The sequence below is a fragment of the Phaeodactylibacter xiamenensis genome (assembly GCF_000759025.1).
In the GTDB taxonomy this organism is placed as follows: Bacteria; Bacteroidota; Bacteroidia; order Chitinophagales; family Saprospiraceae; genus Phaeodactylibacter; species Phaeodactylibacter xiamenensis.
Genome location: NZ_JPOS01000078.1, coordinates 1 through 57,671 on the forward strand (window position 1 = coordinate 1; position 57,671 = coordinate 57,671).

Annotated in this window: 46 protein-coding genes (1 of these 46 running past the window's edge); 21 read left to right on the top strand and 25 right to left on the bottom strand. The window is 53.0% G+C overall.

All coding sequences use genetic code 11. The features are described 5' to 3' along the window. The 8 genes from IX84_RS19885 to IX84_RS19925 all read right to left on the bottom strand — a co-directional run. On the bottom strand, positions 1–5,932 hold a 5,932-nt coding region (locus tag IX84_RS19885), incomplete at its 3' end, for a beta strand repeat-containing protein (protein ID WP_044224852.1). Then, positions 5,899–6,306 carry a LamG-like jellyroll fold domain-containing protein gene (locus tag IX84_RS19890; RefSeq protein WP_044224855.1) on the bottom strand — a complete coding sequence of 136 codons (408 nt, stop codon included), beginning with the start codon at positions 6,304–6,306 and terminating at the stop codon, positions 5,899–5,901. The genes IX84_RS19885 and IX84_RS19890, both read right to left, overlap by 34 nt. 21 nt (positions 6,307–6,327) lie before the next feature. Beyond that, complete coding sequence (locus tag IX84_RS19895) at positions 6,328–8,601, bottom strand: choice-of-anchor Q domain-containing protein (RefSeq protein WP_044224858.1); 2,274 nt, start codon at positions 8,599–8,601, stop codon at positions 6,328–6,330. A gap of 273 nt (positions 8,602–8,874) precedes the next feature. Continuing rightward, positions 8,875–9,600, bottom strand: coding sequence for a response regulator transcription factor (locus IX84_RS19900; RefSeq protein WP_044224861.1), 726 nt, complete (start codon positions 9,598–9,600; stop codon positions 8,875–8,877). A gap of 18 nt (positions 9,601–9,618) precedes the next feature. Continuing rightward, positions 9,619–12,447 (bottom strand): sensor histidine kinase, encoded by a 2,829-nt coding sequence (locus IX84_RS19905; protein ID WP_044224864.1) that lies wholly within the window; start codon positions 12,445–12,447, stop codon positions 9,619–9,621. Beyond that, positions 12,405–12,917, bottom strand: a complete 513-nt coding sequence (locus tag IX84_RS19910) for a ligand-binding sensor domain-containing protein (protein ID WP_044224867.1) — start codon at positions 12,915–12,917, stop codon at positions 12,405–12,407. The genes IX84_RS19905 and IX84_RS19910 overlap by 43 nt, the downstream gene beginning before the upstream one ends. Positions 12,918–13,339: 422 nt before the next feature. Then, positions 13,340–16,273 (bottom strand): M43 family zinc metalloprotease, encoded by a 2,934-nt coding sequence (locus tag IX84_RS31905; protein ID WP_063978292.1) that lies wholly within the window; start codon positions 16,271–16,273, stop codon positions 13,340–13,342. A gap of 379 nt (positions 16,274–16,652) precedes the next feature. Next, positions 16,653–17,759 (bottom strand): hypothetical protein, encoded by a 1,107-nt coding sequence (locus IX84_RS19925; RefSeq protein ID WP_044224870.1) that lies wholly within the window; start codon positions 17,757–17,759, stop codon positions 16,653–16,655. 196 nt (positions 17,760–17,955) lie between these two features. Between IX84_RS19925 and IX84_RS19930 the strand changes: the two genes are divergently transcribed. Then, complete coding sequence (locus IX84_RS19930) at positions 17,956–19,383, top strand: hypothetical protein (protein WP_044224873.1); 1,428 nt, start codon at positions 17,956–17,958, stop codon at positions 19,381–19,383. A 36-nt stretch (positions 19,384–19,419) separates the two neighbouring features. Here IX84_RS19930 and IX84_RS19935 read toward each other — a convergent pair whose 3' ends face one another. Further along, on the bottom strand, positions 19,420–20,952 hold the full coding sequence (locus tag IX84_RS19935; protein ID WP_044224876.1) for a S8 family peptidase: 1,533 nt from the start codon (positions 20,950–20,952) through the stop codon (positions 19,420–19,422). 396 nt (positions 20,953–21,348) lie between these two features. Here IX84_RS19935 and IX84_RS19940 point away from each other — a divergent pair, with 396 nt between their 5' ends. Beyond that, positions 21,349–22,887 carry an OmpA family protein gene (locus IX84_RS19940; RefSeq protein ID WP_044224878.1) on the top strand — a complete coding sequence of 513 codons (1,539 nt, stop codon included), beginning with the start codon at positions 21,349–21,351 and terminating at the stop codon, positions 22,885–22,887. A gap of 92 nt (positions 22,888–22,979) precedes the next feature. On the opposite strand, the gene IX84_RS19945 is transcribed toward IX84_RS19940, so the two are convergent. Together IX84_RS19945 and IX84_RS33525 are read right to left on the bottom strand one after the other, a co-directional pair. Continuing rightward, on the bottom strand, positions 22,980–24,704 hold the full coding sequence (locus IX84_RS19945) for a T9SS type A sorting domain-containing protein (protein WP_044224881.1): 1,725 nt from the start codon (positions 24,702–24,704) through the stop codon (positions 22,980–22,982). A 101-nt stretch (positions 24,705–24,805) separates the two neighbouring features. After that, positions 24,806–24,973, bottom strand: coding sequence for a hypothetical protein (locus IX84_RS33525; RefSeq protein ID WP_160213838.1), 168 nt, complete (start codon positions 24,971–24,973; stop codon positions 24,806–24,808). Between IX84_RS33525 and IX84_RS19950 the strand changes: the two genes are divergently transcribed. The 3 genes from IX84_RS19950 to IX84_RS19960 all read left to right on the top strand — a co-directional run bounded on the left by IX84_RS19950 (position 24,972) and on the right by IX84_RS19960 (position 30,709). Further along, complete coding sequence (locus IX84_RS19950) at positions 24,972–26,864, top strand: alkaline phosphatase PhoX (RefSeq protein WP_044224883.1); 1,893 nt, start codon at positions 24,972–24,974, stop codon at positions 26,862–26,864. The two genes, IX84_RS33525 and IX84_RS19950, sit on opposite strands and share 2 nt — an antisense overlap. 111 nt (positions 26,865–26,975) lie before the next feature. Beyond that, positions 26,976–28,940 (top strand): cytochrome-c peroxidase, encoded by a 1,965-nt coding sequence (locus tag IX84_RS19955; protein ID WP_052516233.1) that lies wholly within the window; start codon positions 26,976–26,978, stop codon positions 28,938–28,940. A 137-nt stretch (positions 28,941–29,077) separates the two neighbouring features. Beyond that, positions 29,078–30,709, top strand: coding sequence for an ArnT family glycosyltransferase (locus IX84_RS19960; RefSeq protein ID WP_044224886.1), 1,632 nt, complete (start codon positions 29,078–29,080; stop codon positions 30,707–30,709). Here IX84_RS19960 and IX84_RS19965 read toward each other — a convergent pair. Continuing rightward, positions 30,688–31,620 carry a DUF6807 family protein gene (locus tag IX84_RS19965; RefSeq protein ID WP_052516234.1) on the bottom strand — a complete coding sequence of 311 codons (933 nt, stop codon included), beginning with the start codon at positions 31,618–31,620 and terminating at the stop codon, positions 30,688–30,690. The two genes, IX84_RS19960 and IX84_RS19965, sit on opposite strands and share 22 nt — an antisense overlap. A gap of 217 nt (positions 31,621–31,837) precedes the next feature. Next, a complete protein-coding gene (locus tag IX84_RS34675) occupies positions 31,838–31,960 on the bottom strand; it encodes a DUF418 domain-containing protein (protein WP_072013675.1) in 123 nt (40 codons plus the stop codon). 125 nt (positions 31,961–32,085) lie between these two features. Between IX84_RS34675 and IX84_RS19970 the strand changes: the two genes are divergently transcribed. The 5 genes from IX84_RS19970 (at position 32,086) to IX84_RS19990 (ending at position 35,748) form a co-directional block, all read left to right on the top strand. Continuing rightward, a complete protein-coding gene (locus IX84_RS19970; protein ID WP_044224889.1) occupies positions 32,086–32,463 on the top strand; it encodes a hypothetical protein in 378 nt (125 codons plus the stop codon). A gap of 147 nt (positions 32,464–32,610) precedes the next feature. Beyond that, a complete protein-coding gene (locus tag IX84_RS19975) occupies positions 32,611–33,519 on the top strand; it encodes a transporter family protein (protein ID WP_044224892.1) in 909 nt (302 codons plus the stop codon). A 4-nt stretch (positions 33,520–33,523) separates the two neighbouring features. After that, positions 33,524–33,901 (top strand): hypothetical protein, encoded by a 378-nt coding sequence (locus IX84_RS19980; protein ID WP_152605158.1) that lies wholly within the window; start codon positions 33,524–33,526, stop codon positions 33,899–33,901. Between the two features lie 42 nt (positions 33,902–33,943). Then, entirely contained in the window at positions 33,944–34,693 is a 750-nt protein-coding gene (locus IX84_RS19985) for an MbnP family protein (RefSeq protein WP_044224899.1), read from the top strand. A gap of 47 nt (positions 34,694–34,740) precedes the next feature. After that, positions 34,741–35,748, top strand: coding sequence for a cytochrome-c peroxidase (locus IX84_RS19990; RefSeq protein WP_044224902.1), 1,008 nt, complete (start codon positions 34,741–34,743; stop codon positions 35,746–35,748). 250 nt (positions 35,749–35,998) lie between these two features. Here IX84_RS19990 and IX84_RS19995 read toward each other — a convergent pair whose 3' ends face one another. From IX84_RS19995 to IX84_RS20005, 3 genes are read right to left on the bottom strand one after another with little or no spacing between them, the layout of a single operon-like run. Then, positions 35,999–36,943, bottom strand: coding sequence for an FAD-dependent oxidoreductase (locus tag IX84_RS19995; RefSeq protein ID WP_044224904.1), 945 nt, complete (start codon positions 36,941–36,943; stop codon positions 35,999–36,001). Further along, on the bottom strand, positions 36,940–37,551 hold the full coding sequence (locus IX84_RS20000) for a DinB family protein (protein ID WP_052516235.1): 612 nt from the start codon (positions 37,549–37,551) through the stop codon (positions 36,940–36,942). The genes IX84_RS19995 and IX84_RS20000 overlap by 4 nt, the downstream gene beginning before the upstream one ends. A 35-nt stretch (positions 37,552–37,586) precedes the next feature. Further along, a complete protein-coding gene (locus tag IX84_RS20005) occupies positions 37,587–39,113 on the bottom strand; it encodes a M14 family zinc carboxypeptidase (protein WP_052516236.1) in 1,527 nt (508 codons plus the stop codon). A gap of 107 nt (positions 39,114–39,220) precedes the next feature. Here IX84_RS20005 and IX84_RS33530 point away from each other — a divergent pair, with 107 nt between their 5' ends. From IX84_RS33530 to IX84_RS20020, 4 genes are read left to right on the top strand one after another with little or no spacing between them, the layout of a single operon-like run. Further along, positions 39,221–39,379: a hypothetical protein gene (locus IX84_RS33530; protein WP_160213840.1), complete on the top strand. Its 159-nt coding sequence runs from the start codon at positions 39,221–39,223 to the stop codon at positions 39,377–39,379. A gap of 42 nt (positions 39,380–39,421) precedes the next feature. Next, positions 39,422–40,798, top strand: coding sequence for a T9SS type A sorting domain-containing protein (locus IX84_RS20010; protein WP_044224909.1), 1,377 nt, complete (start codon positions 39,422–39,424; stop codon positions 40,796–40,798). Positions 40,799–40,825: 27 nt separating this feature from the next. Then, positions 40,826–41,269: an acyl-CoA thioesterase gene (locus IX84_RS20015; RefSeq protein WP_044224912.1), complete on the top strand. Its 444-nt coding sequence runs from the start codon at positions 40,826–40,828 to the stop codon at positions 41,267–41,269. Then, a complete protein-coding gene (locus IX84_RS20020; protein WP_044224914.1) occupies positions 41,266–42,408 on the top strand; it encodes a flavin-containing monooxygenase in 1,143 nt (380 codons plus the stop codon). The genes IX84_RS20015 and IX84_RS20020 overlap by 4 nt, the downstream gene beginning before the upstream one ends. Here the strand turns inward: IX84_RS20020 and IX84_RS20025 are convergent. Then, positions 42,388–43,842, bottom strand: a complete 1,455-nt coding sequence (locus IX84_RS20025; protein WP_044224917.1) for a T9SS type A sorting domain-containing protein — start codon at positions 43,840–43,842, stop codon at positions 42,388–42,390. The genes IX84_RS20020 and IX84_RS20025 overlap by 21 nt on opposite strands. Positions 43,843–43,981: 139 nt before the next feature. Here IX84_RS20025 and IX84_RS20030 point away from each other — a divergent pair, with 139 nt between their 5' ends. Then, positions 43,982–45,019, top strand: coding sequence for an Rpn family recombination-promoting nuclease/putative transposase (locus IX84_RS20030; protein WP_044224920.1), 1,038 nt, complete (start codon positions 43,982–43,984; stop codon positions 45,017–45,019). A 115-nt stretch (positions 45,020–45,134) separates the two neighbouring features. Here IX84_RS20030 and IX84_RS20035 read toward each other — a convergent pair whose 3' ends face one another. Beyond that, complete coding sequence (locus IX84_RS20035; RefSeq protein WP_044224923.1) at positions 45,135–46,247, bottom strand: fatty acid desaturase family protein; 1,113 nt, start codon at positions 46,245–46,247, stop codon at positions 45,135–45,137. A 200-nt stretch (positions 46,248–46,447) separates the two neighbouring features. Here IX84_RS20035 and IX84_RS20040 point away from each other — a divergent pair, with 200 nt between their 5' ends. Beyond that, positions 46,448–46,798: a phage holin family protein gene (locus tag IX84_RS20040; RefSeq protein ID WP_044146311.1), complete on the top strand. Its 351-nt coding sequence runs from the start codon at positions 46,448–46,450 to the stop codon at positions 46,796–46,798. 51 nt (positions 46,799–46,849) lie between these two features. Then, positions 46,850–47,425 (top strand): hypothetical protein, encoded by a 576-nt coding sequence (locus IX84_RS20045; protein WP_044224929.1) that lies wholly within the window; start codon positions 46,850–46,852, stop codon positions 47,423–47,425. Positions 47,426–47,467: 42 nt separating this feature from the next. Here the strand turns inward: IX84_RS20045 and IX84_RS33535 are convergent, their stop codons facing one another. Then, entirely contained in the window at positions 47,468–47,674 is a 207-nt protein-coding gene (locus IX84_RS33535) for a hypothetical protein (RefSeq protein WP_160213842.1), read from the bottom strand. Between the two features lie 44 nt (positions 47,675–47,718). On the opposite strand from IX84_RS33535, the gene IX84_RS20050 reads away from it, so the two are divergent. Beyond that, a complete protein-coding gene (locus IX84_RS20050; protein ID WP_160213844.1) occupies positions 47,719–48,432 on the top strand; it encodes an L-type lectin-domain containing protein in 714 nt (237 codons plus the stop codon). Between the two features lie 20 nt (positions 48,433–48,452). Here IX84_RS20050 and IX84_RS34165 read toward each other — a convergent pair whose 3' ends face one another. The 4 genes from IX84_RS34165 to IX84_RS20070 all read right to left on the bottom strand — a co-directional run bounded on the left by IX84_RS34165 (position 48,453) and on the right by IX84_RS20070 (position 52,190). Further along, positions 48,453–48,986, bottom strand: coding sequence for a hypothetical protein (locus IX84_RS34165; RefSeq protein ID WP_044224935.1), 534 nt, complete (start codon positions 48,984–48,986; stop codon positions 48,453–48,455). Continuing rightward, a complete protein-coding gene (locus IX84_RS20060) occupies positions 48,987–50,171 on the bottom strand; it encodes a glycosyltransferase family 39 protein (protein ID WP_238578310.1) in 1,185 nt (394 codons plus the stop codon). A gap of 100 nt (positions 50,172–50,271) precedes the next feature. Beyond that, entirely contained in the window at positions 50,272–50,982 is a 711-nt protein-coding gene (locus IX84_RS20065) for a glycosyltransferase family 2 protein (RefSeq protein ID WP_044224942.1), read from the bottom strand. A gap of 146 nt (positions 50,983–51,128) precedes the next feature. Then, entirely contained in the window at positions 51,129–52,190 is a 1,062-nt protein-coding gene (locus IX84_RS20070) for an NAD(P)/FAD-dependent oxidoreductase (RefSeq protein WP_044224944.1), read from the bottom strand. Between the two features lie 125 nt (positions 52,191–52,315). Here IX84_RS20070 and IX84_RS20075 point away from each other — a divergent pair, with 125 nt between their 5' ends. Both IX84_RS20075 and coaD read left to right on the top strand, forming a co-directional pair. Further along, positions 52,316–54,664 (top strand): TonB-dependent receptor, encoded by a 2,349-nt coding sequence (locus IX84_RS20075; RefSeq protein WP_044224947.1) that lies wholly within the window; start codon positions 52,316–52,318, stop codon positions 54,662–54,664. 909 nt (positions 54,665–55,573) lie between these two features. Beyond that, positions 55,574–56,047: a pantetheine-phosphate adenylyltransferase gene (coaD, locus tag IX84_RS20080; protein ID WP_044224950.1), complete on the top strand. Its 474-nt coding sequence runs from the start codon at positions 55,574–55,576 to the stop codon at positions 56,045–56,047. Here the strand turns inward: coaD and IX84_RS20085 are convergent. Beyond that, positions 56,040–56,459: an aspartyl protease family protein gene (locus IX84_RS20085; protein ID WP_044224953.1), complete on the bottom strand. Its 420-nt coding sequence runs from the start codon at positions 56,457–56,459 to the stop codon at positions 56,040–56,042. The two genes, coaD and IX84_RS20085, sit on opposite strands and share 8 nt — an antisense overlap. Positions 56,460–56,489: 30 nt before the next feature. Beyond that, the gene (locus IX84_RS20090; protein WP_044224956.1) at positions 56,490–57,242 is read right to left on the bottom strand and encodes a 3'-5' exonuclease; all 753 of its coding nucleotides are present in this window, start codon (positions 57,240–57,242) and stop codon (positions 56,490–56,492) included. A 211-nt stretch (positions 57,243–57,453) separates the two neighbouring features. Here IX84_RS20090 and IX84_RS20095 point away from each other — a divergent pair, with 211 nt between their 5' ends. After that, positions 57,454–57,671 carry the 5' portion of a 3-oxoacyl-ACP synthase III family protein gene (locus IX84_RS20095; protein ID WP_044224958.1) on the top strand. 850 nt of this gene lie beyond the right edge of the window, so 218 of the gene's 1,068 nt are visible here — the first part of the coding sequence; it begins with the start codon at positions 57,454–57,456; its stop codon lies off the right edge, out of view.

Sequence of the window (57,671 nt, forward strand, 5' to 3'; positions counted from 1 at the left end):
CTGCCGCTGCGGTAGTACTTCCGTTGCCGTTGGCATCGAGCTGCACGGTGAGGTTCCGGCAAAGCGCAACAGGGGCGACGTTATCCTCGACGGTGACAGTAGTGTTGCAAGTGCTGACGTTTCCGTTGACATCGGTGACGGTGAGCGTCTCGGCATTGGCGCCGGCCTCTGCACATCCGAAGCTGGTCTGGCTGAGGGAAAGCGAAGAGACCCCGCAAGCATCGCCGGAGCCGTTGTCGGCTGCCGCTGCGGTAGTGCTTCCGTTGCCGTTGGCATCGAGCTGCACGGTGACGTTCTGGCAAAGCGCGGTAGGTGCTACGTTGTCCTCAACGGTGACAGTAGTGTTGCAAGTGCTGACGTTTCCGTTGACATCGGTGACGGTGAGCGTCTCGGCATTGGCGCCGGCCTCTGCACATCCGAAGCTGGTCTGGCTGAGGGAAAGCGAAGAGACCCCGCAAGCATCGCCGGAGCCGTTGTCGGCTGCCGCTGCGGTAGTGCTTCCGTTGCCGTTGGCATCGAGCTGCACGGTGACGTTCTGGCAAAGCGCGGTAGGTGCTACGTTGTCCTCAACGGTGACAGTAGTGCTGCAGGTGCTGACGTTCCCGTTGACATCAGTGACGGTGAGGGTCTCGGCATTAGCGCCAACCTCTGCACATCCGAAGCTGGTCTGGCTGAGGGAAAGCGAAGCGACCCCGCAAGCATCGCTGGAGCCGTTGTCGGCTGCCGCTGCGGTAGTGCTTCCGTTGCCGTTGGCATCGAGCTGCACGGTGAGGTTCTGGCAAAGCGCGGTAGGTGCTACGTTGTCCTCAACGGTGACAGTAGTGTTGCAAGTGCTGACGTTTCCGTTGACATCGGTGACGGTGAGGGTCTCGGCATTGGCGCCGGCCTCTGCACATCCGAAGCTGGTCTGGCTAAGGGAAAGCGAAGCGACCCCGCAGGCATCGCTGGAGCCGTTGTCCACTGCTTCTGCGGTAGTACTTCCGTTACCGTTGGCATCGAGCTGCACGGTGACGTTCTGGCAAAGCGCAGTGGGAGGCTGTTCGTCCCTGACCTCTAAGGAATAGCTGCAAGTTGCCGTTCCGGAGCCGGAGATCACTCGCCATTCGATTTCATGATGGCCGGGGTTGAAGGCCTGTTCGGAGCTGTTGGAAGGCATCCACCCGCTCCAGTCGCTGGCAGGGGCCTGGTTGGCATCAGTGGTGCGGGTACGGAATTCGAGTGTAGTGCCGCCGCAGGCATCGCTAATGGCCGGTACTGGCAAGGCGATGGTACTGGAGCAAGCATCCAGGTCGGTTACTTCGGAGAAGTCTGCCGGGCAGCTCAGCGAAGGCAGCAGGTCATCATTGAGGATGGTCCCGGTGGCGGTGGTATTGCCAAATACGACATCAAGGCTGCCGGCCTGCAGGTTGCTAAGGCTGATGGTGAACATCTCATCCGTCTCGATGAGGCAGTCGCCATTGACTGCCACGGTGATGAATTGTGTTTCCATCTCCATACCAGCGAATGAAAGGGTGCCGCTGTTAGCCACGTAGTCGCCATCGGAAACGGCTGCCGTACCGTCTGCGGTAGCGAAGTCAACGGTGAAAGGCATGTCTACTGCCTGGTCGAGGGCGACCTGGAAAGTGAAGTTGGTGGTGCCGTCATCGGTTTCGGCTTGTTCGAGGTTGGAGATGGTTAATGTGGCGGTATCGTCATTGAGGATGGTGCCGGTAGCAGTGTCCATGCCGGCGGAGAGTTGGTATCCATTGCCACTGAGCAGGGTGAGCGTGATGCTCTCATCAGGCTCTACGGTGTTATCGGCTACCGGGTCGAAAGTGATAGCCACGGAGCTGACCCCGGCGTCCATGAATACCGTGCCTGTGGTGCCATCGAAAGTGCCTGCCCCGGTTTGGCTGTAGTCGGTGCTGAAGATGGCCGTGCCGCTCGCGCTGAAGTTGACCGTTATGGGCGCGAAGGCACAGTCGCGGCTGATGGTATAGGCCAGGTTGCCGGCTTCGTCCTCGTCTACGCTGATGGGGTCGACGGAGATGGAAACGAGTGGTTTTCGGAATTCAATGTCCACATTATCGGAGGAGGACGGGCAGGAGGAACCATTGGAGATGGCCCATCTCAGGGTATAGGTTTGGCCGGGCGTGCCGGTGAAGCTGGAGTTGGGCGAAGCGGGGTCGGTGATGGCCCCTTGCCCATCGGCTTCGACAAGAATGCTCCACTGGCCCGTGCCCACGGAAGGCGTATTGGCGGCCAGGGAGGCGGTGCCGCACACCCCAAACTGGTCCGGGCCGGCATTGGCAGGGGTAGGCGCCCCTTCTAGGTTTACGGTGATGGGAACAGTCCGGGGGCAGCCCGGCGTGCCGTCCACGGAGAAGTAGAGCGTATGAGTGCCCGCGCCGATAGAGGAGGTGAAGGTATTGGACGATTGGTTGTAGCTGCCGGCGGGTGTGCTCAGGGCTTCGTCCGTGTACCAGGTGGCGGCGGCCGTGAAGCTGTTGGCACCGCCAATCCCGAGTGCGGGGCTTAGCCCGCTTTCGCAACCAGCGACCGTGCCCACGATGAGGTCGTTGTTGGTCACGTTCGGGATGGGGTTGCCTTGCGGGTACACGATGAAGCCGTCGTTGGTCAAGCCACTGTTGCTATGCGTATCGGTGGTATTGACGGTGAACAGGCCGGCGTTGGTGAAAGAAGCTGTATTGGATAGCGGCGCATTCATAAAGAGCTGGGCACAGGCGTCGTTCTGGAAAGTGGCCTGGTTTCTAATCCCCTCCGCTCCCGTGTTGCCCAGGGCTCCGAGATTGATTACCCCGGCATTGGTGAAGTTGCCACCTGAGAAGTTTCCGATTTCGCTACTCGTCGAGCGGTCGATGCGGATATGCCCTCCGGCGTTGTTGAAAAAGTTGCCGTTGTTTCTAAGGCCGTTTAGCCCGGTGCTTTCATGGGCTCCGATGGTGATCTCTGCCGCATTGGTGAAAGTACCGAAGTTCGTTATTCCTTCGAGTGTGGATCGGTCGATGTGGATATGCCCAGCGCTGTTGTTCTGGAAAGTAAAGCTGTTGGAAATGCCGACACTTCCTACGCTCTCATTCGCCCCGATGGTGATGTCCGCCGCATTGGTGAAAGTGCCAAAGTTGGAAATTCCATTGCCTGTGGAGCGGTCAATACGGATGTGGCCGCCGGTGTTGTTTTGGAAAGTAGAGCTATTGGTGTTGGAAATGCGGTACTGACCCAGGCTTGCCACGGCCCCGATGGTGATGTCGGCGGCGTTGGTGAAGGTGCCGACGTTGGTGATTCCATTGCCTGTGGAGCGGTCAATGCGGATATGGCCGCTGGCGTTGTTTTGGAAAACGGCTTGGTTGTAAATGCCATTATCCCCCACACTGGATACCGATCCGAGCACCAGTTCGCCGCTGTTGTCCACCGTACCTTCGTTGTTCAGCCCCGCTGTGAAATTTGTGGGCGAGGTATAGCTTGCTGAGCCATTGATGGTCAGGCTGGCCATCGGCTGTATGCTCAGCACCGCCCCGCTTTGCACGTGCACTGATTGGGCGAGGGCCGCCGTGCCGGCTGAGATGACGGGGTCGTTGGCCACATCCGGGATGATGACGGGATTATCGGCCGTGGGTACGCAGGCGGGGCTCCAGTTGCCGTCGGTGTGCCAGTCGGTGGAGACACTGCCCGTCCAGGTACGTTCGGCAATGCAGAGGCAGGGGTCGGGCGTAGCCTGGTACTCGTAGGCGCCCAGGTCCACCGTGCCGTTGTTGAAGAAGCGGGGGGTGCCTCCGAGATCGGTTGCTATGCCTGCGGGGACGGCCGTATTATCACCCGCGTCAATAGCCGGCGAACATGGCTGTAGCGCAAAGTTACCATTGGCGGCATCCACGAACAAGGGGTCTACATTCCCATCGCCGCCGGGGCAGTTGGCGCAGGGAGTGTAGCCGCTTTGTACGATGGAATTGCTTAAGGTTGGTATTGCTGCTCCATTGCTAAATTCTATTTGGGCGGAGGAGGATGGGGCTTGGTTCCCCGAAAAGTTACCCCATAGTATAGAATTTGTTAGGAGCACTTCAGTGTTTATTACATTACTAGCTAATCCTCCAGGAGTGCTTGATTGCGAGGAATTCCCATAAAATACACAATTAGTGCATGTGAAAGTACCAACTTCAACTTGTGCGCCACCACCATGGTTTCCTGCTATATTCTTAGCGAATATGCAGTTCACAAAAGTGGGCGAAGCATTGCTAGTGTAAAGACCGCCGCCATTTGAGTTGGCAAAGTTATTTCGTATGATACAGTTAATGAATAAAGGCGAGGCATCGGTGTTTCGAATCCCGCCGCCTTGACTGCCATTACCTAAATTAGGATTGTAAGCATTCTGTATGATAAAACCATTCAGGATGGCAGTGTTGTCTAAACCTCCGCTATGGTTATTAATTACCCGGTAGCTATTATCTGTATTGACTCCTACCGTACCGATATCCCCACTGAGCACAGTCTCATTCGCCGCCCAATCCCGTACACTAAAATCACCTTCCTGCCCCGGCAGGCCGGGAAAACCGCCGTAAATCCCCACGCCATTGATCATGGAAAAAGAAACACCCCTGTCGGTACCGGTAGTGGGCTTGTACGTCCCTTCCGCTACCCAGATTTGAGCGATGCCCGGATTGTTCCTGGCCTGGTTTAGCGCATCCTGCAGGTCGTTGAAGGCATCGGCCCAGGAAGAGCCATCGTTATTGCCGCTGGCATCGTCATTAACGTAAAGGATGGTGCAGCTTGATGTGAAATCGTAGCTGGACTGGTATTCATAAGCACCTATGTCAATCGTGGTCGCGCCGGTAGCATTGAATACCCGGGGATTACCATCGAGGTCGAGCGAACTGGAATTAGCCGCATTGTCCCCCGCATCAATAGCCGGGGAACATTCCCGCAGGCGCAAATCGCCGTTGGCAGCATCCACGAAAAGCGGGTCTGCATTCCCGTCGCCGCCGGGACAGTTGGAACAAGCACCGAAGCCCCCCTGCACGATAGAGTGGCTGATGGTGAAGTCGCCAAAAAAGTTATTGTTGCTATTGTCCCACAGGATACAGTTTTGCACCTGCGTGTTGGTGTTAAAGAAGTTACCCAACACGGCATTACGGGTGCTGTTGCCGCTGATGGTACAGTTGATGAGCAGGCTACCCCCACCGTCAAAGTCAAAAATCACCCCATCGCCTGCCCCGCCATTGGTATTTTGGGTGAACAGGCAGTTGGTGAATACGGGCGAGCAGTTGGTCGCATTGATGACGCAAGAGCCATTGCGGGCACCGAAATTGTCCCTGAACACGCAATTGTTGATGGTTGGACTGGCCTGGAAGTTGGACATAGCCGCACCTTCCTGGGTGGCAGCAGAAAAGCCATTGGCGTTGCCGCCGCTCAGGGTGAAGCCGTCGAGGACTGCCGAAGCATCAAGGTTACTGTTGTTGAAAATGTGAATGCTGTTGTCACTGTTGTCATCCGGCGTGCCGATGTCACCACTTAGGATGGTCTCGTATGCTACCCAGTCCCGGTCGGTAAAGACAGGGTCGCCGGTATTGGGGAAGCCGCCGTAGATAGCCACGCCGTTTTTCATCACAAAAGAAGCGTTACGGTCGGTGCCGGAGGTGGGCTTGTAGGTGCCTGCGGCTACCCAGACCTGTTCGACACCACAGGCTTCAATCATCGCCTGCAAATCACCGGAGGCATCAGCCCAGGAAGTGCCGTTGCCCGTGCCGCCTGCCTTGACGTAGCGGATGGGCACAGTCGGGATCACTTTAGCCTCTGTCCAATTGGAGCTAGTGCCGCTGAGGGCGAAGTTGTTAAGGATACCGGGGAATGTACTGGTGTTGGCACTATTGGCTAAGATATTGATGTTTGGGTTGTCTGCATTTGCTATGCCCTGATTGAACTGGTAGTAGGCAAGCAATCCCGTTTGGGGCAAACCGAGTTCATCGCATAGGCCAGCCCGTATTTCTGCCTGGGTGCGTGCGATAGTCCAGATGCGTACTTCATCGAGCGTACCGTTTGTAAATTCGATAGTACCATCGAACCCAGGTAGATGCCGCTACTGAAGGCAGGCAGCGGGGTGTCCGAGGATTGTCGCTGCTCAACCAACTCTCCGTCTAGATAGGACTTGAATCCGTTGGGCGTATTGCGTTGCCAGGTGAAGGCGATGTGATGCCAGTTGCCATCATCAAAACCTGTACCGACAGAGATACCGCTGGATGTACCACCGTCGTTGGATAGGATTTGGACATTGTTTTGCCAGGCGGTCACAATAAAGCCATCCGCACTCTGCATTCGTACGGCGGATTGGCTATTCTAACCCTTGAACCAGTACTCCACCGTAATAGCATCCCCGCCGGGGAAAAAATCGTCGGCGGGGCAGCTCGTATAAATATATACATGGTCATCTACCCCGTCTAAATTCAGCCCATTATCGTTAGTGGAGGGGGTGGAGATAGTCAGCTCTTGATAAACGCCTTGAAACTCATACGCTCCTATATCTACTGCTCCGCCGTTATAAAATCTGTCATTGCCATCCAGGTCGGTGTTGATGGCGGAAGGTAGAGCGGTGTTGTTGCCGGCATCAATGGCGCAGGAACTGGCTTGCAGGCGTAAATCGCCACTAGCGGCATCCACGAAGAGTGGGTCTACATTCCCATCGCCGCCTGGACAGCCGGTGCAGGGATCGTAGCCACCTTTTACAATAGAGTGGCTGATGGTAAAGTCGCCCCAAAGGCCGTTGGTGCTATTGTTCCACAAGATGCAGTTTTGCACCTGCGTATTAACGTTTGTCAAATTGGCTAGCGCGAAATCGCGGGTAATATTGCCGCTAATGGTGCAGTTGATGAGCAGGCTGCCCCCGCCGTTAAAGTCAAAAATTACCCCATCGCCTGCCCCGCCATTGGTATTTTGGGTGAACAGGCAGTTGGTGAATACCGGCGAGCAGTTGGTCGAGTTCATGACGGCAGCACCGTTGCGGAAACCGAAATTGTCCCTGAACACGCAATTGTTGATGGTCGGGCTGGATTGCTGGTTGACTATGGCGCCACCTTCCTGAGTTGGAATAGAAAAGCCATTGGCATTGCCGCCGCTCAGGGTGAAGCCGTCGAGGATAGCCGAAGCATCAAGGTTATTGTTGTTGATAATGTGAATGCTGTTGTCGCTATTATCGCCCGGCGTGCCGATGTCGCCGCTGAGAATAGTCTCGTGCGCTGCCCAGTCCCGGTCGGCAAAAGTGGGGTTGCCGGTATTGGGGAAGCCGCCGTAGATGGCTACGCCGTTTTGCATGGAAAAAGAAATATTGCGGTCGGTACCGCTCGTGGGCTTGTAGGTGCCTTCCGCCACCCAGATTTCCGTTACATCCGGGCAGGAAGCGGCCAGGGCCAGAGCCTCCTGCAGGTCGTTGAAGGCATGGGCCCAGGAGGTACCGTCGTCATTGCCACCAGCATCATCGTTGACGTAGAGGATGTTGCCCGGGCAGATGAAGGCACTCACTTCCGCACTGTTCACGCTCGTCAGGTCGTTGGGGTTGTCCCGGAGAACATTTCTAGGGTTACTCACGTGTGCCGGGGTGAAGGTGCGCACCACAAAGTAGTTGGTGCCGCCGGGCAGGCCCGTCACGGTGAGTCCGGCAGCTGTTTTGCCGCCGGTGCTTTCGGTGGTGCCGTAGGAAGTGTAGGGACCGCCGGGGGTTGGAGAAGCCAGCACCTCGTAGTAGCCGCCGTCTCCGGTGTAGCCGATGGGCGTCCAGCTCAGGGTGGCTTCGTTGGCGGCACCCGGCGTTACCTGTACGTTGGTGGGCGGCACCGTTTGGGTGTTGCGCCAGCCGAGCTGGGCATTGTCAATGGGGCCGGGCGGTGTGTTGACCACGTCAAATTTGTTGTAGTGGAGTCTTATATCACCTCCCGTATAATTGACCCAATCGGGCGGTAACACCCCCTCTAATTGATTGCCAACATATCTAAAAACATTTGGCACATTATTCGAAAGCGTCCCCTCCACCCGGGTCTGATTGATAAACCGAACGACATTACCCGGCATATCGGGCGGAAAAATGCCGCCTATGCCGCTGTTGGTAATCTCTATCGCCCTGAAATTGGGAAAACTGGTCATGATGCTATTGCCCAGTAAATCCTGCAAGGTACCGGTGAGGCCGGTATTGTCATCCAGGCGCAGGATGTTGAGCTTCGAGAGGTTGGTGAGGTCTTTGGCGGTGGCGGGATTGTTGGGGTCAGTCCAGCAGTCTCTTATCTGCAGCTCAGTCAACTCAGTAAGTTGGTTCAGCTCCGCCGGGAAGTCGGTGGTGAGTTTGTTGGCGCCGCAGGAAACCTGGAGTTCGACGACCCGTCCGTTATTGCAGATCACGCCCGGCCAGTCGGCGGCGGCTACCGGGCAGGGGTTGCCGCTGCCCCAGCCGAGGGCGACGTCCCAGCCGTAGTCGTCGCGCAGGGTATTCATGATGGCCAGGTCGGGCCCGCCGAGTTGGGCGAGGGAGGGGAGCGACAAGGCGCAGCAGAAGAATAGGGACAGCAGGCCTGCCCGAAAAAGGAGGGCGGGCTTGAAAGGGGCGGAGAAAAACAGCATAGTCATTGTGCTTGTGATTTTGAAAAGTTTTCAAACAACGGCCGCCGCTTTACCGTCAAAGGCAGGGGGCCGTTGCGCCGTGCTTTTCCTGAGTGTTGCAGAACAGGCTCCCAGGCCAAAGAGGCACTCCGAGGCTGTATTTTCAGAAAAAAGCACTGTCACGAAGATGCGGTAATCAGTGGCAGCGGATTCCCATTTTCCATTCTGAATGGTGGATTTTCTATTTATGGTAAAAAATTAAAATATGTAAAGTGCTTGTTTAAAGAGGGTAGAAAAATGTTAAATTTTACTGGGCGGCAGGCCAAACTCATTGGAGAACACCCGGCTGAAATATTTCGGGTCGGTGAACCCCACGGCGTAGGCGACTTCACCTACGGTCATATTCTCCTCTTGCAAGAGTGCTTTGCCCCTGGCCAGGCGGACGGAACGGATGAAGAGTGTGGCGTTTTTTCCGGTCAATGCCGTTAGCTTTCGATGAAGCTGGGGCTGGCTCATTGCGATCATCCGGCAGAGGTCTTCCACCGAAAAATTGGAATCGGAAAGGTGCTCCAGGACGAGGGCGTGGATTTTTTGGAGAAAGGCCCCTTCGGTTTCCTCCTTGGTTTCTTGCGGTGGCATGTCCGGAAAGGCAGCGTATTTGGCTTGCAGTTTCTGTCGTATTGCAAGCAGGTTGCCCAACGTAACCAGCAATTCCTCTTCGTGGAATGGCTTGGCCAGATAAGCATCCGCGCCGCGCCGCAAACCGGCAATGCGGTCTTCCACACCGGCACGTGCGGTCAGTAATACGATGGGGATGTGGCTGGTGCGCTCGTCTTCCTTCAGGGCCGCACATACTTCAAAGCCATCTTTTTCCGGCATCATCACATCGCTGATGATCAGGTCGGGGATTTTCTCGTAAGCCAGGTTTATGCCATCTGCTCCGTTGTAGGCGAAGCTCAGCTCAAAAGATTCCTTAAGGCAGGAAGTCAGGTATTGTACCACATCGGGGTTGTCCTCTATAATCAAAAGCTGGGGCAGCTGACGTTAGCCTTTTTCAGGAGAAGGGCTTGCGCTGGTATTTGTTGAAATGGTGGGCGGCTCAGGCGGGGAAGCTTGAGCCGGGGCTGCGAGCTGTCTTATGGGGAGGTGTACCCTGAAGGCTGTGCCCTTCCCAACCTGGCTGTTCACCTTGATTGCCCCGCCCATGGCATGAACCAGCTCCCGGGTTAAGGCCAGGCCGATGCCCGTACCACCGGTAAATGCTTTTTCCAGGTGGGCTGCCTGATGAAAGCGGTCGAAAATGTGAGGCAGGTTTTCCGGCGCAATCCCAACGCCCGTATCCCGTACCAGCAGCAGCAGTTGTGAAGACGGTTGCCCTACCATCTTTTCCACCTGGGCTTGCAGCACGACCTGGCCATCAGCGGGGGTGAACTTAATGGCATTGGACAGCAGGTTGTGAACGATTTGCTGTAATCGCTCAGGGTCATAGTCCATCACAATCGGATCATTTGGGTAATCGATCTGAAGGGAAACGCCACGCACAGCAGCCAGGGAGTGCAGGCTTTCCGCAACATAACGCAGATAAGGGACGACGTCGCCCTGAATATAGTTGAGGTTCAGGTTGCCGGATTCCAGCTTGGCGAGGTCGAGCAATTGGTTGATCAGGCGGAGCAGGTTTTCTCCGTTTCTTTGGATCAGGTCGATTTTATGGGTAGACTCCCGGGCTGACAAAGGCGTTTTGCTGGTCTTGAGTTGCTTGGATAACCCAAGGATGACCGTTAGCGGAGTGCGGAACTCATGGGTGATGTTGACAAAAAACCGGTTCTTGAACTGATCCAGTTCTTTGAGCCTAAAGGCTTCCTGCACTTGCAAGCGTTGCCGTAACTGTATCCGGTAGACCAGGCCCACAGCCAATGCCGTTAGCAGGATATAGGCCAGGTAGGCCCACCATGTTGCCCACCATGGCGGGCGGATGGTGAAGGAAAGCAAATCGGGCTGATTGCTCCAGGTGCCGTCATAATTGCTACCCAGTACCCTGAACTGATAATGGCCCGGCCGGAGGTTGGCCAACTGTACGCTGTTGTTGGAACCCAAATCCACCCAGGCGCTTGTTTCGCCCTGGCCAAAGCTGTTGTTGCGTATTAGTTGGTAGCGATAGTGGTTTTGTGCCGGGTTGGAGTATTCAAGGGCGGCAAATTCTACAGAAAGCAGGTTCTGCCGGTGGGTCAGGTTGAGGTAAAGCTGCCCCTGATTGGTCGCTTCCAGCAAAGGGGCGCTTTTTTTCTGCCTAGCCCCGGCTCTGTAGCTTGCCAACTCATTGTTGACCCAGACCCGGGTAATCGCTGTGGCAGGTTGGTACTCATTGAATTGCAGGCTGTCCGGGTAAAAGACCGTCAGCCCATTGACGCCGCCAAAGATTAGATGGCCGCTTCGGGTGCGCAGATAGCTCGACTGGTTGAATTCGTTGCTTTGCAGCCCATCTGCTGCAGTAAAATTACGGGTAGTTTCTTTCCGGGTATGAAAACGGCAAAGGCCCCGGTTTGTACTCAGCCAAAGGTGTCCGTGATCATCCGGCAAAACACCATAGACGACGTTATCCGGCAGGCCTTGTTGGGTCTTGAAATGCCGGAAGGTGCCATTTGCCCGGTCAAGGCGGTTGAGCCCTCCTCCCTTCGTGCCTACCCAAAGATAACGGGTCGGCTCCAAAGGGTCAGCTGCCACACTGAGCACATAGTCTTCGGAGAGCGAGCCAAAATGAGTGGGGTCGTTTCTGTAGTAATGGTATTGATAGCTATGCTCTTTAGGCCTGGCTTCAATCAAGCCTTTGAAGGCGAATATCCAAATGGTGCCTGTGGGGTCTTCGTACAAAAAACGCGAGTAGCGAAAGGCTAATTGGGATGCCGGGAGAGTGTCAAAGGGGATCAGCCGGCTTTGCGCTGTGGCCGGGTCGAGTTGAAGCAAGCCTTCTTGGTGTATGGAAAGGAGTTTCCCATCCTTGGTGCAGATCAGCCCGAGCCCTTTCCAGGGAAAGTACTGCTTCGACTTCGTTCTGGCATCAATGCGGAAGAGACTGTCCCGGTTGCTATTGACCCAGGCATTGCCCTGGTTGTCAAAAACGGTGATGGAGCGGTCGTCGATGGGGTCGAAAGGAGTTGCCCAGGGGTTGGGAAAAACCTTGTCCAACTGAACGGAACGGTAAGCGGTTTGCCGGAACCCCATGGCAAACAAATGGCCCTGTGGGTCTTCCGTAATCACCCGTTGGGTCGTACCCTCCAGATAGCTGGTGAATTTCCGCGGAGCAGTAACCATTTTCAAAACACCGAAACCATTCGTCCCCAGCCAGACTAATCCGGAGCGGTCAAAATCGACGGTTCGAATATGAAAGGCCTCATTTTTAATGATATCTTGATCGCAAGTTACCGTCAAATCCGGAGCCTTTCCGTTGATGAAGGCCCCGGGCTTCCATTTGGTAAATGTAATATTCATGGATGCCCAGGTCCACAGTGCGCCATCCGGCCCGAATTTGTGCCGGCCGTACGGGAAGCAGGGAATGGTACGCAGGCTTGCGTTTTCCTCCTCCCAAAGCCATAAGCCGCCGCAATCCTCCCTGAGATAAAGCCCGGTTAAGTCCGGGGCTATGGCCTCAATCCAGACGTGCCCTTGCTGGTCTTGCCCAAAGACGTTTACCGGCTGTCCGGCCAGGGCTATTGGGTAGGGCACGTTATCGGTTTTGCTAACTTGAAAAAGCCCCTGATTGGAGCCGAGCAATACGTTCCCTTTTTGGGTCAGCAAAACAGAACTGAACAGTACGTCGGCTAATTTGATCTCTGTTATCTGAAGGGCAGGGAATGCCCGCTCGGCTTCGGCCGCCATTTAAGCCCTTCTGTTGCCCCTTCAATCTTCCAGCACTTCCCATTGACGGTCAGCCAAATTGTGCCGTCCGGCAGCTCAGCGAAGGAAACCATGTCACCATTTGTACCGGGCAAGTCAGGCAGGAGGTGAAAAAAACGCCCGGTATTTGGCAGGTAGACATCAAGCCCACCGGGAGAAGCCAGCCAAAGCCAGCCCCGTTGGTCTTCGTAAATGCTCCATACCTCATTGGAAACGATTGAAAAAGGGTCGAAGGAATCATTGGTGAATACCTCAAACCGGTAGCCGTCGTAGCGGTTCAGCCCATCTTTGGTCGCGATCCAAATGAATCCATCCCGGGTTTGATGGACATCAAAAATCATCCCTTGTGAAAGCCCTTCATTGACCGACAGCAGAGATGTTATTTTTGATTGCTGGCTCGAAAGGAGAAGAGGAGCCAGTAACGAAAAAAACAAGATGACAACTGGTTTCATGACTCCATATCTTCCAAGTTTAATCTAAGCAGAATGAGGTAGTCAGCCCGGGGAGTTTAGTCCATTTTTAGACTTGGCAATTTACTGCCCCCCTTACATAGCTCACAGTCCTGCAAGCTGAGCCTCAGAAAAGGCAGCATGAAAAAACATACTGGTAATGCTGAGTTCCGCTTAACTGCTGTTTTAAACCTTAGTGTTGTTTAGTTATAATATACGGGCAACTAAAATAAGGCTAAAGCATGATAAAAGCCGCTTAGAAATAAGTAAAGGCATGTTTATTTTCAGTAAAGGGCAGGTTTTTGTCAGGGAAGCGTTTTGAGCAAAAAAATCCCGAATACCAGCCTGGGCCAGCATTCGGGATGGATGAAGAATTTTGTTTAAGGCTTATAAGCTTGTTCCGCTTATTGTTTAGCCTGTTTTGTTTACCGCACTACCACAAAGCGGCGGACGATATGCTCCTGATTAGCGCTCAGGTGCAGGAAGTAAACGCCGGGGGCGAGTGTGGACGCGTCCATTTCATGTACGGAGGTGCCTACCTGTCCCAGCCACTGCTGTTGGCTGATCACCCGTCCGTCCGTACCGGTCACCATCAATTGTACCGGGCCTGCTTCAGGCAGGGTGAAGGACAGCTTGAGGTCGCCGTTGGTCGGGTTCGGGAAGAGGTTGATGTCAGCAATTTGCGGTACAGCTTGTGCCTGTGGGCCACGGAAGGTGCTTTGCTCAACCGATGGTTTCACATAGTCAGCGGTAAGTACAGGATTAGCCGTACGGTCACCACTTTGGCAACCGCTGATCACGATGTCATCCAGGTAAACCCAATCAGAATTACCGGAGGCATCACAACGGAAACGGAGGCGGGTGTTACTGGTGAACGGGCCAGAGATGACCACCGCATCGAAGTAGCGCTGATTGTTCTGGAACTCATCGCCCAGATTCCACTCTTCGATGGTGGTGTAGGTGCTGCCGCCATTGGTAGATATCTGTAGCCAGAAGTCTTCGTTAGCGTTGTCCATACTGACCGGGAAGTAGCTGAAATCGACTGTGAGTTCGCTGTAAGCGGTCAGGTCCAGGTTATCTGTGGTGAGCACGGATGTACTGGAGTTGTCCCGCAGTGCCAGGCTAACAGACCCGGTATTGGGGTTGCTGTTGCTGCGGTAGCAATCGCTGCCGCCATCATTCCAGATGCCAAAGCCAGACTCAAAGCCTTCGCTGTTGAGCGTGAGGTAGGTACAACCGCCACCGCCTCCGCATGGTGCACAGCTGGAACCGCCGCAGTCCACGCCAGTCTCGTCACCGTTTTGGATGCCATCGTTACAGGTTGGGGCCGTACCGCCATCGCCTGCGCAGAAGTTGGTGCTTTCTGAAGACGCAAAAGCGCCACCGGAGGCCAGGGTGTTACCCAGTTCATCGCTCAGGCTGTAGGAGCCACTGCCGTAAGCACAGCAGATACCATCACCGTAAGAATCAAAGATGGTAAAGGTATAATCGCCACCTGAGAGGCTGAACGTTTCAGTAACGGTAGAGCCATTGGGCTGTGAACCATAGGGGCCGCCCGAAGCTACGGTAGTACCACCATCAGTCACGGTCCAGGTGGTTTCACCGGGATAGTTGTCGAGTACGATGGTCAGGGTGAAGTTGTTGCCGTTACTGCAGGAGGTATTGCAAGGTGCACAGTCCGGACCACCGCAGTCTACACCGGTTTCGCTGCCATTTTGGATCCCATCGTTGCAGGTAGCACAGGGGGCACAGTCCGGCCCGCCGCAATCCACGCCAGTTTCATTGCCGTTTTGAATGCCATCGTTGCAGGTCGGGCAGGCTGCACAGTCCGGGCCACCGCAATCCACACCGGTTTCGCTACCGTTCTGAATGCCGTCAGTACAGGTTGGGCAAGCCGGGCAGTTGGTGCCGCCGCAGTCTACGCCGGTCTCATCCCCGTTTTGGATACCATCGTTACAGGTTGGCGTAGGGCCGCCAGCGCAGAAACTGGTGCTTTCGCTGGAACCGAAGCTGCCACCGGATGCGATCACTGCGCCAGTGCCATCGGTCAGGGTGTAGGAACCATTGCCATATGCACAGCAAATACCGTCCCCATAGCTGTCACTAATGGTGAAGGTGTAATCGCCAGTGCCGAGGCTGATGCTTTCGGTAACGGTAGAGCCATTGGCTTGCCCGCCGTAAGTGCCACCGGAAGCTACCGTAGCACCACCGGCATCGGTAACGGTCCAGGAAGTTTCTGCAGGATAGTTATCGAGCGTGATGGTCAGAGTCAGGTTGGGGGCATTACAGGGGCATGGTGCACAGCTGGAACCGCCGCAATCCACGCCGGTCTCGTCGCCATTTTGAATGCCATCATTGCAGGTAGGCGTAACGGGCGTGCCGCAGGCTGTGGAGTTCAGCAGGCTGGCACGGGCGCCACCGGGCTCAAACAAGGCCCGCATACGGGCAGTCTGGCCTTGCGTGAAGAGGTTCATACAGCCATCATCGGAATAGTCCATGTAGTTTTGGAACATATCCGGCAGGTCACCGGTCCCTTCATTACAGGAGTTATTGCCGGGGAAATTACAAGGTGAACCCGTGTAGTTTGGCCCGCCAGCCCGTGGCGTATCACTGACGAAGTCGTCGGCGTTGCAGTTGCCATCACCCCAGATGTGGCGAAGATTGAGGTAGTGCCCCACCTCGTGCGTACCGGTCCGGCCCTTATCGAAAGGAGCGGTAGCGGTGCCAATATCCCCGAAGTACTGGTAGTCTACAACCACCCCATCTGTACTGGCAGGGCCACCGGGGAACTGCGCATAGCCCAGAATGCCGCCGCTGATATCACAAACCCAAAAGTTCATGTAGTCACTGGCAGGCCAGGCGTCTTTGCCACCACTGGAGTTAAACTTCACCTCGTCATTAGTGCCGAAAGCAGTGACACTGGTTGGGGTGCGTGTAATGCCATCGGTTGGGTTGCCCTGCGGGTCAACGGTAGCCAGGCAAAACTCAATTTCCACATCGGCTGCTACGCCCTGAAATACAGAAGGCGTGTTGACTGCATCCGCATTCAGGCGGCGGAAGTCTTCATTCAGAATATCAATCTGGCTTTGCACCTGAGCCGCGCTGATGTTCTCAGTGGCGTTGTTGTACACCACATGTACCACTACGGGGATGGTAATGGTGCCTGTCACCGAGCGTGAGGCGTTTTCCAGAATCCGGGCAGTATGCTGTTCAATTTCCTTGAGCCGTTGTTCGCGCTCAGGGTGCATATCATGCTGATGCTGCAGGTAGTCCATACTGCCACAGTTGCGCTGCGCCCAGAGGCTGCCTGTCAGGCCCAACAGCAATAGAACAAGAAGGGTGTTCAAGGTTTTTTTCATACTAATTCAAGGTTTTGGTAATGAGAATAAAAAGTACGCCACAACGACGTTGTGTTGCTTTTTACCGGGGTGAGTGCTGTCTAGTCTGGAATAAAAACTGTGATGAGATGGCTAAGCTAATAAATTATTTGGTTAAGATTTTTAATTTCTTCCACAAAATATTTGATATAAATCCTTGTTGGCAGATAGGATTTACGAGGCGTAAGAGGGACTAATCGGGCTGATATTCACGGATTACGAGCGAGGTAGAGCTGTTAAGGATCATCGGCACCAGAGAGCCATTTTGCGCGAAGGAGTCGATTGTTCGAGCCTGCAAAACAAAAAGGAGCACCTCTGTTCAGGTACTCCTTTAACATTCATTTTATTTGATTTAAGCCCATTACTGCACAATCAATTTTCTGGAAAAGACCCCGCTGCTGTTCCCGCCCTGTACCTGATAAATGCCGGGAGGAAGCCCATGTAAGGGGATAGGGCGGGGCGCTGTGGTATGCTCCAGGAGGGTAGGAGGGGCCTGCCAAATCACGTGGCCATAGGCATCCACCAGTTTCAGGAAGCTGAGCGAATGAGGGAGTTTAAGGTAGCACTGTCCGCTTGCCGGGTTGGGGAATATACGGGCAGGCAGGTCTGATAATTGACGAACGCTGCTAAGTTTAGTGGTATCATCTGCAATGATGATCGTAGCCGTATCGGGGACCATGGGTATACGCTTGAAGTTGTTGTCAATAAGCAACACACTGTCTATGCGCAAGCGGAAGGTGTCTACGGTCAGTCCGACTATAATGTCTTCGATAATAATGCTAAACTCCGCCACTTGTCCGCTGCCGCTGATGGTGGTTTGATTAATACGGGTCAGCGCGAGTTCTGAGCGGCCCTCCAATTCGTCCTTATAGAAGACATCCTCTATCTCAGCGCCATCTGCATTGATCCAGGAGTTATCCAGGTCGTCGTATTCAAAACCAGTGGTGGGCTCTACTAAATCAGTATCGTAGCTCATGGCAAGGGCAATGCCATAAAAATTCTCCAGGGGCTGGCTCAAATTACCGAGGCTAAGGCCAATATTAATGGTAGCTCCGGCTTCTACAAGTGTGGCACTTGGCGTCAACGTGACTTCGGGGGCACCGATACCCGGTGCGGCATTGGCATAGCCATCAGCCGTGGTGGATGGCTGGGAAAGGCCAAAGTTAGGGATGAGTGCGTTGGTGATATCATCATCTTCAATCTCACCGTCTCCATCCGCATCTGCGTACCCGTAATCGGTGCCATCTGCAAAAGTTTGCCCCCAAAGTTCAAAGGGCTGAGCTTCCCAGTTGGTGGTGGCATCGTCTCGTTCGGGGCCTTCAGCACCATAGGCAATGCCGATGTAAAGTACATCCACGGCATTCACCACACCGTTATTGTTGGCATCGCCCGGCCACATTTCCTGGGCCGTCAGGGTGGAAAAGTAAGTGGCAAAAAATAGCGCGATCAGAGGGACTTGATATTTCATGTAAGCTGTTTATTTATTCCTTATGCTGCAAACTTAGGGGCAATTTACCATTGGGTCAATTACAAAAATAGGAATTTGTCAATGTTGGTTCTGTGATTTGCTTTGCATTGGTGTGTGAAATTACCGTTATTGTTGAAAGATATAGAGGAAGAAGTTATCTGTTTTTGTATTTTGTCAAAAAAAGAGACTGGACGGGATGCAAAAAAACAAGGTAATCATTGCATTAAAGAAGCTTAAGCCGGAAGAAACAGCCGCTTTTCGGGATTTTGTTGCTTCTCCATATTACAACAAAAGAGTAATCCTGCTGGACTTACTGGACCATCTGTTGACCTTCGCACCAGCTTTTTCCGGTGAAGGTATCGGGAAGGAGCAGGTCTTTCAGGCCATTTTCCCGGATGAGCCTTACAATGACAAACAGCTTCGTTATCACCTGAGCTGGTTGAACAAGCTGCTGGAGCAATTCTGGCTGGTGCAGCGGCAGGCTGTACAGGAGGAACACAATCTTGTTGTACTCATGGAAACCCTATCAGAGCGGGAACTGGAGAAACACTACCGGCAGCAGGACCGAAAGCTACAACAGCTGCTTAATGGTGTGGAAGCCCCTGATGCTGCTCATTTCAGGCACCGGCAGGAATGGGCGGACACGAGAGAGCGGCATTTTCAGCGGCAGCGCCTGCGCCGTTTCAATGAGGATTTGCAGGATGCTGCCGATGCGCTGGACCGGTATTACTTTCTGGAAAAAATGAAATACGCCTGTGCGATGCTCGACCGGCAGGCGATCCTTCAGGGGGCCTACAACGTCAACATTACGCCGGAATGGCTGGAATATATTAAAGGCCAGGATTACTTCGGGCTGCCATTGCTAAAGTTATATGTGGATATTTTCAGGGCACTCTCCGATGAAGGCCAGGAATACCATTTTGATGCGTTGCTGGGAGAGCTTGACACGATTTCTAAAGCGGTTCCTACCGACCGCCTTCGGGAAATCTATTTTATGGCGATCAATTACTGTGCCCGTAAAATCAGACAGGGGCAGGAGCGCTACGTAGAGGAGGCTCTTTCGCTTTATACGAAAGGTATTGAGCGCCGCATTCTAATGGAGCAGGACAACCTCTCGCCCTGGACCTTTACGAATGTAGTCAAACTGGCACTTCGCCTGAAGCGGTATCAGTGGATCGAGCAATTTATAGCACAAAAAGGAAAACTGCTGCCGGAAGCCTTTCAGGAGAATGCGCTGCACTACAACTACGCGGAGCTCTATTATTACACCAAATCCTACGAAAAAGCTCAGGAACATTTGATGCAGGTGGCTTATTCCGACCTCAACTACTACCTCGGAGCGCGTACTATGCTGGCCAAAATTTATTATGAGCAGGACGAAGAGGAGGCTCTGCTTTCGCTCATTGCTGCCTTCACTATTTTCCTCAAGCGTAACAAGCAGGTATCCAGCGCTATTAAGGAGACTTTCCTGAATTTCTGTGACCTGCTTTATCAATTAGTACGCCGGGAGGGCAGGAAGCTGGAAGGGCTGGAAAAACGGATTGCCGGTACCGAGCTGCTCACTGATCGGGCGTGGCTTCTCAAAGCCTGGCAGCAAAAAACAGGAAAAGCTCCGGAGCGGTAGCGCCCCGGAGCTTTCCAAAAGATTCTTGTAAACAAGTTATTGCACTGCCTGGGCAGCATTAATGGTGCCCCAGCCAAAGTTGCCGTCCCGTGCAGGGTAGTTGGAGGAAGCATTCATCAGGCGCTGCATCACCTGGCTCCTGCTTTGGTTCGGGTTGGTGGCCCAAACCAGGGCCGCAATACCAGCTGTTGTTGCTGTAGCGGCTGAAGACCCGCCGACATAGGCCGGCTGACTGCCACTCATAGCCAGAGTGAGTGAAGTACGGCTGGTGTTGGACGCACGCTGCATAACGGCTACAAAGTCCACCTCCGGCCCTTCATGGCAGGTATGGCACCGCTGATTCATATTGTCCCGGATACCGGTAACGGCTACGGTCTGAGCCATATTAGCCGGGAAGATCACGCCCCACCAGCTCGTCCAGCTCAGGGAGGTGCCAGCTGCAGCAAACATCAGTTTGCCCCGGTTGAAGGCGTAAAAGATACCATCCGCAACGGTGCTGCTGTAGAATACATCGCCGATGGACATGCTAATGATCTTTACGGCACTGTCGTTGCCGGAGATCACAAGCGCATCCCGGACACCATCCTTTTCACTGCCTGAGTTGATGATCACATCAGTAGTTGCCCGGAAGGCTTTCAGGTTGCAGTTGTAAGCGGCACCGAGCGTGGAGCCGGTGGTACTGCGGGGTGCTGCGATGAGGCCTGCCATTTGGGTGCCGTGCCCGCAGGCATCATTGGGGCCATCATTGGAAGCCCACCACCACCAGCCACTGACATGCGTGCCCAGGCGCTCCAGGCTGCGCCCGGAGGAGAAGCCGGAGTTGAACTCATTCCCCAGCTTGCTCTGATTGGGGGAAGTGCCGGTATCGATGAGCGCTACCTTAATCCCGGAACCAGTGCTGGTCGACCATGCGCCAGGTACGTTCATGCTCGGATGACTGAAATTCCAGGGCACTTTGGCATTAGGTGATACGGTGGTAAAGTCAGCAGAGGGAAGGTTGCTGGCCGGGCTGTACCCACAGCCACTGTCGCTGCGCCGGTCAATCTCGCCCATGGTGTAGCTCATTGGCTCGATGTAGCGCACTTCCGGCATCTGACGAAGCTTTTCGATGATTTCCTGGTTGAAAATGCGCACATCAAGTGTGGGCAGGTACGCTTCGTCAAGGTTGAGGAAAAGGTCTTCGGCTTTGGCGTTCAGATCAGGGTAGGCAGCGTTTGTTGCTTCGACTACAAATGTGATGAGCTGATCTTTGACCGCCGACCATTCTTCCGATGCGAGATCAATTTCATGGATGCGTTCCTCGATACGCTCAAATCCTGCGGGCTGATACCCGAGCGACATAACGGAGTCTGATCGGACAGAAGCACTCCAGATCATGCGGTCTGTAGCATCTTTCCAGTAGTAAACGGTATTAGTGGCGAGCAAGGTCTCCTCGATGATCTGATCCATTTCGGCTTTGGTCATCGGGTCATTCTGATGGGCCTTCTCAGGCGTTGCGAGCTCCATTTTGGAACAAGTCATCAATGCGAAAGCGACAAGCGCCAGCAGTAATAGGTTGCTAAATTTCATAGGAATCGTAGATAGTTTGGTTAGTAATGGATGTTCGTTGCTATAAATAAAGCTTAACGGATAAGCAGAGCTTAACCGAGTAGGTTTGTTCAGGAAATTTTGGAAGTTACTATCCGACGAGCCGGGTGGCTGATGAAAAATAAAAGTGAGGTAGCTTGGTCAGGGCTGAACTTTCATTCTTTTTCAGCGGAAAAATAGTGATAAAAATTTGTTGGGCAAAGCAAAAGAAAAAAATCTTTAGCCAAGTTAGCAGATGCTCACCCTGTCACTTATTTTGTGCAAAATTGCAACACTTACCAAAAGGCTTGCGTAAACATCAAAAACATTCAAGCAAACGCCCTGTGACTTTGGGCAACATCATAAGTCTTAAAAACCAATTCCAAACACCATTTAAGTATGAGAAAAGTATTGTTCTGCCTGGGTCTGCTCTTCGTAGCATCTTTACAGCTGCAGGCGCAGACTGACCCCAACAAAAACGCCTTTTCGGCCAAAGTGCTGTTCCTGGATTACGGGACACCCAATGACGTTGACGACCAAAATATTACTAACGGCCTGGAACTGACCTATATCCGGGAGCTGCTCCCCTGGCTGAATTTTGCTATCCCGGCGAAGGTGGGGGTGATTGATGTGGACAACGATATCAACAACCGTACCTTTTTTAGTATTGATGGCGTGCTGCAGTTGCAGTACAAAAAATCAGATACCGCTTTTATTACGCCTTACCTGATGGGCGGCGGAGGTATTACCCTGGAGGAAGAACTGGGCAGTAATGTTCAGATTCCGGTGGGAGCTGGCTTCAATTTTAAAGTCGGCACACGTTCCTACATCAACTTACAGGGCGAATACCGGATTTCACAGGAAGAGAACCGAAATAATATTCAGCTTGGCGTAGGCTATTTGCATAAGCTTGGCCGTATGGATGCCGATGGCGATGGGGTTGTGGACAACCTGGATAAATGCCCGCGTGATGCCGGAAGCCCGGAAACTGATGGTTGTCCGGATACGGACCTGGATGGTGTGGCGGATATTGAAGACAAATGCCCCGCCCGGCCTGGTAAAAAGCGGTTCAAAGGTTGCCCGGATACCGATGACGATGGTGTCATGGACGATGAGGACAAATGCCCCGAAGTGGCAGGGCTGGCAAGCCTGATGGGCTGCCCGGATTCAGATCAGGATGGTATCACAGATGCGGACGATGATTGTCCGCAAGTGAAAGGAACAGCTTCTGCTAATGGTTGCCCGGACCGCGATGGTGATGGTGTGGCGGACGCTAAGGACCAATGCCCGGATCAGGCTGGCACTGCTGCAAATAATGGCTGTCCGTTCAAAGACCGGGATAATGATGGCGTAGCTGACAGTCAGGACGAATGCCCGGATGAGCCCGGTACGCAAGCCGCCAATGGCTGCCCGGACCGCGATGGTGATGGTGTGGGCGATGCCAGGGACCGGTGCCCGGATGATGCCGGTGATATGGAAGGCTGCCCGGATACAGATGGCGATGGCGTACACGATGGCAAAGATGCTTGTATTAACCAAGCGGGCACTGCTGAAAATAAAGGCTGCCCTGAGCTCAATAAGGAGGAGCAGGAGGTGCTGAGCTTCGCTATGCGCGCTGTGCAGTTCGAAACCGGCAAGGCCCGCCTCAAGGAGGAGTCTAAAGAAGTGCTGGATCAGATTGTGAAAATTATGCAGCGCTACCCGGGCTATGCTCTTGCCATCAATGGCCATACCGATAATGTAGGTGATGCCGAAAACAACAAGATACTATCTGAAGACCGCGCACGTGCCTGCTACGCTTACCTGGTCAGTGAGGGGATTTCGCCAAAACGGATTTCCTTCCAGGGCTTTGGTGAAGAACAGCCAATTGCCACGAATGATACCCGGTCCGGACGTACGCTGAACCGTCGGGTAGAGTTTAATCTTTATATTGAGTAACAGGGCTTCATTGGCCTGATTAAACAAGGAAACGGGCTGTTACCTGATTGGTAGCAGCCCGTTTTAATATTGCCCAAAGGGAGGTCAAAAAATTATTGCTTGATGAAGCGTACTGTCTTTTGCGCTCCGTCGGCAAAAAGGCGCAGGAAGTAAATACCCGGCTGCAGGTCTTCCGTTGGGACATCAAAGGTATGATCCCCGGACGGGATCTGGCCAAAGTTCAGGCGCTGAATGGTCTGCCCGAGCGAATTCGTAATCTCGGCTTGCAGGTTCAGGCTTTCCTGAGCCTTAAAGCTCATCGTTGCCGCGTTGCGCACCGGATTAGGGAAGAACCGGAACGCCCCCAGTTGCAATGCCTCCAGGCTGGAAAATGGCGTGCCGACCAGCTGAAACCAGAAGTCACCGGGCAGGTCGCCTCCGGTCACACGAGTGGAAACGCGGATAAGGTACTCTGTTGGCTCGCCCGGGAAGTTTTCCAAAGGCACTTCGAGGAAGGTATTATCGAAATCCTCGGTTTCAATGCAGAAGTAGGGACCGTCTAATGGGTCAGCCTGTATACCGCACGTCTCGAACAGGTCGATGATAAACTCGGCGTTTGTAGTGGTCTTATTGAAGCGTAGCGTCAGCTCCGTATTCTCACCGGAATTAAAGGTATACCATACATCGCGGAAGTCCCCATCGTTATTGCAAATCGGTGTGGCAAACTGTGGCTGTCCGGTAGAGAGCTTGTTGGTCCCTTCGAAGATAAAATCAAAGTTGTCGGCTTGCTCCTGAGAAATGACAAAGGCGTCCAGTGCATTGGAGCAATCGTCGTTGGCTGGCGGTACGACGGGCTCAATCCGCTTGATGAGCACCGAACCGGCACCGCGGTCACCGGAAGACCAGCCGCCCAGGCGGAACAGGTAGCTTTGACCTTGTTCTACGTTGAATAAGGCACGGGAAGTAAACCCGCCACAGGGAACGCCATTATCGGCATTCTCATCGTCGCCACAGCCGACCAGGGTGCTGGTATCCGGTGGGCAGGTGGTGGACTGGTAGACGGCAAGGCGGGAATCAAATGTAGCCGTGCCACATGTGGAAAACTCCAGCCCACCTGTAAAGGTGGCTGTCCAGGAGTACCAAATGTCGTTGTATACAAATTCTTCGCCTGGCTCAAAGCAGGATTGAGGGACCTCGTGCTGAGGGAGCCCTGTTGAGGCTTCTACGGTGTTGAATTGGAGTACGATCGAGTCTTGTGGCCCCAGGTCAAGCGGTGTGGCGTTTTCGCAGTCGTCGTTGGGCGGGCCAGTGACGGGCATAGTTTCTTCAATGGTGAAGGTGCCACTGCCTTCCTCGCCCGGGCTTTCTGAGCCCCAGCCGCCGATTTGGATGATGTAAACCGAGCCTTCCTCGACTTCCCAGGTGACCCGGGAGGTGAAATTGGCACAGTCCTGACCATCCGGCGTCACGCCATCTTCATTACAGGCGATGACGTCATCCGGAGAAGGTGGGCAGGAGGTCCCTTGGTAAATAGCAACGTTGGTATCATAATCGGCTGTGCCGCAGGTGCTGAACTCCGCCAGACCGGTAAAGTCGGCGGTATAGATGAACCAAACATCGTTGTAGAGGGAGTCGGAGCTACTGCCCCCTCCGGCGGGACAAGTCGCCGGATAGGCGCCGGAACCTCCGGTGGTCGCCTCAAGTGTGGTGAAATCATGAGTGCCACTACTTATGGGAATGGCATTTTCGCACTCATCATTTACCGGTTGGGCAAATGCTGGAATACTGAAGGCTGTAAATGCTAACAGGGTCAGTAGTAAATGTAGATTTTTTCGCATTAGATAGACGATTTGGTGATTGAATGCTAATCTTAATTGCCACAAATTAAAAAAAATCAAAAAGAATCCACCGCTTTGTTCAAATCGATCTCTGGTTCATCCTACGATTTCCAACCTGCCGCCAAATAAAATACGCCCGCTGATGAGCTTACATTGAGTTCACGATTTGATAACAAAAGCCTTACCTCGATTTGACCTGCACTTAACACCTCAAATTGATCTTTGCTGCCATTAAGCCAAATTTCGATCACTAAATCTTTTTCAAACATGAAGAAAGTAGTACTTTCTATGCTGCTCAGCAGCATGTGCGCACTCTTTGTCAGTGCTCAGGAAACCATCTTTTCTGAAGAAATTGAAATCCCGGAAGGTTACGTTATTGACGACCTTCTGATGCCTCCTTCTCCACTCTCTCTGCAAGTCCTTTTTGTGGGCGGTGTTGACCTGGTACAAACTACGCCTACTTACGGTTACGAAGCGGGTGTGGCTTACGCCAAGGAGTGGCACGACTTTATCGGCTTTACGCCGGACGAGACTGGTGAATCACTGGGTTGGGTTTCTGTCAACCACGAGATGATCTACCAGGACAACCGCATCGGTGACGGTGGTGGCATGACGGTATTCCGTGTTGAGCGCGACCCCGTTTCCGGTCAGCTGGAAGTAGTGGAGCAGGAACTGGAAGACGGCCGTAAAGGTGAGTTCTTCAACGTAGACTTTGTTAACACAGTTGGTGAAACCGGTATGAACTGCGGTGGTATCAGCTCTATCGTTGACGGCCGTATCTGGACCGCTGAGGAGTGGTTCCGTAGCAACAACGGCTCTATTTACAACGGTGGATTCTCTTCTCCTGCCAGCTCTGGTGGCTATCCTAAGTCTCCAGGCGGTGCAGAAAACCAGGGTGTACGTGACACTTCCACTTACCTGATCTCTTCTGACATTGAAGGTTTCGATGGGTTGGAAGTACCTAAGTACGAGAACTTCAACTGGATGGTTGAAATCGACCCACGTCAGGCGAAGGCTGTACGCAAGCAGTACAACTGGGGCCGTCAGGGCTTTGAAGGTGGCGTAGTTGCTGCTGACAATCAGACGGTTTACCTCGGTGTGGATGCAACGCCTGCTTTCTGGGCGAAGTTCGTAGCTGATGAGCCAGGTGACTTCACAAAAGGCAAGACTTACATTTACAAGCACGATGCTCCTGAAAAGTGGCTCGAAGTAGACAACACTGACCCTGAGAAAATGCTGAACTTTGCTGATCAGGCAGTTGAACTGGGTGGTACGATGTACAACCGCGTTGAGTGGGTAGCCATCGATGCAACCAGCGGTAAAATCTACTGGACTGAAACAGGCCGTGACCGTCCGGGCTCTCGCTGGGCTGACGAAAACGCAGCAGGTGCTGTGCACGACCCCTATCACATCAACCGTGCCATTGAGAAGGGCATCGACAGCCCTAACTCTTCTGAGTATCCTGACTACTACGGCCGCGTATGGGTTTATGACCCAGCTATCGATTCCAACTACGTATTCCTGGAAGGTGGACCGGACTGGGACGAAGAAACCAGCCCATCCGAAGCGGACTACTTCACCAAGCACATGTCTAACCCTGATGGCCTGAACGTCATGATGATTGATGGCCAGCCATTCCTGGTGATCTGCGAAGACCTTAATGGTACTTCCTATGGCCGTATGCCTGCAGGTATCAGCAACCCCACCTGCGAACTGTGGCTGCTTGACCTTAGCATTGAGCAACCAACTGTTGACGACCTGATCCGTATCACAGCTGTGCCACGTGGTGCAGAAATCACTGGTGCAATGCCTACACCTGACGGTAAGTCGCTGCTGGTGAACTCTCAGCACCCGAACTCTAACAACCCATTCCCATTCAACCACTCGCTGACTTTCGCGATCCATGGTTTTGATGAGGTAACGGTTACAAGCCTGGAGGAGCCTCAGTTTGAGTCTACCAGCCAGCTGCAGATCTTCCCGAACCCAACTACACGTACCGTATACCTGAGCGAAATGACTGACCTTGCTGTGTACAACGCAGAAGGCCAGCGCCTGAAGGTATTCCGCAACACCAATCAGATTGACGTTTCCAACCTGCCTGCGGGCATGTACTTCCTGCAAACTGCAGCGGGTGAAACGAAGAAGCTGATCGTTAAGTAATTATTGATCTCTCCTTTTTAATAATCCTCAAAGGTGGCATGCCCGAAAATTCGGGTGTGCCGCCTTTGCAGGTTTTGCATTAGTACCACAACACACCAACCATTTCAGACCATGAAAGCGACACTTACCGGCTTGCTCTACCTTACGCTTTTGCTAATGGCCACCCACTTCATCAGTTTCGTGCCCCCAAAGGCATACACTGCTGCTGAGGCACTGCGCAATGTACGTGCTGAATTTCAAACCGCTCTTACCAAACTAGACGAGACCGCGGCGGCGTATGAGGCCACTGCAAATGCCTTCGTGCGGGGGGAAGCCAACGCTGAAGCGCTTCAAAAAGTACATTCCCAGACCCGGCTTGCCTACAAGTCTCTTGAGTTTTTACTGGAATACAATGACCGGGAAGCCGTCAAAAAGTACCTCAATGGCCCGCCGCTGCTAAGTGTGGAGCCGAAGGTGCCGGAAGTCCGCATTATTGAACCGGTAGGGCTGCAGGTGCTGGACGAACTGGTCTACGGCGAAAATTCGCAAGCGGAGCAGGAAGAAATCCTGCGCCTGGTCCGCCAGTTCAATAAGGATTTTAGCAAAGTGAAAGCCTTTCAGGAAGGCGTAGTGCTGCAACACCGCTTTGTTTTTGAAGCTTTTCGATATCAGTTGGTCCGCATCTTTACGCTGGGGCTGACCGGATTTGACACGCCGGGCTCAGGGGCAGCCCTGCCGGAAGCCAGGCAGTCTCTGGAGGGCGCAGCAAAGGCGCTGATGGCTTATTTCCCACTTTTAGAGCAGATTGATGCTCAACTGGCCACCGACTGCCGCCTGGAGCTCGGATCGGCTATCGCAGCCTTGTCTCAGCCTGCTGATTTCAATGACTTCCGCCGGCTACAATTTCTAAAAAAACACCTAAACCCACTGCTAAAGCTTTCCCTGGAAGCACAAAAAAACCTGGAGGTAGAACTCCTCAGCGAAATTACCGATCGTCCGCAGGCCTGGAATTACGAAGCAGATAACCTGTTCTCGGATGAATTTCTAAACCCCAGTTATTACACTAATCTAAGTGATGCGGCTCAAAGTGAGGAACGCATAGCCCTTGGGCGGATGCTGTTCTACGACCCCATCCTTTCTGCGAATAACGAGCGTTCCTGTGCCTCCTGCCATCATCCGGACAAAGCCTTTACCGATGGGCTGCCCCGGAGCATGGCCCTCAATGGCGAAGGCAGCATTCAGCGCAATGCCCCAACTTTGATCAACAGCGTCTACGCCGAACATTATTTCTACGATCTGCGGGAGCCGAACCTGGAACGTCAGGTCAAGCATGTGGTGCGGGACGAAAAGGAATTCAATACTGACTTTCTGGAAATTGTAGACAAGCTTAAGCAAAGCGCAGCCTATCGCTCGCTTTTTGCCAGTGCCTACCCGGAGCATCCGCAGTATCAGATTTCAAAGTGGTCGATCTCCAATGCTCTGGCTTGTTATGTTGCCGATTTGCGGTCCTTCAATAGCCCCTTTGATCAGTATGTTCGGGGGGAGCGGGAAGCCGTTGCAGCGGAAGTAGAGCGTGGGTTTGATCTTTTCATGGGCAAAGCCAACTGTGGCACCTGCCATTTTGCACCAACATTCAACGGGACCGTGCCTCCGTACTTTCAGGAAAGCGAGTCGGAAGTACTGGGGGTGCCTGCCGCTGCGCAAGGACCAGACAGCCTTGCTTTAGATCCCGACCCTGGACGTTTTGCCAGCTACAAGCCCATTGACCAAACGCCTTTTTACCTGCATTCCTTCAAAACGGTGACCGTACGCAATGCCGCACTGACTGCGCCCTACATGCATAACGGGATTTACCAAAGCCTGGAGGAAGTCGTGGAGTTTTACAACAAAGGAGGCGGGGCAGGCATGGGCATAGAAGTCCCCTATCAAACCCTGCCGGATACGCCACTAGAACTATCCGAGCAGGAAGTGAAGGACCTGGTTGCCTTTATGGAGGCGCTGACCGATACTACCGGGATGACGGCTGTCCCGGCGCAGCTGCCCGCTTTTGAAACCCATCCTGACTGGAACAAAAGACGGGTAGGAGGCACCTATTGATCTACTTCGGTGGAAATAAAACCGGTAATCGGAAAGACCGGTTATGCTCCGGTAGACCGCCGACATTAGAGCGCTGGAACACCAGGTAGCTTCCAATTCTTGTGCAGGCAGAATGTTCATTTTCGTAGCTTTGCGCCATGGAAAAATGGCAGCAGTTGTGGAAAGTGCCGGGCTATCGCTGGCCGGTCTTGTTTTTTGCGGCTTACTTTGTGTTTGGACTGGCGTTGTACGGTGACTATGGCATGTCGTGGGATGAAGCCCTGCAACGGCAGCATGGGTTCGTTTCCGCAGAGTATGTCAATCAGCAGTTCCACCTGACGGATAAACAGTACGACTGGCGGCAGCTGCATGAGTATATGTACCGCTACCACGGCGTATGGTTTACCCTGCCTATGGCCTGGCTGGAAGAAGCCTGGGATTTGACTTCTTTCCGGCAGCAGTTCCGGATGCGGCACCTGGCTGTTTTCCTGTTGTACTGGGGAGCCGGGATCGTCTTTTTCAGGATATTGCTCCGCCGTTTTGCCAACTGGAGGTGGGCACTGCTGGGCGCTGCGTTTTGGGTGCTCAGCCCGCGCTTCTTCGCGCATTCCTTTTTCAATCCTAAAGACTTGCCTTTTCTCTCACTTTTTGTGATCAGTACCTGGACGCTTTTCCGGTTGTGGCTGCGCCCTGGCATTGGCACGGCCCTGCTGCATGCGCTGGCTTGCGGTATGCTGATCGGGATGCGGATCATCGGTGTGCTGATGCCGGTGATGACGGTTTTCCTGTTTGCCGCCGATGTGCTCGTGGGTAAATCAGGGACCCGCCCGCTTTGGTGGAAACGGATCATTGGGCTGGGGGTCTTCGGGCCAATGGCTTACTGGGCTATAGTGGTATTTTGGCCCTTTTTGTGGCCTGACCCTCAGTTGCAGTTTTTGGAAGCGTTTGAGATTATGTCCCAATACGGCTGGGGTGGGAAGGTCCTCTTTCAGGGGCAGTTCTACGCAGGTCCGGAAATCCCGTGGTACTACATCCCGGTATGGATCGGCATTTCCACGCCATTGCTTTATCTTTTGCTTTCTCTAACCGGTACTTTAAGCTTGCTGCCCCGGGCTTGGCAGCATTTGCGGCAGGGCTCCATTGGGATTTGGGCTATTGCTGCTGACCGGAAAGACTGGGCTAATGTTGGCCTGGTGCTGGCTCCGGTTCTGGCGATCATCGTTTTGGAATCGGTGGTTTATGATGGCTGGCGGCACCTGTTTTTTGTGTATCCCAGTTTGCTCTACCTGGCTGTACTGGGCACAAAGGTGGTTTGGGACTGGGCCTCAAGCCGGGCGTGGTGGCGTCGTGGGCTGCTTGCGGGGTTAAGTCTGCAAGGAGGGTATCTGCTGATTTGGATGGCAGTGAACCACCCGCACCAAAACGTTTTCTTCAATGCGCTGGCCTGGGGCAATCAACTCGGGCAGTATGACCTGGATTACTGGGGGAATTCCTACAAACAGGGCTTTGAAGCGCTGGCCAAACTGGATGGCGCACCGATCATCAAAGTAGCTTACCAATCCTATCCGGCTACACTGAATTACGAATACTTGCACCCCGAGCTTCGGGCTCGTTTCGAACTCACCGAAGACCCGGCACAGGCTGATTACTTCCTGTCGGACTACCGGGTTTGGCGATCAGGGCTTAACCAGGCTTTAAACCGGGAAGGGCCCTACAGTGGGGAGGAGGTTCATGCAATCTACGCCGGAGCGACTAAGATTCTGGGTATTTACCGCTTGCGCAAAAACTGACGGTACAGCCGGTCTGTTTTTTGGTCTTTCATGGGGCCGCGGTGCAATAACAGCCGGTTGCGGAAACGCAGTGGTTCCTGCTGTGATAATTTAATGGCTGTGGCACCGGGAAAAGCGGGATTCTGCATGCTGTTCTGCTTGCGCAATATCCAACCCTGAAACTGGGGCAGTTCCTCAGGCTCGCACATCATCACTACCGAAGTCTGCTCCGGCAGCAGCGCATTGAAGTTGCCGCTTGCCCGTACCCATCCCCCGGCTTGTACTGGGGTGGTTTGTGGCGTTACGGTTCCGTTGCCGTTGGAGAAAGTGAGTGGGTTGGTGGTGTTAAGCCGCACGGAAAACCCTCCGTAGCCCTTCTTATCCTCCGAGCCGCCGATGCGGATGTCGGGTGCCATTGCGGTAAGCTGAATATCAAAGTCCAGCAGGCGCACATCCTGGCCCTTTTGCCGGATATATATGCGGACATCCTCCCGAACCAGCGTGTCCGGTACACCCTGTGGTGCATCCGGCCCTGCCATCCAGTAAACGATAGCCTCTATGCTTGCCCGTTTGCGGCGGGCCTGGGTTTCCAGTACTTTGACTTCCCAGCGGATGCCCTCGCACAGCCAGGGGTCGCCCACCCGTACCTCACCTGCAAAGAGCTGATGCCAGGTCCAGAAAACACCCCGGTGGTGGCGATGGTCTTCCGGGAAGTCCTGGGTAAGCAGCGCACCGCCCAATCCATAAACCGGGTGGAGGTAATTGGAGCGCGGATAGGCATCGGCGTATGCCAGTGTGCCGGTCTGATAGGCAAAGCAGGGCTGTTCACCATAGTAGAGGGTCAGCGCATCCAGGTCCCGCCGGAATTCGAAGGGCTGAGCGTTTAGGTAGCCAGTGAAAGTAAGCCCTATCACCAAGATCGGGAGTCTCATAAATGAAGTTTTAAAGGAAGTTAATCAATGTACGGGTTAAGTAAGCTGTTGTAACCTGTTTCTGGTCATTTCCTGTCTTTTTCTTCAGAAAGGCTACCATCTCACCAAAGCGTTTAACGCTGAAATTCGTTTCTTAGACCAGCCAGGTAGGCTCGAATCAAAATTAAAAGGCAAATATCCAAATGTACACTAAGGCGAAGCCCCCCAAGACACATTTCTAATCAGTGACGCGCCGCATAAGTGCTTCCAAAGGCCCTCTTTTGTACTTCTTTCGCCACCTGTGGGAGAACCATACGAGCAGTACACTAAAGGCCAGAGCCAGAGCTAAAGCTAAAGGTATTTAATTTTTGTTAAGCCTTGGCTATCCCGGATTTTTGAGCCTCACTCCGGCAAGGCTGCCGCTTCGCCCGCCGTCCGACAAAACTTTTCTTGCAAAGCATTGCAAAATCCCCTTATCTTTGCAGCATGAAGCAACTGTGGGCTATACCCTTACTACTGTTAGTGCTGTCGCAAGTGGCGTTTCTGCCGGCTGTGACTGCCTGGCTGTCGTATAACCAAGCCTACATTGCCAGCGAGCTCTGCGAAAACCGCTTTGAGCCCGAGCTCATGTGCAGCGGGCGCTGCTATGTGCAAGAGGTTACAAGTGCGGCAATAGGCCATGAGCAGGAGGGCGAACAAGCGCCAGTCGTTGAGGATCAGCGTACCGGTTTGTCGCCTTTTTTACCGGCTCACTACGTCCTTTCTGTGGAGCGCGATCTCTATTCCTTTAACCCCCTGCCGCCGGCAACAGCGCTGCGGCCACAACTGCTCTCCTCCGGGGTCTTCCATCCTCCACGGGCCTAGTGCCCATACGCTCTAAGAGGCATTTTCGCCTCCTCATGTACGCTCCCAACGGGTAGGCCGGTCTGTACATGACCGACCGTGGTGATGTTAGCAGATGTGTGCCTCCCGTAATGGCGTATGCTTTTTGTTTTTTAAATACAAATATTCATGTTATTCCGATCTTTTTGGATTGGGGTGCTGCTGTTGCTTGCTTCGCCTGCCCTGGCCTGCGATGCCTGTGGCTGTAGCATGTCCCCTTCCTATGCCGCTTTGATGCCGAGCCTCGGTGGGCACTTTGTGGGGTTTTGGTGGCAGCATCAGCACTACCGGACCTTTGCGGATCCGGCTTTTGATGCCGGTGCGCGCCCGCAGGACGAATACTTCAATACCCTGGAGATTCGGGGCCGGTGGGAAATTCATCCCCGCTTGCAGGCCACGATAATGCTCCCCTATGCCTACCATCTGCGGCAGGATGCCAACGGGCCGCGAACAGTCAGCGGGCTGGGCGATGTGACCGGGCTGCTCAGCTATACTTTTTTTGACAATAGCGATAGCCTGCAACAGAAAGTCAGACACCGGGTCGTGGCGGGCATAGGTGGTAAAGCGCCAACGGGAGCGTTTCAGCAACCTGCCGCCAACGAGGTGGTGAACCCTAACTTTCAGGTTGGGACGGGCAGTTGGGACGCTTTGTTCAACCTCAATTACACTGCACGGAGCGGACGGTCCGGGCTATTGCTCGACGCCACCTACCGCCTCAATGGGGCCGGTGAGAATGGCTATCAGTTTGGTAACCGCTTTGCCGGGCTGTTGAGCCTTTTCCGGGTGGAGCAGATTGGTGGCGTCAGCGTGATGCCTAACCTGGGGCTCTACTATGAACAGGCCGACTGGGACATTGAGAATGGCTACTACCGCACTTATACCGGTGGGGAAGCCTGGCTGGTCAATGCCGGCGCCGAGGTGTTCTGGCAGCGCTACAACCTGGGGGTGACTTACAGCCTGCCTCTGCAACAGGATTGGAATACAGGATTGGTGGAGGCCCGCTCAAGGGTGGCGCTCCACCTCAATTACTTTTTTTGATCAAATGCGAAAACTAACCTGGCTTCCGGTTTTTATGATCGCCTTTATAGGCTGTCAGAAGGAAGCAATTATTGATACGGTGAAGCCGGACATTCAGATTCTGGCACCCACAGCAGGCGCCGTTTTGTCGGTGGGAGATGTGATGCCCGTAGAGGTGGACTTCTCTGAAAACCTGGGGCTGCATACCTACTTCATTTGGCTTGTTGCCGAAGACGGAATGCCGACTCTGGTGGAAAAGCAGCACCTGCACGCGCTGCGCCACGAGGTACGGCTGGAATTTCCGCTCAATGGCCTGGAGCCCGGCACTTACGAGCTTCAGGTAACAGCTGATGATCATGACCAGAATACGACAAATGCTGTGGTTTTGGTTCATCTGCAATAGCACTTAAAACAACTTCTAATAACTTTAAATAAAAATTGACCAATGACAAAATTCAAATTTTCCACCCTTGCGCTGCTTGCGGTCTTCGCGCTTGCGTTTTCAGCTTGCGACAATGATGATGAAACACCTGGTATTCAGGAAGGCACCGTGAATATGATGTTTGAGTACACTGTAGATGGTGCTGCTTTTGATACAACGCAGGTGTACGATATTAATGGGACTTCCGTACAGTTCACTATTGCTAACTTCTATGTGGGCGGTATTGAGCTGATGCCGGAAGAAGGCGATGCAATTCCCGTAGAAGGCAAGTACCTGCTGGTGACGCCGGAAGCAGGCATGCAGGAAGTGACCACTGTCCCTGCCGGGCATTACCACATGGTGAACTTCTTTGTGGGCGTAGACCCTGCCATCAACAGTCAGTCTGAAGACGACTTCACTTCCCGCGACGCTGAGGATCCGCTCGCTATTCAGTTCCCGGCTATGCACTGGAACTGGAACTCCGGCTACCGCTTCCTGCGTATTGACGGCAAAGTAGATACAGATGGTGATGGTACGATGGATGAAACTATGGCTTTCCATCTGGGTACAAACAATATGTTGCAGAATGTGAGCCTCACTGCCCACAAAGACGTGGAAAAGGGCAGCAACATGCTCCACATGGAATTTGACCTGGCGAAACTGTTTGAAGGTGTTGACCTTTCTACTGATTTCTCTACCCACACCATGAATAATCCTGAACTGGCTGCGGCTGTGCGGGATAACATCCCGGCTGCGATCAGTATGATGCACTAAAACTGAAGGGTTGCCTGCGAAGAGCGGGCAACCCTAAATTTTTGATTATGCGGTATTGCCCATTTCTTTTGTTGCTCTTGTTTTTTGCTTCCTGCGAAAAGGAGCCGGTCTCTCCGGTCGACACCACGCCTTACGTTTTGGAATTGCCGCCGCACTTCCCTTATCCGGATATCCCGGAAGATAATGAGCTGACCGAGGCGCGTGTAGCACTGGGGAAAATGCTGTTTTTTGAGCCTGCCATGTCGGTAGATTCGAGTATTACCTGTGGTGCCTGTCATAAGCAATCGCTTGCCTTTGCCGATGACCTGCCCATCAGTCCCGGTGTACGGGGGCGGCTGGGGTTTAGAAATTCACCTACATTGGTCAATCTGGCCTATCTCACCAAAGTCAACAAGGACGGGGGCGTGCCTAAGCTCGACATTCAGGCGTTAGTGCCCATCGAAGACCATGCCGAGATGGACCTGCCGATCCTTCATGCTGCTGAGCGACTCAATGCGGATCCGGAATATGTAGACGCTTTTCAACGGGCATATGGCGAGCTTGCTAGTCCATTTACCATCACCCGGGCACTTGGGGCTTTCCAGCGCACCCTCATTAGTGCCAACAGTACTTACGATCAGTACCTCATGGGCGAAGTTAGCCTCAATGCTGCCGCAGAGCGTGGCCGCCAACTGTTTTTCAGCGATGCAACCAACTGCAGCAGCTGCCACGGAGGCTTCAATTTTACGGAAAACGGCTTTTTCAACAACGGGCTGTACGAAACGTATGAAGACTGGGGCCGCCGCCGCGTCACGGGCCTGCCTGAAGATGATGGCGTCTTTCGTGTGCCTACCTTACGAAACATAGCCCTTACCGCACCCTACATGCATGATGGCAGCCTGCCGGATTTGCAAGCCGTGCTGGAGCACTACAACACCGGCGGCACAACCCACCCGAACAAAGACAACCGCATTCAGCCACTTCACCTCTCCACCGAACAAATGGCTGATCTGGAAGCCTTTCTGCATACTCTTACCGATACCTCCTTTTTAACAGACCAGCGATTTAAGCCCTAATTGAAATCGCACATTAGGGTACACTCCTTCCCGTCCGATGTAGTGAAAATGGCCTTCGGGCGTTAGGGTACGCTTTCCCATCGTGCCCTAACTTGTACTGAGGTTAGGCAGACTTTCCCAGTATGCCCTAACTTTAACGAATAGGAATCATACTTTAGAGTATACCCTTCTCTGTCCGCTGTAGCGAAGCGAAACTGGGCCATCGTGCCCTAACTTGTACTGAGGTTAGGGCAGACTTTTCCAGTATGCCCTAACTTAAACCACGAATAATCTTCAAAATTTCCCCTGCGCAGCCCCAGGACACGGTAAAGCCCGCACCACCGTGCCCGTAATTATGGAAAATAGGCTGCCCAGGCTCCTGCTCACAGCGGATGGCCGGCCGCTTGGGGCGGAGTCCTGCGGCAGCATTGATCAACTTAGGTTTGGTAAGGGAAGGCTGCAATTGAGCGCAGCGCCGGAGGATAATTTGAGTGTCTTCCGGAGAAGTCGTGTTGTTGTAATCATGTTCGTAGTCGGTACCTCCCAGAATGGTATCCTTACCGCGTTGGATCACATAGGCCAGCTTGCCTTTGTCCATGGAGTCTACCATAGACCGGGTGCCAGGTACATTTTCCACTTTGACCACTTGCCCGCGAATGGGGTAGACCGATTCATCCTGACATAATTCCCGTGCCCCAAGCCCGGCACAGTTGACGAGGAGGTCCGCTTCCCTGGCCAGGTCAGTCAGGTGATGTACGGTTGCTTGTTGGAATAATCCACCCGCTTTCATAAAACGGCTTTGAAGGTCGGGTAGGTAGACGGGTGTTTCTGCGAGGGGGACTTTGGCAAGGTAGCCCATTTCATACCCCTGCGGCAGTTCTTCAGATTTTGCCAGGCGTACGGCACCTTCCGGCAGTTCCTCCCGCCAGCTGTTATCGAGCCCCGGGCGGGTGAGGACCAGGAAATCGGTCATGCTTACCCCGGTGGCTGGTGTTTGCGCCAGCTGCTCAAAAACCCGGTAGGACTCGGCACTCCAGCGATTGGCAGCATGGACTGGCGCTACGGCATAGGGGAACCAAATGGCGGCGGCTACAGCGGAGGTCGTGGCACCGGGCAGGTCTTGAGTGTAAATGGTGACTGCGTAACCCGCTTCCTGCAAGGTTACAGCAGTGGTCAGGCCCGAAACGCCCGCTCCGATAACGATGACCCGCTTCATTTCTCCATCGCTTTGCCCTGAAACCAGCTGATGCCGGGGAATACCGGGTTGCCTGCTGCCCGCCGAAAGGAGACCACCTGGCCAACGTGCCAAAGGGCATCCGCAATGGGGCCATTGAGCTGGAACCAAAAGGGGACAGTGGAATGTACGCCTTCCCGCTCAAAGATCAGGTCAAAGCGCTCCATATCATTGGTATTGGCTTCCCGGAACTGATCGCTGGCTGCTTTAAGGTTCTCCAAAGTGGTTCGCCGGAGGTTTACAAAGTCTTCGGGAGCGGCTGGGGCCGGTCGTTTATTGGGCAGCTGAAAGGCGCTGTTGTAGACCATCATTGAAAGGCCGTGAATGTGGGCCAGCGTTTCCATAGTAGTGCGTCCATCCGGGCTGGGCTTGTACAGCAGGTCTTTTTCGGTTAGCCCTTCGGTTGCCCAGTAATAGCGGAAGCCAAGGCCATCAATCATTCTGGCAACGGTGGCGCTGCTGGTGTAGGATTCCGGAGCATCGGGGATTTGCCGGTAGGGTAGGGTGTCGCCTTGCATAGCGGTTTGGGTTTGGGCGTTGGTGGCCATGAATAAGAGCAAGATGCTCAGTAGAAAAGGATAAGGCTGCATGCGTAAGTTTTTTCTGTTGTCAAGGTATCGGCTGCTTATGGTAGTTTGAAAGCAGGGAGGTCTTCCCTCAGGTCATAAGCGAAACCATTAACGATCGCGTAGTGATACTGCCCGTTTTTTTCGAGCAGAAAACTGGGATTGCTGTATTGGTAGAGGGCGTTGTTGGGTTGTTTGCCCGGAGCAATAAGGGCTACTGGCCACCGTGCGGAAGCCTGGGCAGGTGGGCGGTTCGTGACTGCAAAATCGGTATACCCTTGTGAAAGCAGCCCCCGGATATCCTTTTGGCGCAGGGTACCAACATCGGGGAGGGCCTGAGGGTACAGCTTGCCTGGTACGATGGTGTAGCCTGTGGCATCCAGTTCTTCGTAACCATGATAAGTGGAGAGGTCGCCCAGGTCGCTAATGCTGCCCCGGAGGTAATAGGCACGGGCATCGTCAACGTCAATTTCCCGGTGCCGCCACGCCAGGTCGGTCACAAAGGGCTGATCCTCGTACATGCGGGTGGCATTGCGGAGGATGAAATCATAAAAAGCCCCGCTGTCGTTGTAGGGTATATCTTCGTAAGCTGCCAGCGGCCAGCTTTCAAAACTGCCATCGGCGATCGCCTGGAACGCAGTCAGCAGGATGGTGAAGTGCAACTGCCGCAGGTACTGCTTCTCCCGGTCTTCTTTTAGTCCGCCGCTTTCAATGAGAATGGTGTTGGTGCCCCATTTTTGCATATTGTCACCGAAAGCCCGGGGCTCGAAGGTGTCATCGTACCGGCCGGTCATGCCAGGGATGTACTGTTGCAGCACCTCATTCATCAAAACAATGAGCTGCATGGCATTCGCACGGCCCTCGTTAATGTCTTTTTCAGTATTGAAGGCGGGGGCAAGGAAGGAAACAGAGGCTGTTTTGGGGCTATCCCCGGCGGCATAGTATCGGTTTTTATCGTGCAGGTTGAAGCCCCAAACCGCTCGTGTGCGGTCACGAGCGGCTTTCAGGATATTGGACTCCGGGCTCTGCAGGCGAAGGGCATCCCGGTTGAGGTCGATATCGAGCACATTCCGCCTTTGGTAGCGCTCTGCGCCATCTGGGTTGAGCATGGGGATAAAGTGCAGGGTCAGCTCTGAGGTAATCCGGTTTCTCAAACTGTCGAAACGATCGCCACTGGCTTTGAAAAAATTGAAAATGTCCATAATGGCCATAGTAGCGGTGGGCTCGTCGCCGTGCATTTGCGACCAAAGCAAGACGGGTACCGGCCCGTTCCCGATACGCACTTCGTAGATAGCGCGATCTTCCAGGGAGCTTCCGAGTTTTTCCACTTCAAAATCGTCAGGCAGGTCATTGATCAGCGGCTCGATGTCCGCATGCTTGAAGCGCAGGTCTTGGATGGTTGGTTCCCTGTATTGCTCAAATGCCTCGTGCAGTTGTGCGGCCAGCGGAGGTGCATTGGGGCGGGTTATGGCCTGGGTTATGGAGTCGCCTTCGCCAAGGAGCGGGGTATCGAGTTCTTCGGGGGCATTCTGGCAGCCTGCGGCCCAAAGTATTGCGAGCAGGCAGAAAGGTAGAAGGTGTTTCATGGATAAAATTTTAGGCTTGCCGACAAAATAGGGATTCTTGGTTGATAGTGCGGGGGCATTTCTGTATCTTATAGGCATTACGCCACAAAACATTAAATCGTCAAGCTATGAAAATCAGGGCGTCTTCCGGGCAATTGCTTCAGTCGGGTACTGTGCAACAATCCGGCAGTCCCTTGAATGTCAGTTCTTTGCCTAAAGGGTGGTATGTACTGTCGGTGCTTCTGCCAGACGGGCAGCAGCGCCCCCTGCCTTTCATAAAGCAATAAGTAGGCCCATAAACCACGCCTTCAATCCAAAATTCACTCAAAATGAAAAATATACTACTCCTATTTCTATCCATCTTTTTTGCGGTATCGCTCAATGCTGCTTCCATCCGGGGCGGGGAAATCACTTTTCAGCAAACCGCGCCTCTAACACTGGAGGCGGAGCTCCACCTGTATGTTCAGGCTAATGCCACGGCTACTGTACCGGACTCTGTCACGCTATGCTGGGGAGACGGGAACTGTTCAACTGCTTGGGTTTCTAATGGCATAGATGCTAATAATGATGGCTTGCCCGACGGGGAACAATTAACGCCGGTTCAATTGCTGGGCATCTATCGGGTGTCCCACACTTATGGGGAGACCGGGCAGTACACCCTTTCGGTCAATGAACCCAACCGGGTGATCGTTATGAATGGAGGGCTTGAGCCTTTTCCGTTTTATGTTGAATCGCTGGCTATGGTCACCGAGTCGGATGAGCCCCACTACAGCCCGGTGTTTTTCGAGCCTGCCATGCTGGACCGCAGTGCGGTGGGACAGGTGTTCACACATCTATCGGCTGCTTTTGACCGTGATGGAGATGTGTTGGTGCATCAGCTGCTAATCCCAAAGTTAGAAGAAGGTACTATCCCGGGTTATCAGGAGCCTACGTCTATCAACCCTGGCCCCAATAATCAGTTGACAATAGATACCGGGACCGGGTTCCTCAATTGGGACGCCCCACAGCGGCCTGGCCGGTACTTGATCAATATCATGGTCAGCACCTACCGGGATGGGGCGCTTTGGGAGCAGGTGACTCGTGATATGCTGATTGAAGTCGAAGAGCTGATGGCGCTTCCTCCTGCGCTTACCCTTTCGGATGACACCCCTTTGCAGGAAGTGCAGGTGGGCGATGTGGTAGAATTGGAGGCGGTGGCCCAAAGCATCCCTTTCGGGGAGGAGGTAGAGCTGACCGCAGCGGGTGGCCTGCTGGCCTTTTTCAATACCCCGGCGGTTTTTGATACCACGACTGGCCCTCAGCCGCTCGAAGCCTTCTCCTGGATGGTGGAGCCGGAAGATGACAGAGCCGCGCCCTACCTTGTTAGCTTTAAAGCCAAAGACCTGAGCAGCGGGCTGTCGACATTCATCCCCGTGCAATTCCAGGTGGTGGAGGAGCTGACCGGGTCGGTTGATGTGGAAAGGTCAATTCCGCTGCGTGTTTTTCCAAACCCAGGAGCTGGAATATTGCAGGTTGAAATAGAGGCATTAAATCCCCCTGCGCGCTATGAGGTGTACGATGCGAACGGCGCAAGGGTTACTTCCGGGCAGTGGACAACCTTCCCCGCTCAGCTCAATGTACAGCAGTTTCCGGGCGGTGTCTACCGGCTAAGGGTCTGGGGTGCAGAAGGTCAGGGGGTGGAACGCTTCATTGTCGCTGGAAAGTAGTTATATTGCCGGTTCAAAAAGCGAATTATGGCTTCGGCAATTTCAGAACTGGCAGATTTTCCGGTACAGACGAACATCACCGTACAGTGGGGCGAGATGGACGCTGCCAACCACGTCAATAATGTAGTTTACCTGCGGTGGTTTGAGCATGCGCGTGTGGTGTACCTTGACCGGTTGAATTACCCGGTCGTACTGGAGCAGGAGGGGCTGCCGGGCGTGATTCTGGCAAAGCAAGACTGCAAATACCTGTTCCCGGTCCGCTATCCGGACAGGATAACGATGGGGATTAAAGTCACGGAAATAGGGGAGGACCGCTTTGTGATGCATTGCAAAATGTATAGTCAGGAGCATCAGCGCCTGGTGGCGATTGCGAATGCCACAATCGTTACGTACGACTATGTAAAGCAGTCGAAGGCGCCTGTTCCGGAAAGCCTTCGTCAGGGCATACAGGCTATAGAACAACAAGTATGAAAGCGACACCGATTTTAATCGTTGGGGCAGGGCCGGCAGGGTTAGCCATTGCCGGCCGGTTGCGCCACCGGGGGCTCGATTTCGAGCTGATTGAGCAAAGCCAGGAAGTCGGGCACGCCTGGCACCACCACTACGAGCGGGTGCACCTGCATACCGTGAAGGAATTTTCTCACCTGCCCCATCTTCCTTTTCCAGAGGAGTATCCGCAGTACGTCTCCCGTCAGCAGTTGGTAGATTACCTGGAAAGCTATGCCGCCCATTTCAAAATTGCGCCCCACTTTGGGCACAGCCTGGAGCGGGTAAGCCGGGAAGGCGATCACTGGGTCGCGGCCTGTGCAAATGGGGCTCACTTTAAAGCGGAGCACATCGTCTTCGCCACCGGGGTCAACCGAGTGCCCAACCGCCCGCATTTTGAAGATCAGGAGGATTTTTCGGGCACTATGCTTCACAGCAAGGATTACCGCAATCCGGAACCCTTTGAGGGTGCCACCGTTTTGGTCGTAGGTATGGGCAATACCGGTGCGGAAATAGCGCTGGACCTGAGCGAAGCAGGCATTCCAACCTTGCTATCCGTCAGAGGTCCGGTCAATATTGTGCCCCGCGATTTCCTGGGGCGCCCCACTCAAAAGACGGCCTTCACTCTTGCCAAGCTGCCTGCGCCCATTGGAGACTGGATTGGCAAGCAGGTACAGGGGCTTGCATTTGGAGACCTAAGGCCTTACGGGTTGAAGCCTTCCGCTATGCCGCCTGCGCGTCAGTTGCGGGAGACAGGCAAAACACCGGTCATTGATATCGGCACGGTAGCCGCTATCAAAGCCGGTAAAATCAAAGTGGTTCCTGAACTTAAGGCCTTCACGCCAGATGGAGCCATCTTTGAGGATGGGAGCGAGCACCATTTTACCCATGTCATTTTGGCCACTGGGTACCACGCCCGCCTCGAAGCCTTTATTCCGCAAAGCGAGACCTTGTTCAATGCAGATCACCTGCCCAAAAGCTGTATAGGGGAGGGGCCGCACGAGGGGCTCTACTTCCTCGGGTTTGACAATTATCAGCCCGGAGGAATACTGGGCGTAGTGTACCGGGACTCAGCGCGTATTGCAGAGGCGATACAGGCCCGGTTAACGATTAGTAGTTCGTAACACTTTTACAGTAGAACTGCCAGTCGGCGTATTGATCTTCAGCAGGTAAAGACCAGCGGGGTAAGGGCTCATTTTCAGTTCCGCCGTTGGTCCGGCTGCAATTTGTTCAAACATGATCTGTCCGTTCGTATTCATTAGCTGTAAGGTGGTTCCAGATGGGAGTTCCCGCAGGTGCAGGATATTGCTCACCGGATTGGGAAACACCCTTAGGTTCCAGTCCGGAGTGAAGACAGAAGTATTGGAGATGAGTTCACGGTAACCCAGGAAGAAAATCGCGCCGGCAACGGTAGCTGGTTGTATACATTCAGTATGGTTGAGGGTCGTGCCGGCATCTACCGCAAGGACATCCGGTGCGCCATTGGCATTCATGACCGAATCGGCGAGGATACTGTTGGTAAACGCCACCTGATCATCTGCAGTACAGTAGTACAGCCGGGTTGGTGCCTGTGGTGCCCAGTCGTATACATCGTTGGCTTCCAGCGCCTGCAGGATAGGGTGGTCGCTATTCTCATCCTCCAGAGCGGTGAGCAGGGAGTCCTGCAGCATGTAGCGCGGAATGGGCGCCCCTTCGTTGGTGTTCAGCAAGTCGATGAGGGTGCTGTTCAGGGTACTGAGGGTGATAGCGCCCTGATAAAACTGTTCAATCGGCTCAGCATAGGGCGGCTTGAAGTATGCTTCCACGCTGTCAAAAAGCCCATAGGCTTCGTTATAGGAAAGGGCGGTGTAAGCCAGGTAGCCCTGATAGAAGTAGGGTTCGTCACTGAGCAGGGCGCTGCGCATCGCTCCGGAGATACTGTAGGGGCCGGACATAGGGGCGGAGGCAGTGACTGTGAATTCATCGGTGTAGTTCGCTTCCAGTTCGCGATGGACGGCCGCCGCAGCGTGTCCACCCTGAGAGTATCCGGTGACAAATAGCTGATCATTCAGTGCTGGCCCTTCGCTTTCGCAAAATGCCCGCGCTGCAAATAGCATGTCAATACCCGCTGAAGCCTCCGTATCGGCATGTACATAAGGATGGAAGCCCCGGGAATCGCCAAGCCCCAGAAAATCCGGGGCAGCCGCAACATAGCCTAGTCCGCCCCATGCGGCGGCGAGTTCCCAGCCGCCGGCCAGATTGGAGGGGACATCTGTTTTACTGTCTACGGTACCATGCATATAGCACAGCAGCGGGTATTGAAATTCGGCTTCCCGCACCGGCAGAACGATCAGTCCGGAGGCTGTATCCGTGACGCCATTAATATCGGGTGTCGTGTACCGGATTTTGTAGTATTCAATGCCGTTTTGCATTAAAAAGCCGTACTGTGCCTGCATTTGTGCCAGGGTTTGGCTGCCTTTGAATTCAAAATCGACGAGGTCCTGTGCCAGCGCAGCCTGACTGAGGAGGAGAAGGGCGCTGAGGCATAGGTATTTCAGGTAGTGGTTGAAGGTGTTCATACCGATTGATTTTGAGGTGATGGGTTTGGCTGGACAAAGTACTACTTTTCTGATAATTTGGATATTGGACGAAAACAAAAGTTTTAAAGATACGGTTTTTAACACAATAAGTGTATTTTTGTCGTAAAGCAATCTCTGTATGCCTAAACAACCTCAAGTATATCAACCGGATGACCGGTATTTCCAACAAGTGATGAGTAATCCGGAAGTTGCCAAAGACTATATTAAGTATTTTTATCCTGATATAGCTTCGATTGCCGACCTGGATACGCTTAATCCTCAAAAAGTTAAATTATTAAGCCCCCATTTAAAGCTTTTTAGTGCGGATGTAGTGTATCGGTGCAGGTTAAAGGCGGAAAAGGGTGCTTATCTTAATTTCTGCCTGTTGTTTGAGCACAAATCCCAGCCCGATGAGCATGTTTCCGTACAGGTAGGGCTTTATATTTTCCTGTTAATGCAGGATATGGTGAAGCAAAAAGGGCGGAAGCTGGAACCGGTACTGCCGCTTTTATTTTATAATGGTGAGAAAGAATGGCAGCCAAAAACAGTCCGGCAATTGTTTCAAGGCTTTCCTCATTTTGAAATATTGAAATCTCACCTGCCGGATTTTGAGTTTCTGTTTGAGGACGCCCACCGTTTGCCTCCCGGGGAATTGCTTAAATTGGAGTTAAGTTACTTTCGTACGGCATTAATGTCAATGGCGCTGAAGCACCGGGTGGACTTGATATTTCAATATTTTGAGGTTATTTTTGAAGGAGCATCCGACAAAGATGAGCGATTAGCAACAATAACCTATATTCTCGGTGTTGCGGAACGATCTGCAGATGAAGTCATGGAGGCACTTGATCAAAAAGAATTTGGCACAAAATCAAAAGTTATGAGCACGCTTGAGCAATTATTGGAAAAGGGGCAGCAAGTGGGCAAGCTAAAGGCCCGGGTTTTTAATTTACTGAAAACATCCACCCGCTTCCCACAGATGAGCGCTGTGGATTTGGCTGATTTTACGGAATTAGAGGTCGAAAAGGTTATCGGGTTATTTGATCAATTAGCTGCTCCCGGTCAGCCGGAGCTCTTGGGCTATATTCAGGCGCAGTTCCTGCCTGAGATTAAACTAAGCACTGAAGAATCCACAAAGTTAAACCAACTTGTTGCGGATTTGCTCGACTCCCGCAGATAAATTAAGAGAAGCGGGGTTGCTGTAGCATCTTCTCAACTTGGGTAGTTTAAACAACAGGGCCTTCAATCATTGCTGATTGAAGGCCCTGTAAGTTTAAGGGCTTTTTAGACTATGTTTATGCCGCCAGTTGCCGCTCGTACTTATTGTTGCCCAATTTGTACAGCATCCGAAAGTGGCTGCGCAGGGCGGCCAGGAAAGTAGGATGCTCGTAATAGGGAATACCGTACTCCTCAGCGGTCGCTTTAACGATCGGTGCGATATCCGGGTAGTGGATATGGCAGATATTTGGGAAAAGGTGGTGTTCTACCTGATGGTTCAGCCCGCCGATGAACCAGGCGAAAAAGTGGCGCCCGTTCGCGAAGTTGGCCGTAGTCTTGAGCTGATGAACGGCCCAGCTGTTTTCTACGCTGCCATGCTCATCCGTTTTGAAGAAGTGGGTCTCCTCCAGTACATGGGCGCCCTGGAAAACCAGTGCCAGGAATAGCCCCGAGATGAAGTGCATCATGAGGAAACACAGCAGGGTTTGCCACCATGCGAGGGGTAAGATCATTATTGGAAGGACCAGCGTAATGGCTACGTAAGCGATTTTCAACAGCACAACATGCATCATGGCGCTGCCGTAAGAAACGCCCTGTGCTTCCAGCAGCCCGCGCTTGTGATAATCCCGGGTTTGCAAAAAGTCTTTGGCAACCAGCCAAAAGATCGTCATCATCCCATAAAGGATGGGCGCGTAGATGATTTGAAACCGGTAAAAGGGCTTGTGCTCCTGATCTGGTGAAAGGCGGAAAATGCCTTTGTCGATGTCCTCATCGTGCTCGTGCACATTAGTATAGGAATGATGCAGCACATTATGCTGGATTTTCCAATTGATGTGATAGCCACCAACAAAGTTCAGGATGCCGCCTAATGCACTGTTTACCTTAGGATTAGGAGAGTATGCACCGTGATTGGCATCATGCATAACGGAAAAGCCGATACCTGACATACCCAGCGCCATAAGTACCCACATGAGGACAATCGCCCAGGTCGCCTGTACTAGTCCGGATAGCATAAGCACCAACGGGACGGCGTAAAGGGCTACCATGAATACCGTTTTGAAGACCATACGGCCATCACCGTATTTAGTGATGCCTTTGTCGGAAAAATGTTGGTTGACTCGCTTGCGAAGGACCTGAAAAAATTCGGGCTGATCGTCCTTGTTGAAACGAACAGTAGAAGAAGTTGCCATAAAAGTCGTTTTGTCTGATGATATTTAATCACTCAAGGTAAGGCAGCCGTAGTAGGAATCCGAAAGATAGTCGAAAAAACTTTGAAAGAAGGGCATAGATTTACGAAAATCAGACATGAAGTATAATTCGGGTCGCCAAATAAATTGTAGCGAACCTCGCCAAGTTGCAAGCCGTTAAGAACTTAAACAAAACAAAAATTATGCGATTACTCATCTCCCTTTTGGTTAACGGTCTTTTGGTATACCTCTGCGCTGAAATCCTGTCGGGCGTTGGCATAGACGGCTACTTTGATGCCGTTATCGTGGCGCTTTTGCTCGGTATGGTCAACTTCTTTGTGAAACCTGTGCTTACCCTGCTCACCTTGCCTATTACTATTTTGACCCTGGGCCTGTTTCTGCTTGTGATCAACGGCGCTATGGTACTGCTGGTCGATTGGATGCTTGACGGCTTTTATGTAGATGGCTGGATATGGGCAATCGTCTTTGCACTCGTGATGTCCTTCTTCAACCTGTTCGTCGGTCAGTTTTCCGTTAAGGAAGAACGGAAGTAATTGCTTTTCCGGAAAGATACCGTTAACTTATCAGCAACTAATTCCATCATTATGAGAGCTTTCCTGGCCTTTTTATACTCGGAACGGAGAGGTTTGGGCGTAAGGCACAAACCCGACGCACGAGTATATGCCGACACGAAGTCATGTTTGGTCCCAAACTACTTCGTCGTCGGTATAGCATTCATTACCGTCATCAATCCAAGCCTGGCCCAGTCCGAACAGTACTGCAACAGTGACTTCGGGTTCTGCCTGGAATACCCGGAGCGTTTCTCTATGCTGACGGCAAAGGGGGCGACCGACGAACCTGCCTTATTCGTGGCAGATGAAGGGCAGACGAAAATTGAGATAGCGGGTCATGCCAACACAGCGCACTGGAGCCTTGAAGACATCTACTATATGAACTTTGAGGACTACCTGCGGGAAAACCCTGACCTGAATATCGTTGAAGAAAAATTCGGTAAAGATCAGTTTGAGGTATTGTACGAGGAAAACGGTCAGCTTCACTACTTTCGGGTACAACAACGCCCCGGGCAGTACATCAAGCTTTCCGTTTTGCTGCCTGCTGAAAGGCGGTCAGAACTGGCTGAACTGAAGGCTCAATTGTCTGTTCAGACTCCAAACCCTTAAGCTATGCAGGATTTGCTAACTGGTTATCTATTGCCCATCGCGCTAATGCTGGTCATCTGGCTTGTGCTCATGAATATGGGCAAACGCAGGCGCCGGAACCAAAGAGACCGGAGGCGTTTTTGAGTTAATTGCTGCATCGGCTGCCTCGCTTGGGCAAGCTGATGGGTTTAAAAGCTCAGCGGGGCTTACCTGCTCTTCGTTTACAGAGCTGCCAACTGAAGTGGGATTTTTTGCCAACCATTTTTCCAAATTCCCGTTTGGTTTTTATCCAGTTGACCTTCAATCGCTTACCTATGAAAATGCCAGCCCTGTTTTCTGCACTCCTGTTGACCGCAAGCCTCATGGCGCAGCGCCCGGTCATTGATGATTTCACCATCAGTGGAGATACCTACCGTACCGACAATGATTGCTTTCGGTTGACCGAGGAGCGGGACTACTCTTCCGGCTCCATCTGGTATCGTCGCCCCATCAGCCTGAACGAGCCTTTTTCCATCGAGCTGAGCGTATACCTGGGCTGTAAGGACGATGCGGGTGCCGATGGGATGGTCTTCATTTTTGCGCCCAGCGCCAATCTGACAGGCTGGAGGGGAGAAGGCATTGGCTTTGCCGGGCTACGGCCTTCTATTGGCATCGAGATTGACACCTGGCTGAATGAGCACCTGCTGGACCCGGTGGAAGACCACGTAGCAATCATGGCCAATGGAAGAGTGGGCCATTTCAACAACCTGGCAGGGCCCAAGCCTATTCTCAATATCGAAGACTGTGAGCAGCACAAACTGGCAGTGCGCTGGTCCCCGGCAGAACAGCGCCTGTCTGTGGAAATCGACCGCCGGGAAGTCATCGCTGCGGAAGTCGATTTGAAAAATGCCATTTTCCAGGGCAATGACGTCGTATACTGGGGCGTGAGCGCAGCCACCGGGCGTTACAATAATTACCATGAGGTATGCTTTGACCGCTTATCCTGGCTGCCGTTGGAGGAGGTAGGACCTGTCTACCGTGGGAAGTAGCATGAGCTGAAAAGCCCGCATCATTCGATAGCTAACACTTTGAGTCGATCTATGGCTAATGGCTTTTTACCATTGGATTGCCAGAACTGGACTTCCAGCTGATCATATTGCTTATTCGGCACCGGCACGTCAAGGAAAAGCGTTTTCGTGCTGTTAGGCGGCAACAGCCGAAATAGGCGCAGGAAGCGCGTCTGTATTTCTTTATCACCCTTTTTGAACTTCACCATAAGCTGTGCCATTAGCCAGTACTCCCATTCTTTTTCCTGGCAGCGGAAGTCTCCCTCCACTCTTATCCAGGGGGTATTGATTGCACTGGCAGGTATGTGTATAGGGGGCGAAAATTGGGTGTCCTCCGACAGGCAGAGAGACCGGTCGCCTTCTATTGGTGGAATGGGGCAGTCGTGAGCCAGGGAGTCCGATTCGAAATCCAGATAGGCGAGCGATTTGATAATATTGGGCGTTCCGGAATAAAGCTCTTTGGTATCCAGCAGCTTGATGGTTTCCTCGGGTACTTCACTGCGCAGAAAAATAGCTTTTAAGTAAGGCAGGGTCATTTATTCCGTCACGAATAATCCCCCCTTGTGGGCCTGATGGGTCAGCCAAACGTTGTAATAGATACAACCGAGGCCAAAGGTTATTATTCCGATTTTTAATGCGCGTTGCTTCCATGCCGATTGTATCAATGCAGCCATTGGGAAGGCAAGGACGGCGTAGGACTGTACCATCGCCCGTTGCCCTAAGCTGCCTCCGTACCACCAGATATCCCATGCAAAGGTGATGTAAATGAAAAGACAAGCGAAGATGGCTACTGCGGGGAAAAGCGGTCGTTTTTTTCGCCAAAGCGCTATAAAACCGGCGAGCGAAAGGATCATAGCGGGGGAATAAATCAGCCAGCCTCCCTTACCACTAAAAAAGCCCTGCCAGAGGTGCGGGCGCAGCCAGCTGAACCCCTGATCCTGATATCTGTACACGAGCCATTCTCCTGTCACATATTTCCAGTAAATCAACTGAATACTGCCAAGGGTAACTGCACCTAATGCGGCAACTAAAAGAAACTTCAGCCCCCTGCGGTTGCTAAGGAAGAATTGAAGCCGCTCGGATAATGGTTTCCTGCCTTCCAGTCCCCAGAGCAGCGGAATAAGTACCGCAATGATTTCTGTAGGTCGGGTGAGCGCCATTAGCCCAACGGTTGCCCCAATGCACCAGGCACGCCAGGAGGCCGGTCGTTCGTAAAACCGGATAGACTGCCAGATGAGCAGGGCATAGAGCGCGAATAGCCAATTGTGGGTCATGGCGTTATCGATAGCACTGTAATTCAGGTAGTTGGTTGCCGTAACGATCAATACCAATGTGAGGGCGGTTGCCGTATCGCTAAAGTAACACAGCAAGCTTTTCCTCAGGTAAAACAACCCCAGAAAAGCCATCAACAGGCTGCCAAAACTAATCGCCATCTGATAGGGGCGGGAGAAGCCATCCGCCGGATACCTGGAATAAGCGGCGACGGTATGGGCAATGGCAAAGAATGGTAAATACTGTAAGGCCATTCCTGCCGAGTACTTCATAACCCGGTTGCCGCTTTCATGGTCATACGCCTGATAGCTCCCGCTTGACATTTCGTATTGCTGCACTACGCTGTCTCGGAATTCGACCTTTTTGATGTCTTTATAAATGAAAAGGGCGGGCAGGTAAAAATAATACCCGGAAACATCCCAGCTGATGGTGGCTTCCGTTTTGGTCATCTGCCACTTAGGATAGTAAGCATGGGTGCCCAGTATAAAAGCGACACAAAAAAGAAAGGCTAGGAAAGAGCGATTTTGGGGTTTGGGTGCGGCCATCTGACTATAAATTATATTTTAAAATACAATAAATCGCCCGAAAACCGTCCTTCCAGTTGATCTTTTTACCCTCGGCGTAGGTGCGGCCGTAGTAAGAAATGCCCACCTCATAGATGCGGATGCCGGGAATGCGGGCAATCTTGGCCGTGACCTCAGGCTCGAAGCCAAAGCGCTGTTCTTTCAGCTGCAGGCTTTGGATGGTCTCCCGGCGGAAGAGCTTGTAGCAGGTCTCCATGTCCGTGAGGTTGAGGTTGGTCATGGCATTCGACAGGAAGGTCAGGAATTTGTTGCCTATAGAGTGCCAAAAAAACAAAATGCGGTGCGGCTTGCCACCCATAAACCGGGAGCCGTAGACGACATCGGCCACTTCATCCAGTACTGGCTTGAGCAAAATATTGTACTCCTCCGGGTCGTACTCCAGGTCGGCATCCTGAATGATAACGTAGTCGCCGGTGGCTTCCCGAATGCCGGTATGCAGGGCAGCTCCTTTGCCTTTATTCACTTCGTGCTTGTAGTACTGAATATTGAAACCGGGATTTTCCTGCTGATAGCGCTGAATGGCAGCCTCGGTATCATCAGTGGAGCAGTCGTTGACGATAATGATCTCCTTCTGAAGGCCCCCACTGAGCACCACAGCCCGGACTTTATCAAGTATAAAATGGATGGTCGGCCCTTCATTGTAGGCTGGGATGACGATAGACAGGGTCTTGCTCATGCGCGTGGATTGTATGTCGCTTTTTGTTGGTTCCTATAAAATGTCAAAGGTAAAAAAAGCTGCTTAGATGAGCGGTGGGCATATTGGCCCCCCTGTTGGCAAAAGCCAATCCTGTGCAAAAGAGCGTAATTACAGCAGGTTTTGGGCTACTGCTTCGCGAAACGACCAATGTCTACGGCTTCATCCAGTTCGTTCCCATTCACCAGATGAGCCGCCAGATGATGCGCCCAGTAGGGGCCAAGAGAAGCACCCTTGGTACCCAGTCCGTTAAAGATCGCAAGGGCAGGGAATTCAGGGTGTTGCCCCAGGAACGGGCGACGGTCTTTGACCGTTGGGCGGACGGCTGCCCGGTGCTCAACCACGTCAAAGGGCAGGCTTAAGACATCTTTTAGCCGTTGTTCGAGGTAATCCCGGCCCCGGGAAGTGGGCTGGTCATCGTCGAATTTCCAGTCGTAGGTAGAGCCGATCCAGTAAAGCCCGGAGTCTGCAAGGGGGACAATGAATACCCGGTGTTTTAGGATTTTCTCAAAATCAGCCCCCGGGATGCGCACGATGAGCACTTCGCCTTTCGCTCCTCCGAAGGGGAGGTAGTTGAAGTAAGGGTTCTGAGTGCCCAGGTGCCCTTCCGCAAAAATAAGCTGTGAAGCCGAAACTACGTTTTTGTAAGTGGCTTGCTCCGGAGTCAGGGTAAGCAGACTGTAGTCGAAGTGGTCCTCCAGCAGCGCGCCTTTTGATTTCAGGTACTTGCGGTAAGCCCCGGTCAGGCGGACCAGATCGGTTTGTCCGGACTGTGTGACCTCTCCATAGCTGTAGGCGAGTACGGTCTTGGTGGCGTACTGGTCGAGCACGGGCTGATCGAGCATATAGGGCGTGTAAGCCGGGTCTCCCGTGCGGGCCAGCCAATCGTTTTCTTCCCCCTGATTGAATAAAGTGCGAATGATATTCCGCTCATGGAAAATTGGAATATTGAGCTGAGCCTCCAACTGCCGGTAGGTGCGGACCGCAAATGGGATGAGGTCATCCACCCGCCAGGACTTGACGTAGCGCCTTCCCGTGATGGGGTTGATAATGCCAGCCGCCACCTGAGATGCTGCGTTCGGGCTGTAGTGATCGATGACAAAAACGGATTTTCCTGCTGCCTCCAGAAAGTGCGCCAACAGGGTGCCTGCAATGCCTTGCCCCACGATGATGAAGTCTGCGTGTTTCATATCATCCTTAACAAAAAAGCGGCAGCGGGGTTGTCAGAAGCGGTTCAGCAAATGGAGCGACAAAAGGAGGTGTTTTTCCAACATTTTTTATGGGCATAGGTTATTACCGGTACAAATACTGAAGCATGAGCCTATCACTGCAGGTGCAAAGCGCACTCGCTTTCGTTTTTCTCTTTTTTGCTTTTTCTGCCGCTGCACAGGACAAATACGTGCTCAGTGGCTATGTGAAAGATGCGGCCACCGGTGAAACGCTGATTGGCGCGGCCGTTGTGGTAGCCGATTCAGCAGGGCTGGGCACGGTCACCAATGCCTATGGCTTTTACTCTTTGGAAATACCGGCAGGCACGCACCGGCTGCGCTTTTCCTACGTGGGCTACGCAGGGGAGGAAGCAACGGTAACCCTCAATGAAGCGAAGCGCCTGAATGTAGAGTTGGCTGAGGAAAGTGTGGAGCTGCAGGAGGTCGTCGTCAAGGCTCGCCCGGATGACGCCAACGTCAAAAGTACAGAAATGGGTACGGTGGGCCTACAGATGGATAATGTGAAAAAGCTGCCGGCGCTCATGGGCGAAGTGGATGTGCTAAAGACCATTCAATTGTTGCCCGGCGTACTGTCGGCAGGGGAGGGGAACGCGGGGTTCTACGTTCGGGGTGGTGGGCCGGATCAAAACCTGGTCCTGCTGGATGAAGCCGTGGTCTACAATCCGGGGCATTTACTGGGCTTCTTCTCTGTATTCAATGCGGATGCCATCAAGAATACCACCCTGATCAAAGGGGGCATGCCTGCACAGTACGGTGGCCGGCTTTCCTCGGTAGTCGATATTCAGATGAAGGAGGGCAACGACCGGGAATATGCAATGGAGGGCGGCATCGGGCTCGTGGCCTCCCGGGTGACCTTCGAGGGGCCTATCGTAGAGGAGCGCAGCAGCTTCATTGTTTCCGCCCGACGGACCTACGCCCTTGACCTGGCTCAGCCTTTCTTCGACAATACTTCCTTTGCAGGGACGAACTATTATTTTTACGACCTCAATGCCAAAGCCAATTACCGGTTTAGCGATGAGGACCGTCTGTATTTCAGCACTTACTTTGGCAGAGACGTGCTGCAGTTCCGGAGCAATGCCCGCGACTTCAACTTCGATATGCCCTATGGCAACGCAACAGCCACTCTGCGCTGGAACCACCTGTTTAGCGATAAGCTGTTTATGAATGTTTCTGCCATCTACAATGACTACGACTTCGGCTTTAGCGGCGGGCAGGGCGACTTTAGGATAGGGCTGGAATCCGGTGTGCGCGACTGGAATGGGAAGGTGGACTTTGAGTACTTCCCAAATCCTAACCATCATCTGAGGTTCGGCGCGAACTACACCTACCACCGGCTGACCCCAAGCCTGGCTACCGCAACGAACGGGGAGGAAGTTTTTGCCAATGAAGGAGAAATCCGTTTTGCTCATGAAAGTGCGGTCTACCTTGCAGACGAAATAAAAATCGGACCAGGTATCCGGTTGAATGCCGGGCTCCGCGTTTCTGCCTTTACGCAGCTTGGCCCTTACACCTCAAAACAGGACAGCACTGAGTATGCTGCCGGGGAGCCGGTGAAGACTTACATAGGGGTGGAGCCCCGGCTGGCGGCTACCTTTTACCTCAATGCTGTATCATCTCTGAAGGCAGGGGTGACGGTGGCGAACCAATACCTGCATCTGGTCAGCAATTCCACAAGTACGCTGCCTACTGATATTTGGATGCCCAGTTCAGAAATCATCAAGCCACAGATCGGCGTGCAATATGCGGTGGGGTATTTCCGCAATTTCCAGGACAACCGTTATGAAGCATCCGTGGAGGTTTACTACCGTGATTTGTACAACCAGATTGACTTCCGGGAAAACTACGTGGATAATGTCGCCAATGACCTGGAGGAGGAGTTTGTATTTGGTCAGGGCAGGGCCTATGGGCTGGAGCTTTTCCTGCAAAAAAAGAAGGGGCGCTTTACTGGCTGGATTGGCTATACCCTGTCCCGAACCGAGCGCATCTTCCCGGAAATTAACAACGGCAATCCATTTCCGGCGATTTACGACCGGCGGCATGACCTTTCGGTGGTGGCGAATTACACCCTCAATAAGAAATGGGAATTTGGTGGTGCCTTTATATTTGGTACGGGCAATGCCTTTACCCCCGTGCAACGATTGTACTTCATCGATCAGTTTCCGGTGCAGGAGTATGGCCCGCGCAACAGTGCCCGCCTGCAGGACTACCACCGCGTGGATTTCTCGGCAACCTATACACCCAAACCGGACTCCAAAGCGCGCTTCCGGTCCAGCTGGAACTTCTCGGTCTACAATGCCTACAGTCGGCAGAATCCATTTTTCATTTACTACGATTTTGAGTCGGACCCTAATGCGGGGACTGCGGCAGCACGGGCTTACCAGGTGTCGCTTTTTCCGGTGATTCCTTCGGTGACCTGGAATTTTTCCTGGCGGTAGAGGGCTGGCATACTGAAGCCGCTGATCTGACTGCTCACACTGATCTTGCAACCCTGCTGCCGCCCCACAAACATGCCCCGCTATTATGCCCCCGCTCGAAATCCGTGAAAATCCGCGCAATCCGTCTAATCCGTGTTCTCCCTCACGCCGCGCACGACAATAGTACACTGAAGCCGCTGATCTGACTGATCACACTGATCTTGCAACCCAGTGCCGCCCCACAAACATGCCCCGCTATTATGCCCCCGCTCGAAATCCGTGAAAATCCGCGCAATCCGTCTAATCCGTGTTCCCCCTCACGCCGCGCACGACAATAGTACACTGAAGCCGCTGATCTGACTGATCACACTGATCTTGCAACCCAGTGCCGCCCCACAAACATGCCCCGCTCTTATGCCCCCGCTCGAAATCCGCGAAAATCCGCGCAATCCGTCTAATCCGTGTTCTCCCTCACGCCGCGCACGGCAATAGTAAACTGAAGCCGCTGATCTGACTGAAACCACTGATCTCTGCAACCCAGTGCCGCCCCACAAACATGCCCCGCTCTTATGCCCCTGCTCGAAATCCGCGAAAATCCGCGAAATCAGTCTAATCTGTGTTCCCCCTCACGCCGCGCACGGCAATAGTACACTGAAACCACTAATCTTTGCAACCCAGTGCCGCCCCACAAACATGCCCCGCTCTTATGCCCCTGCTCGAAATCCGTGCAAATCTGCGCAATCAGTCTAATCCGTGTTCTCCCTCACGCCGCGCACGGCAATAGTAAACTGAAGCCGCTGATCTTTTCCACCAAGGCTTGCCTCGCTGAAGCGCCCCTGAAAAATCACCTAAACCCTATTCCCAATACCCAGTCTGCCCGATTTTTATATTTTTGTACTCAATTCCCGAAAAGCCACCAAGCTCAACTACATGTCTAACATCGCCATTTTTCCAGGTTCCTTCGACCCCATCACCATTGGTCATGTCGACCTGATCAAGCGCGCTCTGCCGCTTTACGATAAAATCATTGTTGCTATCGGCGTCAACAGCCAGAAGAAGTACCTTTTTTCCCTTGAGGAAAGGTTGGAGTGGCTCCGGGAGGTCTTCGCAGATGAGCCCAAGGTGGAAGTCGGGCATTTCTCCGGCCTCACGGCACACTATGCCCGTCAGATTGGTGCGCGATACCTGCTGCGCGGCTTGCGGAATGCCTCTGACTTTGATTATGAAAAGACGATTTCCCAACTGAATAACATCGTTGGGGAGGGGATAGAAACTATTTTTCTGATTAGTCAGCCGGCCTACTCCCACATTAGCTCCACAATCGTAAGGGAAATCATTATTGGCGGGGGAGATGCAACGCCCTTTGTGCCCGAGGCCCTGCGGGAGCGCTTTAAGTCTACTTAAGCTCTTTACGGGCGATGAGCGGGGTTTTGGGATTGACAATCATTTTCTCCTCGCGGGGTAAAAGCACTACATCCATATCCTCCAGAGGGATTTGGCCCAATAGGGGCTCATTGTCCCCAGGCAGCAAGACTGCTCTGGTGGTTGTAGCCCGGTTTTCAAATTGGATGTCAATGGGGCCTACGATTGGATACTTTTCCTGTTGTCCATTCGCCAATTCGAAGACTTGTTCATCAATAATCGGTAAGCCAAGCTGTTCTTTGATGGTTTCATTAATAGCGAGGTTATACGCGCCGCTATCTACCAGAATGCTAAGCTCAAGGCTTCTAATGGCCGCTTTATCCATCGCTTTGGCATCAGCCAGAACGACATCCCGGGTATTAATGAGCCTTATTGTTGCATAAATTTTTCCCATGCTACAAATTACAAAACACTGCCATCATAATCAATCCTCCCCGTCCACGTGCACGACCTGATCTTCTTCCAGCAGCGGCATAAGCTTGTAACGGAGGTAGAGCTGAGTGGTTGCCAGCACATCCTTCTCGCAGTAAAAGGAAATACGCCGCAGGTCCTTGTCTTCCCAGTATACCCGGCCTACCTGCGAGCCATCGATGTCATCTTTGGGCGATGGGAAGCCCAGCACAGCTGCCAGCAACTTCAGGGAGGTGAAGTTCTTACGGTCGCCGAAAGACCACATGTCCATCGTGTCGATGATGTGCTTGGTTTCCCAGGGTTTCTTGCCCGATAAGTCAAACGGAGCAGGCAGGGGCAAGCGGTTGATGATGAGGCGGCGGCAGATGTAGGGGATGTCAAACTCCTTTGCATTGTGCCCGCAGAAACCGAATTTATTGGAGTCGTTGTAGTACTTGAAGACCATCTGTGAGAAGCCCTGCAGGAGCTCGGCTTCATTTTCACTGGCAAAGGACTTGAGCCGGATTTTGAGTTTTTTTTCTGCTTTATCCCGGTGTACCACACCAACGGAGATACAAACGATTTTTCCGAACTCTGCAAAGATGCCAGCCTTTTCTGTATAAGATTCTGCTACCTCTTCTTCAGTTAGTGGTTCGGTCCGGCCACGCGCCAGCTGATTGGCTTTGATGGTCCAGAGTGCTTTGAGGTCGTCATTGAGCCCATCGAAATTAGGCTTTCCTGAAACGGTTTCGATATCCAGGAACAGAATGTTGGCTATATCAGGCATAGAAGATGCGATTTTTGACAAAAATAAAATAAATACAGCTACCAAATCCTATCGGGAGCGATATGGGGGCGTAAGTGTTTGGCGATTTGTAATAAAATTTCGATTTTAACGCCCGCTTCTGAATAAATATTCAGCAGCGTATTGTCTACAAAATTATGATACAAGGTGGAGTGGCCCAAAAGTGGGCGCCTGGCCTTTAAAACCAAAACTTATGCTTCGTTCAAAAATTGGGGGCATTGGTTCCTACGTGCCCGATAAAGTGGTAACCAATGACGATTTAACCAGAGTCATGGATACCAGTGATGAGTGGATTCAGGAGCGGACCGGCATTAAAGAGCGCCGGTATGGCACCAAACACGAAGAGACTACGACCACCATGGGGGCCCGCGCCGCTGAGATTGCCATCGAACGTGCCGGGATCAGTAAGGA

Coding starts and splice junctions, on each gene's coding strand:
- IX84_RS20065 (WP_044224942.1), bottom strand. CDS start 50,982: ATGAGCAAGACCCTGTCTATCGTCATCCCAGCCTACAATGAAGGGCCG.
- coaD (WP_044224950.1), top strand. CDS start 55,574: ATGTCTAACATCGCCATTTTTCCAGGTTCCTTCGACCCCATCACCATT.
- IX84_RS20040 (WP_044146311.1), top strand. CDS start 46,448: ATGCGATTACTCATCTCCCTTTTGGTTAACGGTCTTTTGGTATACCTC.
- IX84_RS19985 (WP_044224899.1), top strand. CDS start 33,944: ATGACAAAATTCAAATTTTCCACCCTTGCGCTGCTTGCGGTCTTCGCG.
- IX84_RS20085 (WP_044224953.1), bottom strand. CDS start 56,459: ATGGGAAAAATTTATGCAACAATAAGGCTCATTAATACCCGGGATGTC.
- IX84_RS19960 (WP_044224886.1), top strand. CDS start 29,078: ATGGAAAAATGGCAGCAGTTGTGGAAAGTGCCGGGCTATCGCTGGCCG.
- IX84_RS20020 (WP_044224914.1), top strand. CDS start 41,266: ATGAAAGCGACACCGATTTTAATCGTTGGGGCAGGGCCGGCAGGGTTA.
- IX84_RS20075 (WP_044224947.1), top strand. CDS start 52,316: ATGAGCCTATCACTGCAGGTGCAAAGCGCACTCGCTTTCGTTTTTCTC.
- IX84_RS20035 (WP_044224923.1), bottom strand. CDS start 46,247: ATGGCAACTTCTTCTACTGTTCGTTTCAACAAGGACGATCAGCCCGAA.
- IX84_RS20015 (WP_044224912.1), top strand. CDS start 40,826: ATGGCTTCGGCAATTTCAGAACTGGCAGATTTTCCGGTACAGACGAAC.
- IX84_RS34165 (WP_044224935.1), bottom strand. CDS start 48,986: ATGACCCTGCCTTACTTAAAAGCTATTTTTCTGCGCAGTGAAGTACCC.
- IX84_RS20025 (WP_044224917.1), bottom strand. CDS start 43,842: ATGAACACCTTCAACCACTACCTGAAATACCTATGCCTCAGCGCCCTT.
- IX84_RS19995 (WP_044224904.1), bottom strand. CDS start 36,943: ATGAAGCGGGTCATCGTTATCGGAGCGGGCGTTTCGGGCCTGACCACT.
- IX84_RS33525 (WP_160213838.1), bottom strand. CDS start 24,973: ATGTTTGAAAAAGATTTAGTGATCGAAATTTGGCTTAATGGCAGCAAA.
- IX84_RS20030 (WP_044224920.1), top strand. CDS start 43,982: ATGCCTAAACAACCTCAAGTATATCAACCGGATGACCGGTATTTCCAA.
- IX84_RS19955 (WP_052516233.1), top strand. CDS start 26,976: ATGAAAGCGACACTTACCGGCTTGCTCTACCTTACGCTTTTGCTAATG.
- IX84_RS19945 (WP_044224881.1), bottom strand. CDS start 24,704: ATGCGAAAAAATCTACATTTACTACTGACCCTGTTAGCATTTACAGCC.
- IX84_RS20090 (WP_044224956.1), bottom strand. CDS start 57,242: ATGCCTGATATAGCCAACATTCTGTTCCTGGATATCGAAACCGTTTCA.
- IX84_RS19910 (WP_044224867.1), bottom strand. CDS start 12,917: ATGAAACCAGTTGTCATCTTGTTTTTTTCGTTACTGGCTCCTCTTCTC.
- IX84_RS31905 (WP_063978292.1), bottom strand. CDS start 16,273: ATGAAAAAAACCTTGAACACCCTTCTTGTTCTATTGCTGTTGGGCCTG.
- IX84_RS19970 (WP_044224889.1), top strand. CDS start 32,086: ATGAAGCAACTGTGGGCTATACCCTTACTACTGTTAGTGCTGTCGCAA.
- IX84_RS20070 (WP_044224944.1), bottom strand. CDS start 52,190: ATGAAACACGCAGACTTCATCATCGTGGGGCAAGGCATTGCAGGCACC.
- IX84_RS19975 (WP_044224892.1), top strand. CDS start 32,611: ATGTTATTCCGATCTTTTTGGATTGGGGTGCTGCTGTTGCTTGCTTCG.
- IX84_RS33530 (WP_160213840.1), top strand. CDS start 39,221: ATGAAAATCAGGGCGTCTTCCGGGCAATTGCTTCAGTCGGGTACTGTG.
- IX84_RS19935 (WP_044224876.1), bottom strand. CDS start 20,952: ATGAAATTTAGCAACCTATTACTGCTGGCGCTTGTCGCTTTCGCATTG.
- IX84_RS19905 (WP_044224864.1), bottom strand. CDS start 12,447: ATGGCGGCCGAAGCCGAGCGGGCATTCCCTGCCCTTCAGATAACAGAG.
- IX84_RS20050 (WP_160213844.1), top strand. CDS start 47,719: ATGAAAATGCCAGCCCTGTTTTCTGCACTCCTGTTGACCGCAAGCCTC.
- IX84_RS19895 (WP_044224858.1), bottom strand. CDS start 8,601: ATGACTATGCTGTTTTTCTCCGCCCCTTTCAAGCCCGCCCTCCTTTTT.
- IX84_RS19950 (WP_044224883.1), top strand. CDS start 24,972: ATGAAGAAAGTAGTACTTTCTATGCTGCTCAGCAGCATGTGCGCACTC.
- IX84_RS19930 (WP_044224873.1), top strand. CDS start 17,956: ATGCAAAAAAACAAGGTAATCATTGCATTAAAGAAGCTTAAGCCGGAA.
- IX84_RS20045 (WP_044224929.1), top strand. CDS start 46,850: ATGAGAGCTTTCCTGGCCTTTTTATACTCGGAACGGAGAGGTTTGGGC.
- IX84_RS20005 (WP_052516236.1), bottom strand. CDS start 39,113: ATGAAACACCTTCTACCTTTCTGCCTGCTCGCAATACTTTGGGCCGCA.
- IX84_RS19940 (WP_044224878.1), top strand. CDS start 21,349: ATGAGAAAAGTATTGTTCTGCCTGGGTCTGCTCTTCGTAGCATCTTTA.
- IX84_RS20010 (WP_044224909.1), top strand. CDS start 39,422: ATGAAAAATATACTACTCCTATTTCTATCCATCTTTTTTGCGGTATCG.
- IX84_RS19890 (WP_044224855.1), bottom strand. CDS start 6,306: ATGCAGAGTGCGGATGGCTTTATTGTGACCGCCTGGCAAAACAATGTC.
- IX84_RS20000 (WP_052516235.1), bottom strand. CDS start 37,551: ATGCAGCCTTATCCTTTTCTACTGAGCATCTTGCTCTTATTCATGGCC.
- IX84_RS19980 (WP_152605158.1), top strand. CDS start 33,524: ATGCGAAAACTAACCTGGCTTCCGGTTTTTATGATCGCCTTTATAGGC.
- IX84_RS20060 (WP_238578310.1), bottom strand. CDS start 50,171: ATGACCAAAACGGAAGCCACCATCAGCTGGGATGTTTCCGGGTATTAT.
- IX84_RS19965 (WP_052516234.1), bottom strand. CDS start 31,620: ATGAGACTCCCGATCTTGGTGATAGGGCTTACTTTCACTGGCTACCTA.
- IX84_RS19925 (WP_044224870.1), bottom strand. CDS start 17,759: ATGAAATATCAAGTCCCTCTGATCGCGCTATTTTTTGCCACTTACTTT.
- IX84_RS19990 (WP_044224902.1), top strand. CDS start 34,741: ATGCGGTATTGCCCATTTCTTTTGTTGCTCTTGTTTTTTGCTTCCTGC.